Below are 55,485 nucleotides of genomic sequence, written 5' to 3' on the forward strand. Positions count from 1 at the left end.
TCACGCCCCGGTCGTCCAGCACCGCGCGCAGCCAGGCCTCGGTGGACTCGATGCGGAAGAGGGTCCCGGAGAAATCGAACAGGACGGCAGCCATGGGCGGATCCTACGGGGCCGCACGGCGAGGGCGAGCCGTCACCGCGTTCCTCGCGCCCACCGCCCGTGGGCGAGCACGGCGAGCGCCACCACCAGTGCGCCCAGGAGCCAGCCCGCGACGACGTCCGTCGTCCAGTGCACGCCCAGCCACACGCGGGTCACGCCGACGCCCGCCACGGAGATCACCGCCGCCGCCAGCGCGGTCAGGCGCGCACCGCGGGGTGCGCCGTAGTGGTGGAGCAGCCACACCAGGAGGCCGCACACGAAGGTGCAGGTCATGGCGTGGCCCGACGGAAAGGCCGCGTAGTGCGCGGAGTCCACCGGGTCGGGCCAGACGGGGCGGGGGCGGTCCACCGCGGACTTGAGCAGCTGCTGGAGCAGGCTCCCCAGCACACAGGCCGCCGCCAGCCACACCGCCGTCCGCCGGTCCTCCCGCCGCCACCACAGCCACACCACCACCAGTGCGCACAACAGGCGCATCGTCCAGGTGTCCCACACCCAGTCGGTGAGGAGGCGCATGACCTGCGTGACGCCCGTCTCGTCGACCGCCCAGCGGTGCGTGGTCCGCGAGATGTCGTCGTCCATGCCGGTCAACGGGCGCCACTCGGCGGCGACCAGGACGAGCAGCACCAGGGAGCACAGGGCCAGGACCCAGGCCGTGCGGACGACCGTGCGGTGCTGCGGCGGACGGGGCGGGGAGTCGACGGGTGGCGAGTGCATGCTGCGATACTCGCCGACCCGAGGGGCGAGGGGCCACTCTCCCCACGAGCGATCCGCGCGCCAGGGGGGTACAACGTGACGGCCCTGACGACCAGTTGCGGGGAGGGCCGGGCAGCGGAACGGTCCGGCTCCGGCCCCGGGCCGCCCGGTGTCACATGGTCAGCAGCATCCCCAGCATCGCGATCCCCATCGACAGCCGGCAGGCCCGCGCCAGCTCCGGCCGGTCGCCCCACCCGGCCGCCGGGCCGCCGCCCGCCACGGCCGCGACGGGTATCAGGCGCACGCCGGTCAGCAGCACGTAGCCGGTGAAGTAGAGCAGCAGCACCCCGGTCAGCAGCGGGACGCCGGTCCCGCCGTGCCCGTGGCCGTGCCCCTGCGCGGCGGCGGGCGAGCCCGCCATCACCACCGCCATGTAGACCATGGCCGCGGCCCCGACGAGATGGTGCAGGTGGTGCCGCGACGAGCGGGCCGCCCACAGGGCGCGCAGTCCGGCGCCGCCGAACACCAGCGCGTAGCCGGGCCACGCCCACGCCGGCGGGGTGAACACCGCCGCGGGCACGGCCATGGCGGCCATGCCGAATCCCATGAGGGCCTCGCCGCCGGCCGCGCGGCGCTGCTCCTCGACGTCGCTGCGCATCCGCAGCAGGCAGTAGGCCCCGGTCGCCGCGCACAGCGCGACCAGGAGCCAGCCGGACGATGCCGGTCCGTGCACACGCACCTCCCCGCTCGACGGTCGGTCAAGGCATGCCCGGGCGATGCGGCGCGCACGCGAGCGCAAGGGAGTGCACGGGGGGCTTTCGGTGGAGCACGGCGGGTCGGAGCAGGTCGGAGACACGCGCGCGCCTCTCCAAGAGCATCTTTCACTAGTAAAACACCTGCTAAACTACTTCCATGAGCAGTGCGACCTCCACCTCCGGCACCTCACTCGGCCGCCGCCTGTCCCTGAGCGGCGTGCTGCGGCTGCGCCGTCCCTCCGAGATCTGGTTCAAACCCGCCCTCAGCTCGGTCGCCGCCATCGCCCCGCCCAACCTGCTCCTGCTGGCGCTCGGCAGGCTCGACCTCGCGATGTACACGATGGCCGGGTCCCTGTGCGCGCTCTACGCCCACAACCGTCCGTACGCCGCCCGGGCCCGCACCCTGGCGTGGGTGGTGCTGGGCATGCTCGGCGGCGTCGCCGTCGCCCTGGTCACCGCGTCGCTCACCCGCGACGCCGTCGTCCTCGTCGCCGTCGGCGCCGTCCTGGCCGCCGTCCAGAAGGCGCTGTGCGACGCCACCCGCGTCGGTCCCCCGGGCAACGTGGTGCTCACCTTCATCAGCTCGGCCTCCCTCTTCGTCCCGCAGACCCTGGGCCAGGCCCCCGGCCACCTGGCGCTGGGCGCCGCGGCAGGCGCCTGGGCCTGGCTCGTCGGCATGGCCCCCGCCCTCGTCCGTCCGCACGGCCCCGAACGCCGCGCCACCGCGCAGGCCCTGAACGCCGCCGCCGCGTACGCCGGCACGCGCGGCACCGGCGACGGTCACGCCGCGGCCCGGGCCGCCGGTTACGCCGCCGTCCAGTCCGCCTGGCAGACCCTGCTGTCCCTGCCCGCCACCGGCACCCGCGCCGCCACCCGGCACGCCCTGGAGCGCCTCGTCGTACGCGCCGAGGTCGCGCTCGCGGCGCCAGCCGACACGGACCCCGAACGGCTGCGCGACTGGGCCCGCGCCCTGCGCGGCACGGGTCGCATCCCCCGCACCGCCGACTTCCACGACGCCCCGGTGACCGAGGAACTGCTGGGCGTGGACGCCGAACTCGCCGCCCGCCCCGCACCGCTGCGGCAGCGACTCGGCCCGCTGGCCCCCATCGCCCTGCGCACCTTCCTCGGCTGCGCACTGGCCGGCTACGCCTCCCTGGCACTCGGCATCGGGCGCCCGTACTGGGCCCTGGTCACCGCCGCGGCGCTCTACCAGGCCAACATGGCCCTGACCTGGAGCCGGGCCGTCCAGCGGGTCGTCGGCAACATCGCCGGCGTGTTGTTGTTCGCCGCCCTCGCGCCGATCGCCCATCTGGGCCAGATCCTCCTCGTCCTGTTCTGCGTCGCCCTCAACTTCGGCGCCGAGGCCCTCATCACCCGCAACTACTGGCTCGGCAGCGTCTGCGTGACGCCGATGGCCCTGCTCATCACCGAGTTCGCGGGCTACCAGGAGCCCGGCGAGCTGATCACCGAACGGGTGGTGGACACGCTCGTCGGAGCCCTGGTGGGCTTCCTCGCGGCCGTCGTCGTCACCAACCGGCGTGCCGGCGACCGCGTCGAGCGGGCGGTGACCGCCGCCGACCGCGCCCGCGAGCGCGCCGCCCGCCTCCTCGCGGAGCCCGAGCCCGCACCCGCCGCCCTGGAGGCGGCCCGCCGTGCCCTGGCCGCCGCCCTCACCGACCTGCGCACCACGACCGACGCCGCGGCCGGCGAGTGGTGGCAGCGCGCCCTGCCCCAGGAGAGGGTCGTGCTCGCCGAGCAGGCCGGACACCGTACGCTCGCCGCAACGGTGCGACGCCAGGCAGCGCGTCCGGACCGGGACACCGGCACGAGAACGGAGGACGTACGGCCATGACCGCAACCGACGGGGGCTCGGCGACCGGGGGCAGCGCGACCGGGGGACCGGGGGGACCGGGCGGGGACACCGTCGCCGCCGTGGTCCGGCAGTGGCGGGCCGTCCACCCCGGCCTCGACACCGGCCCCATGGAGATCATCGGCCGCATCAACCGCTGCGCCGCCCTCCTCCAGCAGGCCGAGGACGCCCCGCTGCGCCGGGCGGGCCTCAGCCGCGCCGAGTTCGACCTGCTCGGCGCGCTGCGCCGCACCGGACACGAGCTGACCCCCGGCGAGCTGGCCCGCGAGACCTTCTCCTCCGGCGCCGCCGTCACCAAGCGGCTCAAGCAGCTCACCGAGCGCGCTCTGGTGGAACGGCGCGGCGACACCCGCGACCGCCGGGTCGCCCACGTCCGCCTCACCGACGCCGGACGCGACCTGGTCGACGGCATCCTGCCCGATCAGCTCGCCTACGAGGCGGCCGTCCTGTCCGGCGTCGACGGGGCGGAGCTGGAGGAGCTGGCCGCGCTCCTCGGGGCACTGCTGGGCCGGCTGGAAGGGCGGCTGGACGCGCTGCGGATCTGACGCCTTCCGCGAGGTGCCGCGCACCGGCTCACGTCTCGTCGCCCGCCCGGTAGACGCCGAACATCGCCCCCTGCGGGTCCCGCAGCACCGCGATGCGCGGCCCGTCGGGCAGGGAGGTGGGCTCCATGAGCACGGTGCCGCCGCTGTCGGTCGTGTCGACCGCGGCGGTGTTCACGTCCGCCACGGCGAAGTACGGCAGCCAGTGCGCGGGCACCTCGTGCGGGAACTTCTCGTCCATCGTCACCATGCCGCCGAAGTCCGCGCCGTCGACGGCCCACTGGGGGTAGCGCGCGGAGGCGTCGACGCTCCAGCCGAAGACGGTGGTGTAGAAGTCCGCGGACCGGCGCGGCTCCCGGGTCAGCAGCTCCACCCAGCCCAGCGAGCCGGGCGCGTTGAACAGCCCGGCACCGGGGAAGGCCCCGGCCTGCCACAGCTGGAACACCGCGCCCGCCGGATCCACGGCCACCGCGGACCGGCCCGCGTCGAACACGTCCACCGGGCCCTGCGGCACCGTCCCGCCCGCCGCGGTCACCCACCGCACGGCGGCGTCCGCGTCCGCCACGGCGAACGAGACGTTCCAGGCGACGGGCTGCGCCTGCTGGTACAGGGGCGTCAGCGCGGCGACGGCGGCGCCGTCGAGACGGGCGATCGTGTAACCGCCCGCCTGCTGCCGGGGGTCCGTCTCGGGACGCCAGCCGAACAGCTTCGCGTAGAACCGCTTGGCCGCTTCCAGGTCACTGGTGCCCAGCTCGGCCCAGCAGGGCCCACCGGTCACCGCTTCGTGGAGCTTCATCGTCTCGGGTCCTTCCACCGGGCAGCAGACCGTCCCCTCCCTCCAGCAAGCTAAGGCCGGGTGGGGACCGCGGCCATCCGGCACCTACGGTCCCGGGCACTCAGATCCCGGGCCGGTAGCGCAGCGGGTGGTCCGCCGGCACCTCCACCAGCACGATCCGCGTGCCGTCCGGGTCAGCGATCCACATCTCGACGAGCCCCCACGGCTCCTCGACCGGCGGCCGGACGATCTCGACGCTCCTGTCCCGCAGCTCCGCCTCGGCCGCCGCGGCGTCCTCGACCTGGAGCCACAGGGCGAGCGCGGGGGAGACGGGGGCCTCGGCACGGCCGGAGACCTCCAGGAAGCCGCCGCCCAGGAAGTACACGGTGCCCCGCTCCGGACCGGTGCCGAACTCGCGGTGGACGGCGAGGCCGAGCTGCTCGCCGTAGAAGGCGCGGGAGCGGTCGGGGTCGGTGGGGCGGAGCAGGATCCGGCTGCTGAGTACATGCACCATGCGTCCGGAGCATAACGCCGGGACGTTACGCTCATCGGTGCCCGCGCCGCGCCCGCGAACGAACCGGAGAGACGCCCCCATGGACACCGCCGCCAGCTCCCTGACCTACCGCGACGCCACCGACGCCGACGTGGACGCGCTCGTCGCGCTCATAGAGTCCGCGTACCGGGGCGAGTCCAGCCGGGCCGGGTGGACGACCGAGGCGGACATCCTGCAGGGACAGCGCACCGACCCGCAGGGGGTGCTGGAGGTCCTCAAGTCGCCGGACAGCCGCCTGCTGACGGTCGAGCGGGACGGCGCCGTCGTGGCCTGCTGCCAGCTCGAGCACCGGGGCGAGCACGCCTACTTCGGGATGTTCGCCGTCAGCCCCGTCCTGCAGGGCGAGGGGCTCGGCAAGGCGGTCATCGCGGAGGCGGAGCGGCAGGCCCGCGAGGCCTGGGGCGTGACGGAGATGCACATGACCGTGATCTCGGTGCGCGAGGACCTCATCGCCTGGTACGAGCGCCGCGGCTACCGCCGTACGGGAGAGATGACGCCCTTCCCGTACGGCGACGAGCGTTTCGGCATCCCCCAGCGCGACGACCTGCGGTTCGAGCTGCTGGTCAAGCCGCTGGCCTGAGACCCGACGCCGCGGGGTCAGGTCACGACCTCACGCCGTGAAGCGGCCGGTGCGCTTGATCTCCGGGTGGTCGGTGGTCGCGCCGTCCAGTCCCAGGGCGCGCACCAGCCGCAGATGGTCCTGGGTGTTCACCGTCCAGCAGAAGACCCGCAGCCCCGCCTCGCGGGCCCGCTCCACGACCTCCAGCGTGATCCGGTTGATGTCCAGGCACAGGGTCGCGGCTCCGGCCGCGACGGCCCGGTCCACCACCTCGGGCCCGTAGTGTTCCGCGACGAGGGCGGTCCGCACCCCCGGCACGAGCCGGGCGATCTCGGCGATGGCCTCGTCGTGGAACGAGATCACCTCCACCCGGTCCACCAGATCGCGCCGGCGCATCACCTCGGCCAGGGTCCGTGCCGCCGCCGCGTCCTTGATCTCGGCCTGCAACGGCACCGAGACGGCGTCCAGCACCTCCTCGAAGACGGGGACCCGCTCTCCGCGTCCCGCGTCGAGCGCGCGCAGCTCCTCGAGCGTCTTGTCGGCGATCGCGCCGGTGCCGTCCGTGGTGCGGTCCACGTCCGCGTCGTGCATGACGACGAGCGCGCCGTCCTTGCTCAGATGCAGGTCCAGTTCGACGACGTCGAGGCCGGCCTGCTCGGCGGCGACGAAGGAACGCAGGGTGTTCTCGGGTTCGACACCCATGACTCCGCGGTGACCGATGGTGAGGAAGTTCAAGGCTCGACTCGCTTCCGTCGACGTCGGCGATGGCAGGGCGGCAGCCTAACGGCCCTGCGGGACCGTTTCCCCTCTGCCGCGCCCGGTATACGGAGTGTGGTGCCCCGCAGGAAAAAGTGCGGTCATGGGCGGGGTAAGGCAGGATAATTTACGGGGGTACCCCTTGCTGGGAGAAACCTCGTATGCATACGGTGTCCTGACGCAAGCTTCTCCCGTGGAGGATGGGACATGACGGAAATTCTTGTGCAGGTGGGTGCGGAGGGGAAGATTCCTCCGGTGAGCAGGGTGGTCGAGCACCCGGCGTGGCCCGTGCTCAAGGATGCCGTGGAGCGGATCCGGCCATGGCAGTCCAAGGACGGGTCGATCGACCTCGCCGCCGAGGGCGCCCCGGGGCGGGCCGCCGCCGAGGAGGCCGTGGACCGCGTGGTGAGGGCCGTCCGCGAGCTGTCCCCGCTGCTGCCGCACGACCGCGCCTACCACGAGGCGCTGGTGAAGGACCTCGTCCGCTGGGCCGACGGCGGCTTCCAGGTGCCCGACTTCCTCGACTCGCTGCTGGCCTTCCAGCCCGCCGCCAACCGCGCGGACGGCCTCCAGCACCTGGTCGTCTTCCCGATGTACACGCAGAACGGCAACCCGGACCGCAACCTCGAGGCGGTCGTGCTGCGCATGGTCTGGCCCGACTGGCTGGCCGAACTGGAGCGCACCCGCTACGACAACCCGCTGTTCTGCGGCATCACCTTCGAGGACTTCACGGCCGGCTACGACACCAACTCGGCCGTCCTCTTCCCGGAGACCATCGCCGTGCGCGAGGCGCCCGAGCGCTTCTCCTGGGGCGGCATCTTCTGCGACCGCGAGGCCGCCCGCTTCCGCCGCGTCACCGATGCCGCCGTCGACATCCTCGGCCTCGAACTGCCCGAGGACATCGCCGCCATGGTGCACGACCAGAAGCGCTGCGAGGAGGCGTTCGTCCTGTGGGACATGGTCCACGACCGCACCCACAGCCACGGCGACCTGCCCTTCGACCCGTTCATGATCAAGCAGCGCCAGCCGTTCTGGATGTACGGCCTGGAGGAGCTGCGCTGCGACCTCACCGCCTTCAGGGAGGCCGTGAAGCTGGAGGCGGACGGCGTCCCGCAGGCCCGTGACGTGCAGTACGCGGTGCTCTTCGACCGCATGTTCCGCTTCCCGGTCACCGGCGAGCGCGTGCGCAACTACGACGGTCTCGGCGGCCAGCTCCTCTTCGCCTACCTGCACAAGCACGACGTCGTGCGCTGGACCGACAACAAGCTCTTCATCGACTGGCAGCGCGCCCCGCAGGTCACCAACCAGCTGTGCGCCGAGATCGAGACGCTCTACCGCGACGGCATCGACCGTCCGAAGATCGTTCACTGGTTCGCCGGGTACGAGCTGGTCTCCACCTACCTCGCCCCGCACCCGGGCTCGAAGTGGGCCAAGGGCCCCGACGCCCTGGACCTGACCCTGCCGCCGCGCAAACTCGTCGATGACGTGCTTCCGGACGAGTTTCCGCTGAGCATGTTCTACGAGGCACTGTCCAAGAAGCTCAAGAGCGTGATCGCCTCGACCCGGGGCATCACCAGGGACGGCGCCGAGCGGGCCGCCGCGTGAGCGACGGCACGGACACGCGGGAACAGGCTCGGCAGGCACAGGCTCGGGAGGCGAGGACCATGGGGAACGGGGCGCTCGACGGCGCGGTGATCGCGGTGGCCGGGGCGGGCGGACCCGCCGGAAGGGCCGCGCTGCTGCGGCTCGCCGAGGCGGGTGCGACGGTCGTCGGCTCGGACAACGACCCCGAGCGGCTGGCCGAGGCGGTCGACGCGGCGCGCTACGCGCACGGCGGCGCCACCGTCACCGGCGAGACGGTCGACCTGCTCGACCTGGACTCCACCCGGGCGTGGGCCGGCCGCATCGAGAAGGAGTTCGGCCGGGTCGACGGCCTGGTCCACCTCGTCGGCGGCTGGCGCGGCAGCCAGACCTTCACCAAGACGGACCTCGGCGACTGGGACCTCCTGGAGAAGCTGCTGATCCGTACCGTGCAGCACACCTCCCTCGCCTTCCACGAGCCGCTCCAGCGCAGCGACCGCGGCCGGTACGTCCTGATCAGCGCCGCGGGCGCGTCGCAGCCGACGGCGGGCAACGCCGCGTACTCGGCCGCCAAGGCCGCCGCCGAGGCGTGGACGCTGGCCGTGGCGGACTACTTTCGCAAGGCGGGGGGCGAACAGGGGCCGTCCTCCGCGGCTGCGATCCTGGTGGTCAAGGCGTTGGTGCACGACGCGATGCGCGCCGAGCGCCCCAACGCGAAGTTCGCGGGCTTCACGGACGTCAAGGACCTGGCCGAGGCGGTCGCCGGAGTCTGGGAGAAGCCCGCCGCGGAAGTGAACGGAAACCGTCTGTGGCTGACCGAGAAGCCGTGAACCCACCGAAGACCGACGCGCGTCGCCACCACGACCCCGAGGTCCGCGGATTCGCCAGCGACAACTACGCCGGCGCCCACCCGGAGGTGCTCGCCGCCCTGGCCCTGGCCAACGGCGGGCACCAGGTGGCCTACGGCGAGGACGACTACACGGCCAACCTCCAGCAGGTGATCCGCAGCCACTTCGGGCCGACGGCCGAGGCCTTCCCGGTCTTCAACGGCACCGGGGCCAACGTCGTCGCGCTCCAGGCGGTCACCGACCGCTGGGGCGCGGTGATCTGCGCCGAGAGCGCGCACATCAACGTCGACGAGGGCGGCGCCCCCGAGCGCATGGGCGGCCTGAAGCTGCTCACCGTCCCCACCCCCGACGGCAAACTCACCCCTGAGCTGATCGACCGGCAGGCCTACGGCTGGGACGACGAGCACCGGGCGATGCCGCAGGTCGTCTCGATCACCCAGAGCACCGAGCTCGGCACGCTCTACACGCCCGACGAGATCCGCGCCGTCTGCGAGCACGCCCACGCGCACGGCATGCGGGTGCACCTGGACGGCTCCCGGATAGCCAACGCCGCCGCCTCCCTGGACGTGCCCATGCGGACGTTCACCAACGCGGTCGGGGTCGACCTCCTCTCGCTCGGCGGCACCAAGAACGGTGCCCTGTTCGGCGAGGCGGTCGTCGTCCTGAACCAGGACGCGGTGCGCCACATGAAGCACCTGCGCAAGCTGTCGATGCAGCTCGCCTCGAAGATGCGTTTCGTGTCGGTGCAGCTGGAGGCGCTGCTCGCCAAGGACCTGTGGCTGCGCAACGCCCGGCACGGCAACGAGATGGCCCAGCGCCTGGCCGAGGGCGTGCGCGCCGTGCACGGCGTGGAGATCCTCTACCCCGTGCAGGCCAACGCCGTCTTCGCCCGCCTGCCGCACGAGGTGAGCGAGCGTCTGCAGAAGCGGTTCCGCTTCTACTTCTGGGACGAGGCCGCGGGCGACGTGCGCTGGATGTGCGCCTTCGACACCACGGAGGACGACGTCGACGCGTTCGTCGCCGCTCTCAAGGAGGAGATGGCGCGCTAGAGGACGCCACCCGAAGGATGTATAGGTATGCGGTCACCTGAAAAGTCATTGACTGACGGGTGATCGCGTTCCTATGCTCTGGCGTCATGGAGCTCGTCCAGAAAGACCCTGACCTGTCCGCCTACTTGGCCGCCGACGAGGTCATCGACCATGACCACCCGTCTGTTCGGGAGGTGGCGGGGCGCCTCGCGAAGGAGGCGGAGGACTCGTATGCCTATGCGCGACTGGCGTTCGAGTTCGTGCGCGACACCATCCCGCACTCGCAGGACGCCGGGGATCCGCGCGTCACCTGGCGCGCCTCCGACGTCCTGGAGCAGCGCACCGGCATCTGCTATGCCAAGGCGCACGCGCTCACGGCGCTGCTGCGTGCGGAGGACATCCCGACCGCCCTGTGCTACCAGCGCTTCGACGTGGTCCACGGGCTGGTCGCCGTGCGGTTCGACGGGGCCTGGCACCGCCAGGACCCCCGGGGCAACAAGCCCGGCGTGGACGCCCGGTTCTCCCTGGGGCGCGAGCAGCTGGCCTTCGTGCCGGACCGTGCGGCGGGGGAGGAGGACTGCCCGGAGCTGTACCCGGTCCCGCATCCAACCGTGCTGGCCGTGCTGCGGGCGGCCACCGACCGTGCGCACCTCTGGGAGACGCTGCCCGCCTCCCTCTGATGTGCCCGGCTCAGTGGGCTTCGGCCGTGCGCAGCTGCTCGGGCGTCGGCGCCGTGCCACCGAGGTGGGCCGGCATCCACCACGTGTCGTCGGCTCCCCTGGGGCGTACCGGGTAGGCGCGCTGGGCGGCCTCCAGGAGCTCCTGGACACGCTCGCGCAGACGGCGGGTGATGGCGCCCGCGTACTGCTCCCGGGGGGCCTCCATCGCCTCGCCGACCCGGATGGTGACCGGGGTGTGGCTGCGCTTGAAGTTGCGCGGGTGCCCCTTGGTCCACAGCCGCTGCGTGCCCCACACCGCCATGGGCACCAGCGGGACGCCCGCCTCCTGGGCCAGGCGCGCGGCACCCGACTTGAAGCTCTTGAGCGTGAACGACTCGGAGATCGTCGCCTCCGGGAAGACCCCGATGATCTCGCCGGACCGCAGCGAGTCCAGGGCGTGCGCGTAGGCGGCCTCGCCCTGCTTGCGGTCCACCGGGATGTGCTTCATCCCGCGCATCAGCGGCCCGGAGATCCGGTGCCGGAAGACCGACTCCTTCGCCATGAAGCGGACCAGCCGCTTCTGCGGCAGCGCCGCCAGGCCGTTGAAGATGAAGTCCAGGTAGCTGATGTGGTTGCTCACCAGCACGGCGCCGCCCGAGCGCGGGATGTTCTCCGACCCACGGCAGTCGATCTTGAGGTCCCACACCTTGAACATGGTGCGGGCGAGACCGATGACCGGGCGGTAGACGAGTTCTGCCATGGGCGGGTCGGACCCTTCCTTGTCTGCCTGGGAAGGGGACTCCCAGTCGAAAGTTACGCAGCCGTAGGTTTACGGCTTGTCGAGATCGTGCCCCAAGAACGGCCGGGGAACCAGCCCTGGTGCCCGGCCGCGGCGAGATCCTCATCACGTCATTGCCCGCCGGATGGCCGAAACACGACGGTGAACCGGGAATCTTCACCCGCCCCGGGGCGCTGGACCTGAGGACGACCGACCCGGGCGCCCGCGAGGCGCGCCCACGAGAGGCCGCGAGGGCGGCGGAGCGGGAGACGTGCGAGTGCGCGGGCGCAACGACGGCGAGAGGCGCGACGGCCCGCGCCTGGACGCGGCCGACCTCGGGGCGGAGCTGGGCACGCGCGCCACGCTCGTGCAGTTCTCCAGCGCCTTCTGCGCCCCCTGCCGGGCCACCCGGAGGGTTCTCGGCGAGGTGGCCGGCATGGTCCCCGGCGTCGCCCACATCGAGCTGGACGCCGAGGCGCGGCTGGAACTCGTCCGCGCGCTGGACGTGCTGAAGACCCCGACCGTGCTGGTCCTCGACGCCGACGGCCGCGTCGTACGGCGGGCGGCCGGCCTGCCGCGCAAGGCGGACGTGATCGCCGCCCTGGGGGAGGCGGTGTGATCATCCCCACGCCGCCGGTGAGGCGTTCTCCACAGCTTCCGGATCCCGGGACGTATTTGACTGTGTCCGCCACCCGTCGTCAGCCTGCCCGTATGCCTTCGCTCCCCCCTCCCCGGACCGGGGCGCACGGCGGAAGGACAACCCGCATGCCGGTCACCCCCGACCTCGCCGCGCCCCGGACCGCAACCGGCTCCGGCGACCTCCTGCGGTCCGTCTTCCGGCGGCACGCGGCCGGGGTGGCGGTGATCACCGCGCACGGCGACGCGGGACCCGTCGGCTTCACGGCCACCTCCCTCACGTCCGTCTCCGCCGAGCCGCCGCTGCTCTCCTTCGGCATCGGCACCGGCTCCTCCAGCTGGCCCACGGTGGCCGAGGCCGAGCACGTCGGCGTGCACCTGCTCGGCGAGCACCAGCAGGAGCTGGCCGCCACCTTCGCGCGCAGCGGCGCCGACCGCTTCGGCGCACCCACCGTCTGGCGCGAGGGCCCCGGGGGCGTCCCCCTGCTGGACGGCGTCCTCGCCTGGCTCGTGTGCCGGGTGGTGGGCCGCGTCCCCGCCGGGGACCACCGCATCGTGCTGGCCGAGGTGCTGGCCGGCGACCCGTCGGGTGCCGGCAGCCCGCTGCTGTACCACCAGGGACGCTTCAACGGCCTGCGCGACTGAGGCTTCCGGGCTTCTCCTCCCGCTCCTCCGCCTCCTTCTGCGGAACGGTCGAGTTCCGGTTACGCTGCGTTGCGAAGGTCACAGTTCAAAGCGCTTGCTTAGCGGGAAGGAACTGGGTGTACTGACGAGTAATGTTCCGGGTGGAAGCGCGGATCGCCCCGACCGGAATCGGCCGCTTGAGGCGCCTATGCTGCCTGCAAGCAGGCAGCACTGAAATGACGATGCAGTAGGAGAGCCGGCGTGAGCTTGAGGATCGTTGTCACCGTGAAGTACGTGCCCGACGCCACTGGCGACCGGCACTTCGCCGATGACCTGACCGTCGACCGTGACGATGTGGACGGTCTGCTCTCCGAGCTGGACGAGTACGCGGTCGAGCAGGCGCTGCAGATCTCGGAGAATTCGGACGACGACGTGGAGATCACCGTCCTGACGGTGGGTCCGGAGGACGCGAAGGACGCGCTGCGCAAGGCGCTGTCCATGGGCGCGGACAAGGCGATCCACGTCGAGGACGACGACCTGCACGGCACCGACGCCATCGGCACCTCCCTGGTCCTGGCCAAGGCGATCGAGAAGGCCGGTTACGACCTGGTCGTCTCCGGCATGGCCTCCACGGACGGCACCATGGGCGTCGTTCCCGCGCTGGTCGCCGAGCGTCTGGGCGTGCCGCAGGTGACGCTGCTGTCCGAGGTGTCGGTCGAGGGCGGCACGGTCAAGGGCCGTCGTGACGGCGACTCCGCCACGGAGCAGCTCGAGGCGTCGCTGCCGGCGGTCGTGTCGGTGACCGACCAGTCGGGCGAGGCGCGTTACCCCTCGTTCAAGGGCATCATGGCGGCCAAGAAGAAGCCGGTGGAGTCCTGGGACCTGTCCGACCTCGACATCGACGAGGACGAGGTCGGTCTCGAGAACGCCTACACGGTCGTCGAGTCGGCCGCCGAGCGTCCGGCGCGCACCGCGGGCACCATCGTCAAGGACGAGGGCGAGGGCGGCAAGCAGCTCGCTGAGTTCCTCGCGGGCCAGAAGTTCATCTGAGCCCCGGATTCACCGACCGCCCCTCACATCTCGCAAGCAGGAGAGAAGAAGTCCCATGGCTGAAGTTCTCGTCTACGTCGACCACGTGGACGGTGCCGTCCGCAAGCCCACCCTGGAGCTGCTGACCCTCGCCCGCCGCATCGGCGAGCCCGTCGCCGTCGCGCTGGGCAACGGTGCCGGTGACACCGCCGCCGCCCTCGCCGAGCACGGCGCGGCCAAGGTCCTCACGCACGAGGCCGCCGAGTACGCGGACTACCTGGTCGTCCCGAAGGTCGACGCCCTCCAGGCCGCCGTCGAGGCCGTCTCCCCGGTCGCCGTGCTGGTCCCGTCCTCCGCCGAGGGCAAGGAGGTCGCCGCCCGTCTGGCGCTGCGTCTGGGCTCCGGCATCATCACCGACGCCGTCGACCTGGAGGCCGGCGACGAGGGCCCGGTGGCCACCCAGTCGGTGTTCGCCGCCGCGTTCACCACCAAGTCCCGGGTCGCCAAGGGCACCCCCGTCATCACGGTCAAGCCGAACAGCGCGGCCGTCGAGGCGGCCCCGGCCGCCGGCGCCGTCGAGGCCCTGTCGGTCACCTTCTCCGACGCCGCGACCGGCACCAAGGTCACCTCGCGCACGCCGCGTGAGTCGACCGGCCGTCCGGAGCTGACCGAGGCCGCGATCGTGGTCTCCGGTGGCCGTGGCGTCAACGGCGCGGAGAACTTCGCGATCATCGAGGCGCTCGCCGACTCGCTCGGTGCGGCCGTCGGTGCCTCGCGCGCCGCCGTGGACGCCGGCTGGTACCCCCACACCAACCAGGTCGGCCAGACCGGCAAGAGCGTGTCGCCGCAGCTGTACATCGCGAACGGCATCTCCGGCGCGATCCAGCACCGCGCGGGCATGCAGACCTCGAAGACGATCGTGGCGATCAACAAGGACGCCGAGGCCCCGATCTTCGACCTGGTCGACTACGGCGTCGTCGGCGACCTCTTCGACGTCGTCCCGCAGCTCACCGAGGAAGTGAAGTCCCGCAAGGGCTGAGCGTCCCCGGAAAGCCCGGCCGAGGCCCCCGCGACCACCCGTGGTCGCGGGGGCCTCGTCGTGTGCGCAGGATGGAGAGGTCCGCCGGGCGGTGGCCGGGGGACGGTTGACCGGGGCAGGGGCGGCAGATAACTTCGCTCTACGGATTATTGATTCCGTTCAGCGGAAAATAGGAGAGTGTGGGATGGGTCAGCAGGAGAAGGTGGCAACGAGTCTCGCGGGCGCCGTCGGCGAGGAGATCAGTGCCTCCCTCGCACCGGTCGACGCGGAGCTGGAGCGCCGCTACCCCGGGGACCCGGGCACCCGGCAGCCCGTCCACACCGTGTACGTCCCCGGTGACGTCTTCGCCGCCGACACCGTCCGCTCCTGGGGGGACCGGGCGCTCGCCGCGCTCGACGAGCACGCCCCCGACGCCGCGTCGTTCGCCGCCGTCCTCGGCCTGTCCGACGAACTCGCCGAGCCGGTGTACTCCCGGGTGCGCGCCAAGCTGGAGCGCGAGCCGATCGAGGACCTGCGCATCGACTTCGAGGACGGCTACGGCAACCGGTCCGACGCCGAGGAGGACGAGGCCGCCGCCCGCGCGGCCCGGCTCGTCGCCGAGGCCTACGACCAGGGCACGGCGGCCCCGTACATGGGCATCCGCATGAAGTGCATGGAAGCCCCCGTCCGCGCCCGGGGCATCCGTACGCTCGACGTCTTCCTCAGCGGCCTGATGGAGGCCGGCGGCCTGCCCGACGGGCTCGTCCTGACCCTGCCGAAGGTGACCTACCCGGAGCAGGTCACCGCCATGGTGCGGCTCCTGGAGGCCTTCGAGAAGGCCCGGGGCCTGGAGCCCGGCCGGATCGGCTTCGAGATCCAGATCGAGACCAGCCAGTCCATCCTGGCCGCCGACGGCACCGCCGCCGTCGCCCGCATGATCCAGGCCGCCGAGGGCCGCGCCACCGGACTGCACTACGGCACCTTCGACTACAGCGCCTGCCTGGGCGTCTCCGCCGCCTACCAGGCCAGTGACCACCCGGCCGCCGACCACGCCAAGGCGGTCATGCAGGTCGCCGCCGCCGGCACCGGCGTACGGGTCTCGGACGGCTCCACCAACGTCCTGCCCGTCGGCTCCACGGAGAAGGTCCACGACGCGTGGCGCCTGCACTTCGGGCTGACCCGCCGCGCGCTGGCCCGCGCCTACTACCAGGGCTGGGACATGCACCCCGGCCACATCCCCACCCGGTACGCGGCGGTCTTCGCCTTCTACCGCGAAGGCTTCGAGCAGGCCGCCGCCCGCCTCGCCCGCTACGCCAACCGGACGGGCGGCGACGTCATGGACGAGCCCGCCACCGCCAAGGCCCTCAGCGGCTACCTGCTGCGCGGCCTGGACTGCGGCGCCCTCGACACGGGCGAGGTCGCCCGGCTGACCGGGCTGACCCGCGCCGACCTGGAGGGCTTCTCCTCGCCCCGGCGCGGCGACCTCACGGCATCGGCGCAGTAGGCGGCGGCCGGGTCCCGGGGAGCGGCCCGTCCGTCCGGCCGGAGTCCACGTACCGCTCCAGGCCGGACGCCGTCACCCGCCGCTCCTCGGCGAACAGCCGCGTCCCCCTGTCGCACAGCCGCCGGTCGGCCCGCGCCCGCGCGCAGAACTCCTCGGGCGTCCTTCCGAAGAGCTCTCGCAGCCGGGCCGATCCGCGCAGCAGGTCCGTGAGGAGGGGGCGCTGCTCGCCGGGGTGCCGCCGGGGCGCCCCGGCGCCGTCGTGCAGGACCCCGTGCCGGTTGACGTAGGCGTACACGCCGCGCAGCACCGTGCCGCCGCCCGGCTCCACGCGCACGTCGGGCGCCGGCAGCCAGGCGCGGTCGAAGTTCCCGGCCGCCATGGGCACGCCCTCGCTCGCGTCGATCACGGCGAGCTGCTCGGTGTCGAGCCAGAGCACGAACAGCTCCCGCACGACGCCCGGAGCGAGGACCGGCGACGCGGACACGTAGCCCATGCGGCTCACATGGGCGGAGACGCCGATGTCGACACCCGTGATCCGGGCCTTGACCATCGGGATCGGTGACTCGATCCCGAACTCGGCCATCTTGTGCCGCAGCTGGCCGGGGCTGGCGTTCGAGCCGATCGCCAGCACCGGGGCGCGGTCCTCGTGCACGAGCCGGTCCAGCGGCAGCAGCCGGTCGCCGTCGAGCAGGCCGGACTCCCGCGGCCACGCCCCCGGATACAGCAGCGGATGCTCCCGCGGCGCCTCGGCCAGACCGAGCGCCGCGAGCGTCCGGTCCGCGGCGTCCCCTTCGGCCCGCGCGGGATCGTCCCCGTCCCGGGCTCCGGCGGCGGCCTCGGACGTTCCGGTCTCCCGTGCCGCCCGCTTCCCGGCGGCGCCCTCCGCGCCCGACCCTGCCAGCTGCCCGGCGTCCTCCACGTCGTCCACGGGCCGCTCAGTCCGCCGGTGGCAGTTCGCCCGAGCCGCGGGTGACCAGCCGGGTGGGCAGTTCGATGCGCTCGGGACCCAGGAGGGTGCCGTCCAGCTGCCGGAAAAGCCGCTCGGCCGCCGTACGGCCGAGGGCCGCCGCGTCCTGGGCGACCACAGTGACGCCCGGCCGCAGCAGGTCGGCGAGCTCGATGTCGTCGAAGCCGACCAGGGCCACGCGCCGGGTGTGCTCGGCGAGGACGCGGATCACCGTGACCGTCACCCGGTTGTTGCCCGTGAAGATGGCGGTCACCGGGTGCGGCTCGGCGAGCATCTCCTCGGCGGCCCGGCGCACCCGCTCGGGGTCGGTGACGCCCAGGGACATCCAGGAGTCCTTTGCCGGTATGCCCGCGTCCTCCATGGCGGCCCGGTAGCCGCGCAGCCGCTCGGCGGCGGTGTGGATGCGCGGCATGTCGCCGATGAAGCCGATCCTGCGGTGCCCGTGCGCGATCAGGTGGGCCACGCCGTCACGGGCTCCGCCGAAGTTGTCCGACACCACCACGTCCGCGTCGATCCGCCCCGCCGGACGGTCCACGAACACCGTGGCGACACCGGCCTTGAGCTCGGGCTCCAGGTACCGGTGGTCGTCCCCGGCCGGGATCACCAGCAGCCCGTCCACGCGCCGCGCGCACAGCGCCAGGACCAGCTCCTGCTCACGGTCCGGGTCCTCCGCGCTGGAACCGTTGATCAGCAGGGCCCCGTGGGCGCGGGCCACCTCCTCCACCGCACGGCTCAACGGCCCGTAGAACGGGTCCGCGAGGTCCTCCAGCACCAGCCCGATGCTCGCCGTGCGGCCCTTGCGGAGCACCCGCGCGCTGTCGTTGCGGCGGAAGCCGAGCGCGTCGATGGCCTCCTGGACGCGCCGTTCGGTCTCCGGAGTGACGCCCGGCTCCCCGTTGACCACCCGGGAGACGGTCTTCAGCCCGACTCCGGCGCGGGCGGCGACGTCCTTCATGGTGGGCCGGTTGCCGTAGCGGTTCCCGGGAGGCCGCTCTGCGCGGCGGGGCGTGTCGGGCACGGTGCGGTGTCCTGTCCTGTCGTCCACGGGATTGCGTCGGCTCCTGTCGGCAACGGGGATGCGGTGCTCATGCGCTTGTATGAGGATGTGGCGTCGAGCATAGAGCCTGGACAACGTTGTCAGATGCGGGAGACACTGTCCATCGCACTCTCCGGCCCGCGCCCCCCACCGCGCGGCCGGCCTGCTGCTCCCGCTCGTGTTCTCACATTCTTTCGGTTGACGGGGAGATCCGACTCTGATGCACACCGACCTCGTGGCAGCGCTGGACATCGGCGGCACCAAGATCGCCGGGGCGCTGGTGGACGGCCACGGCCGGATCCAGGCCCGTGCGCAGCGCGCGACGCCCGCCCGGGAGGACGGCGAGACCGTGATGGGGGCGGTGGACGCGGTCCTGGCGGAGCTCACCGCGTCCCCCCTGTGGGGACGGGCCACGGCCGTCGGCATCGGCAGCGCCGGACCCGTGGACGCCTCCGCGGGCACCGTCAGCCCGGTCAACGTGCCCGGCTGGCGCGACTTCCCCCTCGTCCGGCGGGTCCGCGCCGCCGCCGGTGACCTGCCCGTCGAGCTGATCGGCGACGGGGTGGCGATCACGGCGGCCGAGCACTGGCAGGGCGCGGCCCGGGGGCACGACAACGCGCTGTGCATGGTCGTCTCGACGGGCGTCGGCGGCGGACTGGTCCTGAACGGGGCGCTCCAGCCCGGCCCTACGGGCAACGCCGGTCACATCGGGCACATCAGCGTGGACCTGGACGGCGACCCGTGCCCGTGCGGTTCGCGCGGCTGTGTCGAGCGCCTGGCGAGCGGCCCCAACATCGCGCGGCGCGCACTCGCCGACGGCTGGCGTCCGGGACCGGACGGCGATGCCTCGGCCGCCGCCGTGGCCGCCGCCGCCCGCCTGGGCGACCCGGTCGCCGTGGCCTCCTTCGAGCGGGCGGCACAGGCGCTGGCCGCCGGTATCGCCGCCACCGCCACCCTCGTCGAGATCGACATCGCCGTGATCGGCGGCGGTGTGGGCAAGGCGGGCGAGGTGCTCTTCGGCCCGCTGCGCAAGGCCCTGACCGACTACGCGACGCTGTCCTTCGTGCAGCGCCTCGCGGTCGTGCCCGCGCGGATGGGTACGGACGCGGGACTGGTCGGGGCCGCCGCGGCCGCGCTCACCAGGGCGGCGGGCGTGACCGCGGCGGGGGTCTGAGAGACGTCGGACGGGGTCAGCAGGTCAGCCGGGCCGCCGCCCAGTCGGCGTGGTCGGAGTCGGTGCCGTCGCCGCCGTCGGTGACGACGAGCCGGACCACCTCGGCGCCGGTCACGTCCGCGGTGACCGGCTGGGCCGGCATCGCGTTGGTGAGGACCCCGGTCGAGGCCACCTGGGTTCCGTCCGCCCAGATCTGGAAGGCGACGGTGCCCTTGGCGCCCTTCTCGTCGTCCACGCCGACCTCGGCGGTGACCTTCTCGCAGTCCCTGCCCGTGTAGTACGCGACGCTGCTCGCCGCGTGCACTCCGAGTCCGGCGTCGTAGGCCACGCCGCCGACGGTGATCGGGTTGCCGTCACCCGCGGCGCTCTCCCCGTTGCTGGTGTTGCGCTCCACCGGGCCCCAGCCGTTGGTGGCCGACAGCCACGGCAGGTCGCCGAGCCCGGACGTCCCGGCGGGCGGTGGCACCACCACGGACGCGGTCACCGGCAGGACCGTCCCGACGCGCGCGCCGGACGGTGAGCGGTGACTCACGTCGACGGTGAGGTCGTACGCCCCCGGGGGCGTGCCCGCGGGGGCGGTGAGGGACCAGGCGGTGCGCAGCGACCGGCCCGCGGGGAGGACGGCGGCACCCGCCGGTGAGGTGGCCCGTACCCGCCAGCCCTCCGGGGCGCGCACGGACACGGAGACGCGGTGCGCCGGAGTGCGGCCGAGGTCGGTGACCGTCGTGGTGAGCGGGGCCGGGGTGCCCGACTCCACCAGCGTGCCGCCCTCCAGGCCGAGTTCGACGGCGGGCGGGTGCTGGACCCACCCGCGGTCGGCGCGGACCCGCAGCAGGACCGTGCCGTGCGCGGGCACGGTGGCCGACAGGGTGCCCGCCGTGTGGTAGCTCCGGTGCTGCCACAGGTCGCGCAGGGTGTAGGCGTGGGCCTTCGGCAGTCCCACGGCCTGGGCGTCGGTGGTGATCCGTTGCGGGCTGTCGGACTCGTTGAACAGCGCCACCGCGCGGCTGCCGTCCCGCATCTCCTTCGCGACCACCCAGCGGCCGCCCTCGGAGGAGACCACGGTTCCCTGCTTGCCCAGCGGGTCCTGGTCGACGGCGATGACCTCACGGTTGCCGAGGATCTCGAGGGTCTCGTCGGAGGCGTGGCGCAGGTCGGTGCCGATGAGGAGCGGGGCCGCCATGACGGACCACATCGAGAAGTGGGTGCGGTACTCGATGCCGGTCATGCCGCCGTTGCCGACCTCCAGCATGTCCGGGTCGTTCCAGTTGCCGGGGCCGGCGTAGGGGGCGAGCGGGAGGTTCTTCTTCAGGATCGACAGCATCGAGCCCCAGTTGTCGCTGATGTCGCCGGTGGTCCGCCACAGGTGACCGAGGTCGCCCGCCCACTCCCAGGGCTTGTTCTGCCCCCATTCGCAGATGCTGTAGACGATGGGCCGGCCGGTGGCCTTCAGGGCGTCGCGCATGGTCGTGTACCGCTGCACGGCGTCCAGGCCCTGGTTGTTGCAGTTGTCGTACTTGAGGTAGTCCACGCCCCAGTCGGCGAACTGCTGTGCGTCGCTGTACTCGTGGCCCAGCGCGCCGGGCATGCCGGTGCTGTCGCACGTCCTCGTGCCCGCGCTGGTGTAGATGCCGAGCTTGAGGCCCTTGGCGTGCACGTAGTCGGCGACCGCGTCGATGCCGTTCGGGAAGCGCGACGGGTCCGGCACGAGCTTGCCGTCGGCGCCCCGTTGCGGGAGCGCCCAGCAGTCGTCGAGGTTGACGTACTCGTACCCGGCGTCCTTGAGGCCCTTCTCGACGAAGATGTCCGCGATGCCCTTGACCATCGCCTCGTCGAACTCGGCGCGGCAGTGCGTGGAGTTCCAGTTGTTGAAGCCCATGGGCGGGGTGAGGGCGAGGCCGTCGTCCGGGGCGGGCGCCGGCTGTGCCCGGGCGGCCGGCTCCCCGGCGGCCGCGGGCGCGGCGACTCCCGCCGCGCACAGCAGCCCGGCGACGAGCGCCCCGGCCAGGGGCCTGCGGGTCGGGCGGGGGGAAAGGTGACGTCTCATTACGTTCCTCCGAATCCGCGGCAGGTGGAACGACGGGCGAACGCGGCACCGGCCCGGGGCGACACGCCCCCAAGGCATGTGCACGTCATCGTTGCGCGTTTACGTTAGGACGTGTCGAGCTTTGTTGGAAGAGGGTGGGTGATGGTGATTCGACGCGGTTCTTGGGCCGTACGGGCACCGGCCGTGACCCCTGACCGGTCACGCAGTTGAAGCAGGCATGAAGAAGCGCAGCATGCTCGCCATCGCCTCCCTGGCCACCGGTTTCGTCGTCGCGGCCGTCAGCCCGTCCCACGCCGCCCCGAGCGACCTCCCCCTCCAGCACGTCGAATTGGACGACACGCTCGGCACCGTCGAACACGTCGTCGCCGCCGAAGGCCTGCCCCTGGACCAGGGCGGTCCGGTGCGGAGCGCCTGACGCGCCGTACGCCGACCGCGCGGCGGCGGGGGCCCCCCGCCCGGGGGGCCCCGCGCCCCGGGGGGTCGCCCCCCACAGGGGCGGGGTTTCGGGGGCGGGGGGGGCGGGGCACCCCCCCGGGGGCCAGAACAAAGGGGGGCCGGGGGACCGCGGGGGCCCCCCGGCGGCCGGGCCCGGGCCCCGGGGGGGGCGGGGGGGGGGCCCCCGCCGCCCCCCCCCCCCCCCGCGGGGGGGGGGGCCCCCCGGGCGGGGGGCCCCCGGCGCCGCTGTCGTACGCCCTCAACTGGGCCTGGTTTCCGTGGCAGGGTGGAGCGGGCAAGCCACAGGGGGCCAAGACAAGAGGGGGACCTGTGACCGTCGTCTGGATCAACGGCGCGTTCGGTGCGGGGAAGACCACCACCGCACGGGAACTGATCGAACTGATCCCGAACAGCACGCTCTTCGACCCCGAGGTCATCGGCGCGGCACTCGCGCACCTGCTGCCGCCCAAACGCCTGGCCGAGGCGGGCGACTTCCAGGACCTGCCGATCTGGCGGCGCCTCGTGATCGACACGGCGGCCGCGATGCTGGCCGAACTCGGCGGGACCCTCGTGGTCCCCATGACCCTGTTGCGCCAGGAGTACCGCGACGAGATCTTCGGCGGTCTCGCCGCCCGCCGGATAGCGGTCCGGCACGTGCTGCTGGCACCGGCGGAAACGATCCTGCGGGAGCGGGCGGCCGCCCGCGAGGCGTCCGAGGCGGCCGACGGGGGCCTGGGTGTACGACAGTGGCCGTCCGACCGCGTCGAGCCGTACCGGGCCGCCCTCACCTCCTGGCTGACGGCCGACGCCCACCCGGTCGACACGAGCGCCCTCACCCCGTACGAGGCCGCCGCCCGCATCGCCGAGGCCGTCGGTACCGGTGAGGTGCCCGCCTGCGACATCGTGCAGACCCCCGAGCCGACCGCCGAGACACTGGCCGCCGGCGTCCTCCTCTTCGACGAACAGGACCGCGTGCTGCTCGTCGACCCCACCTACAAGCCCGGCTGGGAGTTCCCCGGCGGCGTCGTCGAACCCGGCGAGGCGCCCGCCCGCGCCGGGATGCGCGAGGTCGCCGAGGAGACCGGCATCCGCCTCGACGAGGTGCCCGCACTGCTGGTCGTCGACTGGGAGACACCCGTGCCACCGGGCTACGGCGGCCTGCGCCTGCTCTTCGACGGCGGCCGGCTCGACGCCGCGGAGGCGGACCGGGTGCTGCTGCCCGGACCCGAACTGCGCGACTGGCGCTTCGTCAGCGAGGAGGAGGCCGCCGCCCTGCTGCCCCCGGTCCGCTACGAACGCCTGCGCTGGGCCCTGCGGGCCCGGGAACGCGGGGCGGCGCTGTACCTGGAGGCGGGCACGCCCGTCGGCTGACACCGGCCGGCCGCACCGTACGCCCGCCTGTGCCCGGGACGGCCCACGTCTCCCGACGAGCGCCGTCCGCCGTGGCGTCGAGCGCGGAACCGGACGAGCGTGAACGGCCGGGGCTCAGCCTGCCGCGTAGTTCCGCAGGAACAGCGCCTCCGCCACCGACAGCCGCTCCAGCTCCTCGGGGGACACGCTCTCGTTCACGGCGTGGATCTGCGCCTCCGGCTCGCTCAGGCCGATCAGCAGGATCTCCGCCTCCGGGTAGAGCGCCGAGAGGGTGTTGCACAGCGGGATGGAGCCGCCCTGGCCGGCGTACTGCATCTCCTCGCCCGGGTACGCCACCGCCATCGCGTCCGCCATCGCCTGGTACGCCGGGCTGGTGGTGTCGGCGCGGAACGGCTGGCCCTGGCCGATCTGCTCGACCTCGACCCGCGCGCCCCACGGCGTACGCGTCTCCAGGTGGGCCCGCAGCAGCTTGGTGGCCTCGGCGGCGTCGACGCCCGGCGGCACCCGCAGGCTCACCAGCGCCCGGGCGCTCGCCTGCACCGACGGCGTCGCGCCGACCACCGGCGGGCAGTCGATGCCGAGCACCGTCACGGCGGGGCGCGCCCAGATGCGGTCGGCGACGGAGCCGGAGCCGATCAGCTCCACGCCGTCGAGCACCTTCGCGTCCCGGCGGAACTGCTCCTCGTCGTACGCCAGACCCTCCCACTCGCTGTCCGGCGTCAGACCGTCGACGGTCGTCGAACCGTCCTCGGCGCGCAGCGAGTCCAGGACGCGGATCAGCGCGCCCAGCGCGTCGGGGGCCGCGCCGCCAAACTGGCCGGAGTGCAGGTTGCCCTCGAGCGTGTCGACCTTCACGCGGAGCAGCGTCATGCCGCGCAGCGTCGAGGTGACCGTCGGCAGCCCCACCCGGAAGTTGCCGGCGTCGCCGATGACGACGGCGTCCGCCGCCAGCAGCTCCGGGTGCGCCTCGGCGTACCGCTCCAGACCGCCCGTGCCCTGCTCCTCGGAGCCCTCGGCGATCACCTTGACGTGCACCGGCACGCCGCCGTTCGCCTTCAGCGCGCGCAGTGCGAGCAGGTGCATCAGCACGCCGCCCTTGCAGTCGGCGGCACCGCGCCCGTACCAGCGTCCGTCGCGCTCGGTCAGCTCGAACGGCGGAGTGTCCCAGCCGGCCTCGTCCAGCGGCGGCTGCACGTCGTAGTGGGCGTAGAGCAGCACGGTCCTGGCGCCCTCGGGACCGGGCAGGAAGCCGTACACCGACTGGGTGCCGTCCGGCGTGTCGAGCAGGGACACGTCCTCGAAGCCCTCGGCGCGCAGCGCGGACGCTATCCAGCCGGCGGCGCCCTCGCTCTCGCTGCGCGGGAACTGGTCGAAGTCCGCCACCGACTTGAAGGCCACCAGCGCGGTGAGCTCCTCCTTCGCCCTGGGCATCAGCGAGGACACCGTCTCGGCGACCGGATTCGACGACATGGGCACGCTCCTTGCGGGTACGACGTTGTACCGACGAGTACGCGAGCGGGCGCTGCTGGTGAGTGCCCGCGCGCGCACCGCTGGGTACGGGTGATCGTGCGGGTGAGGACACCTCCCGGTGTGCGGGTGGTGTCCGCCGCCGATCCTCCCACAGTGGCCTGCGGCGATGCCCGCCGTAGGATGCGGGGGTCAGGTGCGGCATGCGGTTTGATCGGAGCAGTAGACCATCGTGAGCAGCGAGAACTCTTCGGCGGACGACACGCGTCAGGTCTGGGACGTCGTCGTGGTGGGCGCGGGACCGGCGGGGGCCTCGGCCGCCTATGCGGCGGCGGTCGCGGGGCGGCGCGTGCTGTTGCTGGAGAAGGCGGAGCTGCCCCGCTACAAGACGTGCGGCGGCGGCATCATCGGCCCCTCGCGCGACACCCTGCCCCCCGGTTTCGACCTGCCCTTCCGGGACCGCGTGCACGCGGTGACGTTCTCCCACAACGGCCGCTTCACGCGCACCCGGCGTTCCAAGCAGATGCTGTTCGGTCTGATCAACCGGCCGGAGTTCGACCAGCAACTGGTCGAGCACGCCCAGAAGGCGGGCGCCGAGCTGCGCACCGGGGTGACGGTGACGCGGGTCGAGCAGCACGGGTCGGCGGTGCCCGACCGGCGCACGGTCGCCGTCGTCCTCCAGGACGGCGAGACGGTGCTGGCGCGGGCCGTCGTCGGCGCGGACGGCAGCGCGAGCCGGATAGGCGCGCACGTCGGCGTGAAGCTCGACCAGGTCGACCTCGGCCTGGAGATGGAGATCCCGGTGCCCGAGACGGTCGCCGACGACTGGAAGGGCCGGGTCCTCATCGACTGGGGGCCGCTGCCGGGCAGTTACGGCTGGGTCTTCCCCAAGGGCGACACACTCACCGTCGGGGTGATCTCGGCGCGCGGTGAGGGCGCGGCGACCAAGCGGTACCTGGAGGACTTCGTCGGCAGGCTCGGTCTCGCCGGCTTCGAACCGAGCATCTCCTCCGGGCACCTGACCCGCTGCCGTGCCGACGACTCGCCGCTGTCCCGGGGGCGGGTGCTGGTGTGCGGGGACGCGGCGGGGCTCCTGGAGCCGTGGACGCGCGAGGGCATCTCGTTCGCGCTGCGCTCGGGGCGGCTCGCGGGGGAGTGGGCGGTGCGGATCGCGGAGGCGCACGACGCCGTGGACGCGCGCAAGCAGGCCCTGAACTACGCGTTCGCCGTCAAGGCCGGGCTGGGCGTCGAGATGAGCGTGGGCAAGCGGATGCTGGCCATCTTCGAGCGCCGTCCGGGGCTCTTCCACGCGGCGCTGACCGGGTTCCGCCCCGCCTGGAAGGCGTTCCGGGACATCACGCAGGGCTCGACGTCGCTGGGCGAGCTGGTCCGCAACCACCCGCTGGCGCAGCGGGCCCTGTCGGCGGTGGACCGGCGGCGCGCGGAACCCGCGCCCGACGAGGCCGGAGCCTGACCCTCCGGGTGGCCGCCGGCCCGGTGAGCCGGTCGCACCCGCGCGGGATGCGGGCGCCGTGGGAGCGCGGACCGGCCGGGACAGGCCCGCCTCGGGAACGACCCCGGGCCGTGACCCCGCTCGCGGCGGGCCGGAGCCTGACCCTCTGGTTGGCTGCAGGCCCGGTGAGCCGGTCGCCCGCGCGGGATGCGGGCGCCGTAGGAGCGCGGACCGGCCGGGACATGCCCGCCTCGGGAAGCGGCCCCGGGCCGTGACCCCGGCTCGCGGCGCCCACGGCCGCGGGCCTCCGGGCCGACGCGCGGTGGGTCGGTCCCGAGCATTGCCGACGACGGTCGTGGGCGGCGGAGCGGGCTCCGTGCCGGCGGAGGCGTGGTCCTGGCCACGCCGGGCCGACGGCCGTGGGCGGGCCTCCGGGCCGACGAGAGGGGCCGGTCCCGGACGTCGCCGACGGCCGTCGCCGGCCCGGGTGTGAAGCCGCGCCTGCCGAGAGGCGGGCCCCCCGCCCCGCATCACCGCATCACCGCACCGGCCACCGGGTCCGCCGAGCCGTGAGCCGCGCCGACGGTCGTCGTACTTCCGCGGGAGTACGCGGGATCACCACGCGCGGGTGACGCCGCCCGAGGCGTGCGGCGTCTAGCGTGGCGGGCATGGACGGACAGGACGGGCACGGGGCCGGGTCACCGCCGTGGTGGCGTCCCGGGTCCCCGTGGCGCAGCCGGCGGGGCGACGAGGAGCGGCGCCCCGGCCTGCCCTGGCTCTCCACGGCGCTGGTCACGGCGTTCGTGCTGGCCGGCTCGAACTTCGCCGCCAACGCGCAGGAGGGCGAACGCACCCCGCTCGACCCCTTCGGCCGTGCCCTGCTGCTCGTGACCGGCCTCGCCCTGCTGGCCCGGCAGCGCTACCCCGTGGCGGTCGTCTCCGGCACGGCCGCCACCACCCTGGTCTACCTGGGCGCCGGATACCCCTACGGGCCGGTGTTCCTGGCCGTGGCCGTGGCCTGCTTCGGTGCCGTCGTCGCCGGGCACCGCCGAGCCGCCTGGGCGGCGATGGCCGCACTGTGGGCCGGGCACGCCCTGCTGGCCCACTGGCTCTACCGGTGGCTGCCGCCGTCCGGGGACCGGGCCGCGTCCTGGGGACAGGAGCTGGTGATCGCCGCCTGGGTGGTGGCGATCGTCGCCCTGTCGGAGCTGGCCAGGACCCGGCGCGAGCAGTGGGCGCGGGAGCGGGCCGAACGGGCCCAGGCCGCCAAACGGCGCGCGGACCAGGAACGGCTGCGGATCGCCCGTGAACTGCACGACGTCCTCGCCCACAGCATCTCCGTCATCAACGTGCAGGCGGGCGTCGGTCTCGCCCTGCTGGACAGCGACCCCGAGCAGGCCCGCACCGCGCTCACCACCATCAAGGACCAGAGCAAGGAGGCGCTCGGCGAGGTCCGCCAGGTCCTCGACACCCTCCGTGCCCCCGGAGACGCGCCGCGCACACCGGCCCCCGGCCTGGACCGGCTGCCGGAGCTGGTGGACCAGGCCGCCGGCGCCGGCCTCACCGTCGAGGTCGAGGGGGAGCCGCCGCGCCTGCCCCCCGGCACCGACCTGGCCGCGTTCCGCATCGTCCAGGAGGCCCTCACCAACGTCGTGCGGCACTCCGGTTCGCGCCGCGCCCGCGTCCGCCTCGACCGGGACGGCGGCGCGCTGCTCCTGCGCGTCGACGACGACGGACCGGCGACCGGCGCCGACGCCGGCGGCAGCGGCAACGGACTGGCCGGAATGCGGGAGCGGGCGGCGGCGCTCGGTGGCACCATCGAGGCGGGCCCGCGCCCCGACGGCGGCTTCCGGGTGCTCGCGTCCCTGCCGCTCACCGCGCGGCGCGCCGAGGAGGAGGACCGGTGATCCGCGTACTGCTCGCCGACGACCAGTCACTGGTCCGGGCAGGCTTCCGGGCCCTGCTCGACGCGCAGCCGGACATCGAGGTGGCCGGTGAGGCCGCCGACGGAGAGGAGGCGGTGCGCGCGATCCGCGAACTGCGCCCCGACGTCGTCCTGATGGACATCCGCATGCCCGCCCTCGACGGCCTGGCCGCCACCCGCCGGGTGACCGGGGACGAGCAGCTCAGGGACGTGAAGGTGGTCATGCTCACCACCTTCGAGCTCGACGAGTACGTCTTCGAGGCCATCCGCTCGGGCGCCTCCGGGTTCCTGGTCAAGGACACCGAGCCGGAGGAACTCCTGCGCGCCGTACGGGCGGTGGTCGCCGGGGACGCGCTGCTGTCACCGGGGGTGACCCGCCGCCTGATCGCCGAGTTCGCGGCGCGCTCGAAAGAACCCGCCGCCGCCGACGCGCTGGCCCACCTCACCGAGCGGGAACGGGAGGTGATGGCCCTGGTCGGCATCGGCCTGTCCAACGAGGAGATCGCCCGGCGCCTGGTCGTCAGCCCCCTCACCGCCAAGACGCACGTCAGCCGCACCATGGTGAAGCTGGGCGCCCGCGACCGAGCCCAACTCGTCGTCCTCGCCTACGAGTCGGGGCTGGTGCGGCCGGGCTGGCTGGGCTGACCGCCGCGCCCGAACCGGACCAGCACGGTCACCACCCGGGCGGCGAACACCACGACGGCCAGTACCGTGCCCGTGCCGACCAGGGCGTCCCGCACACCGGCCGGCAGCCCGAAGGCGTAGGCCGGGCCCACCAGGGCCCCGAACAGCACCGCCGCGGCGAACGCCGCACTGCACAGCGCGTATCCGATCTCCACGGTCATCGCGTCCCGCTCGCCCTGTGTGCGGCGTCCCCCGTCAGTGGTCATACCGGCAGTCTGCGTTCCGGAGTCCGGCACGGCAAGCGCGGCGCGAGCCCGGCGGGGCGGCCGAGCGGCGCGCCGGGACCCGGGCGGTCGCGCGGCGGCCCGGTGCCGCTCAGTTCCAGGTGACGCCCGACCTCTCGCGCCACAGCGCGGCCAGGGACCGGTCGCCGGTCACCTCCGGGAACGGCCGGCGGTTCCACAGCGCCGCGTACAACTGCGCGGCCGGGCCGGTCAGTTCGCAGTCGGCGGTGTCGTCGTCGGTGCGCCGCGCGACGGGCGGCTCCTCCGACAGCCGCACGGTCCACACGGCGTCCGGGGCGTCCGTCGCCCGCACTCGCAGCGTGCGGGGTCCCGCGGTGCGGACGGCGCTCTTGGGGCGGGCGTGGAACGCACACAGCAACTCGTCGATGCCGTCCAGGGCGAAGTCCGTGCCGACGCCGGACGGGACGCCGTCGGCCGGGGCGCCGTCCAGGGCCGACTCGGCGTCGAGCCGGTGCACGGACGTCTCGTGCGCCTGCCGCCGGGCCCAGAACGCCAGCGGTGAGGGCGCGGGCAGGAAGTGCCAGCAGCGCAGGTCGGACGGGGCGGTGGTGAGGGTGGCGACGAGCTCCCGGTGCCCCTCGCGGAACCAGGCGAGGAGCAGGTCGCCGTCCAGGTCGGGCAGGCCGCCGTCGGGGTGGGGGGACGTGTGGCCCTCGGCGACGATCGTGGTTGCCCAGCGGTGCACCATCCCGGTGTGCCGCAGCAGGTCCCGCACCTGCCAGCCGGGACAGGTCGGCACGGCGGCGCCGGTCCCCGCCTTCTCCGCGGCGGCGGCCAGCAGCCCGCCCTCCCGGTCCAGTGTCTCGACGAACGTGACGGTCTCCATGGCGCAGAGTGTGCACGATGGAGTGCGCTCCAGGGGAGGCGCCGCCGCCCGGCCGGCGGCCCTCCACCGGGCCAGTCAGGGCGAGGGCGTCGCGTGCCGGGTCACGACGGTGATGAGCACCGCCACGGCCGCCAGCACCGCGACGCTGGTGAGCGCGGCTGGCAGCGAGAACCAGTCGGCCATGAAGCCGATCGCGGGCGGCCCGAGCAGCATGCCGCCGTAGCCGAGCGTGGACGCGGCCGCCACGCCGCCGGGTCCGCCCAGCGCGCCGGCCCGCTCCACCGCGACGGGGAAGAGGTTGGCGAGCCCGAGGCCGGTGATCGCGAAGCCGAACAGTGCCGCCCACACGGCGGGCGCGAGCGAGCCGAGCAGCATGCCGGCCACGGCCACGGTGCCGCCGGCCACCACCGTCGGCGTCCGCCCGAGGCGCTCCAGCAGCGTGGTGCCGGTGAGCCGGCCCAGCGTCATGGCGAGCGCGAAGCAGGAGTACCCGGCCGCCGCCAGGCCCGGCGAGGCGTCGAGGTCCTGCTCCAGGTGCAGGGCGCCCCAGTCGGCCATGGCGCCCTCGCCGTACGCCGTGCACAGCGCGATCAGGCCGAAGGTGAGGACCAGGCGGCGCGTACGGCCCTGGAGCCGGCGCGGGGCGCCGTCGTCCGGGCGGCGGTCCGGCGGCACGGCGGGTTCGCAGCGCAGCAGGGCGCGGCCCGCGACCAGCGTGACCAGCAGGCCGGTCACGGTGAGGCCGAGCAGATGCCGGGCGGGCGACAGCGCGCCGGCGACGAGCCCGCCGAGCCCGGCGCCGAGCATGCCGCCGAGGCTGAACGCGGCGTGGAAGCTCGGCATGATCGGGCGCCGCAGCACGGCCACCAGATCGACGGCGGCGCTGTTGAAGGCGACGTTGATCCCGCCGTACGCGCTGCCGAACACCAGCAGGACGGCGCCGAGGGCGAGCGCGGAGTGGGTCAGCGGGGGCAGTGCGATGCTGAGGCAGAGCAGAACCGCGCAGGCGACGGTGACGGGATGGCTGCCGTAGCGGCGGCACAGCCGTCCGGTGAGCGTCATGGTGACCACGGCGCCCGCCGACACGCCGAGCAGGGCCAGCCCGAGCGCACTGGCGGAGGCGCCGGTCTGCTCCTTGATGGCGGGGATCCGCACGACCCAGCCCGCGAAGACGAAGCCGTCGAGGGCGAAGAAGGCGGTCAGGGCGATGCGGAGGCGGGTGAGGTCCTTGTCGGGGCCCGGCACGGCACTGTGCGATCGGGCTTTGTTTATTTGCGGCACAAAACAGCAGGCTAGGCGCGGGCCCGGGGGAGCGGCAAGGCCGTGTCCTCGTCCACGGCCCGGCCGGACCCCGCTCCGTCCCTGGTGGGGACCGGGATCCCCGTCGCATACGCTCGACGCACGATGATGAACAACCTGACCCCCCTGGAGCCGAAGGCCGACAAGGCCACGGTGAGACGGCACAACCTCAGCCTGGTCCTGAGGGCCGTCCACGACGCGGGGGAGGCGACCCGGGCCGGGATCGCCACGCACGTCGGGCTGACCCGCGCCGCGGTGTCGTCCCTGGTGGAGCAGTTGCTGGAGTACGGCTTCGTCACCGAGTGGGGCAAGACCAGCAGCGGCCAGGTGGGCAGGCCCGGCACCGTCCTGAAGGTGTCCCGGTCGGGTCCGGCGGGCCTGGGCGTCGAGATCAACATCGACTACGTGACCGTCTGCGTGGTCGACCTCGCCGGCACCGACCGCGTACGCCTCGTGGAGCACTACGACAACCGCGGGGTCCAGCCCTCGGAGGTGCTGGCGCGCGCGGCCCGGCTGGCGGCCCGCGCCATCGGCTCGGCGGCCGAGCAGGACCTCGCCCCGGCCGGCGTCCACGTCGCACTGCCCGGTCTGGTGACCGGCGGCACGGTCCGCCAGGCACCCAACCTCGGCTGGCAGCGCGTCGCCGTCGAGGGACTGTTCGCGCAGGCGCTCCTCGCCCTGCGCCCCGCCCACCGCCCGCTGCCCGTCAGCTCCGACAACGAGGCCAACGCCGCCGCGCTCGCCGAGCTGTGGTTCGGGGCGGGCACCGAGGGGGTGCGCAGCTTCCTCTACCTGACGGGCGAGATCGGCATCGGCGGCGCGCTGGTCCTGAGGGGCGAGCTGCTGCGGGGCGCGCACGGGTTCGCCGGGGAGATCGGGCACATGGTGGTCGACCCGGACGGGCCGCTGTGCCGGTGCGGGGCCCGCGGCTGCCTGGAGCAGTACGCCGGCCAGGCCGCCCTGCTGCAGGCCGCGGGCATCGACGCGGGCATGGGCGTGCAGGGCGTCGCCGAACTCGAACGCCGGGCCCGCCGGGGCGAGCCGTCCGCGCTGTCGGCCATCGAACGGGCGGGACGGCAGCTGGGCGTCGTGGTGTCGGGCGCGGTGAACCTCTTCGATCCCGACGCGGTGATGCTCGGCGGTGTCTACCGCGAGTTGATGGGCTGGCTGGCGCCCGCCGTCGACCGCGAGCTGGCGCTGCGGGTGGTGTCCGGGCTGTGGACCGAGGACGGCAAGCGGCTGCGGGCCGCGTCCTCCCTCGGCGACGCGGCCCGGGGCGCGGCCGGCGTGATCGTCCGCGAGGTGCTGGCGGACCCGGTCGGGCACGCGGAGCGCGGCGAGGACTGACGGGGAACGGGGCCGCCCGACTGCTCGGCGGCCCCGTTCCCCGTGGCACCTCAGCCGCGGTGCGCGGCGATCAGGTCCCGGTACCAGCGGTAGCTGTCCTTCGGCGTGCGCCGCTGCGTGTCGTAGTCGACCCGCACGATGCCGAAGCGCCTGTCGTAGCCGAAGGCCCACTCGAAGTTGTCCAGCAGCGACCACACGTAGTAGCCCCGCACGTCCACCCCCGCGTCCATCGCGGCCCGCAGCGCCGTCAAGTGATCGCGCAGGTAGGCGACCCGGTCGGCGTCGTGCACCGCGCCGTCGGCGGCGACCGTGTCGTCCTCCGCGGAGCCGTTCTCCGTGATGTGGACCGGCGGCAGCGCGTCGCCGTACTGCTTCTTCAGCCGGACCAGCAGGTCGGTGAAGCTGCCGGGGACGACCGGCCAGCCCATCGCCGTGTGCCGCACACCGGGCAGCCGCACCTCCTCGTAGCGGTTGTCCGTCGCCACCCTGAGCGCCGGGTCGGCCTCACGGTGCGGGGCGTCGGCGACCACGATCGGCCGGTAGTAGTTGATGCCCAGGAAGTCCAGCGGCTGGGAGATCAGCTCCAGGTCACCGTCCCGCCGGAAGTCCGCGCCGGCGATCAGCTCGCCGAAGGTCTCCTCCTCCGTCGCCGGGTACCGGCCGGCCAGGATCGGCTCGGTCCACACCAGGTTGTGCTGGGTGTCCGCGCGGACCACGGCCGCCAGGTCGGCGGGGGAGTCGGTGGCCGGCAGGTTGCGGTCGAGGTTGAGCGTGATGCCGGCCTCGCGCACCCCGGCCGCCCGCAGGGCCCGCACCGCCAGGCCGTGGCCGACCAGCAGGTGGTGCACGGCGGCCAGGGCGCCGCGGCCCTCCTTGGCGCCGGGGGCGTGCCGGCCGATGGAGTAGCCGAGGAAGGCGCTGCACCACGGTTCGTTCAGCGTGATCCAGCGCGGCACCCGGTCGCCCAGGTGCTCGGCGACCACGGCCGTGTACTCGGCGAACCGCTCCGCCGTCTCGCGCACCCGCCAGCCGCCGCGGTCCTCCAGGGCCTGCGGCAGGTCCCAGTGGTAGAGGGTGGCGGCCGGCTCGATGCCGGCCTCGAGCAGCTCGTCGACGAGACGGGAGTAGAAGTCCAGCCCCTTGGTGTTCACCGCGCCCGAGCCCTCGGGCACGATGCGCGGCCAGGCGATCGAGAAGCGGTACGAGTCCACGCCCAGGTCGCGCAGCAGCGCCACGTCCTCCGGGTAGCGGTGGTAGTGGTCGCAGGCCACGTCACCGGTGTCGCCGTTCGCCGTCAGGCCGGGGGTGTGGCTGTAGGTGTCCCAGATCGACGGACCGCGGCCGTCCTCCCGGGCCGCGCCCTCGATCTGGTACGAGGCGGTCGCGGCGCCGAAGACGAAGCCGGGCGGGAAGCCGGGAAGGTCACTCATGGCGGGAAGCCCATCTCCTGGTGCGGTGGTCACTTGACGGAACCGCCGGTGATGCCGGCGGCGATGTACTTCTGGGCGAGGACGAGCAGGATCGCCGCCGGGACGGCGGACAGCACGGACGCGGCCATCACCGAGCCCCAGTCGCCGACGTGCGCGCCGATGTACTGGTAGATGCCGAGCGTGACCGGCTTGACCTCGTCGGTGGTGTTCAGGGTGAGCGCGAACATGAAGTCGCTCCACGAGAACAGGAACGCGAACAGGCCCGAGGTGATCAGCGAGTTGCGGCTCATCGGCAGCACCACCCGCAGGAACGTCCGCACCGGTCCGGCGCCGTCCATCTGCGCGGCCTCGATCACCTCGCCCGGGATCGACACCATGAAGGACCGCATCAGGACGATGGAGAAGGGGATGCCGAGCGAGGCGTCCGCCAGCATCAGGCCGAAGTAGGAGTTGACCAGGCCCAGGTCGACGTAGGAGTTGTAGAGCGCGTTGGCGATGACGATGCCCGGCACCATCTGGGTGATCAGCGTGCCGAACACGATGGTGCGCGAGCCGCGCAGCCCGAACCGCGCGAGCCCGTAGGCCGCGGGCGCCGAGATCGCCAGGCAGATGACGACCGCGCCGAGCGAGACGGCCAGCGAGGTCAGCAGGTGGCCGCCCTGGTCACTGATCGCCTTCGAGAAGCCGGACAGGTCCAGGCTGCCCGGCACCGGGTCGACCTGGAGCAGCCCCGAGTCGGGCTGGAGCGCGGTGTTGAGCATCCAGTACAGCGGGAACAGCATCACGCACAGGATCAGCACACCGGCGACGGTGGAGCCCCAGCGGCGCCGGGACCCGGTGGGAGTCTGGTCGGCCATCGTCGGTCACTTCCCTTCGGAGCGGTTGGCCCGCAGGTAGAACACCGCGAACACGGCGGAGATCAGGATCAGCACGTTGCCGACGACGGCGCCCGCGCCGAAGTCGAGCTGGACGAAGGAGTTCTGGTAGGTGAGCGTGCCCAGGGTCTGGGTCGAGTCGGCGGGCCCGCCGTCGGTCAGGGCGAGGATCAGGTCCAGGATCTTGACCGTCGACATGAAGCCGAGGACGAGCACGACCGTGATGACCGGCCTGAGCATCGGCAGGGTCACCGAGCGGAAGGTGCGCCACGCGGAGGCACCGTCCAGGGACGCCGCCTCGTGCAGCTCCTTCGGGATCTCCTGGAGACCGCCGTACAGGATGACCATGTTGAACGGGATGCCGATCCAGATGTTGACCAGGACGACGGACAGCAGCGCCATGTGCGGACTGGTCAGCCAGGGGGTGTGGCCGCCGATGCCGAGCGTGTCCAGGAACGAGTTGAGCACGCCCGTGTCCTGGTCGAGGATGCGCCGCCAGACGATGCCGGACACCACCATCGGCACCAGCCAGGGCAGCAGGATGAGCGAGCGCAGCACACCGTTGAGCGGGAAGCGCCGGCTGAAGAACACCGCCAGCGCCAGGCCGATGCAGAACTGGCCGAGCAGCGAACCCGCGGTGAACACGAGCGTGTGCCACAGCGCCTTGCCGAACAGGGCGTCGTGGAAGACGGTGGACCAGTTGTCGGCGCCGTTGAAGGGCGCCTCACCGGTGAAGAAGGTCTTCGGCGTGTAGTGCTGGAAGCTCATCACGACGTTGCGGACGAGCGGGTAGCCGAAGAACAGCAGCATGAAGACGACGGCGGGGGCGACGAACCCCCACTGGGAGAGCCTGCGCCGGCGCAGGCTCCTCGCCGGGTCCGGCGTGGTGGATCCGGACGCCCCGGCGGGTGCCTGTGCGGTCACGGTGGACGTGGTCATGGTTGCGCTCCCTCAGTTCCCGCTCGTGGCCCGCTGCTGGGCGCGCTTCAGGGCGGCCTCGCTGGACTGGCCGGTCAGGGCGGACTGGAAGGCGCTCTGCAGGGCGAGCGACACGCCCGACCAGCCGGCGCCGAGCTTGGCGGTCCGGGACCGGGCGGTGGCGACCTGGTCGGCGAGGGCGTCCAGCTCGGGCACCCGCTCGCGCCACACGGCCGCGGCCTCGGCGTTCGCCGGGACCATCCAGCTGTTGAGCGCGTAGGTCAGCTGCTCCTTCTCGCCGGACAGACAGGCGACGATCCTACCGGCGGTCTTCTCCCGCGCCTCGTCGCCCGTCCTCGGCACGGTGAGCACCGCGCCGCCCAGCGGGCCCACCGAGTCGTCACCGGCCTTCGGCACCGGAATCCGTGCGATGCCCCAGTGCAGCGACGTGTCGGTGTTGAGGGTCTCCACCTGCCACGGACCGTTGATCATCATCGCCGCGTTGCCGGCCATGAACTGGTCGTTGACATCCGCCTGCGTCCAGTTGACCGTCGACTTCGACAGCGAACCGTCCTTCAGCAGGCTCTTCCAGTAGTCGAGCGCCCCGGCGACCTGCGGGCTGTCCAGCTTCGTCTCGTCACCGCCGTTGGACCACATGAACGGAGTGAACTGGAAGACGCCGTCCTCGGCGCCGCCCGCGCTGAGCGCCAGGCCGTACTGCTTGCCCCGCGTGAGCGTCCTGGCGGCCTCACGCAGCTCGGCCCAGGTGGTGGGGACCCGCACACCCGCCTTGTCGAGCACGTCCTTGTTGTAGAAGAGGGCGAGCGTGTTCACGGACCGGGCCGCGCCGTAGTAGGTCCCCTCGTACGAGCCGAAGTCGACGATGCCCTCGGGGATGTCGTCGGTGCTCAGCCCGAGTGTCCGCAGGTCGACGAGGCCGCCGGCGTCGGCGAACGTGGGCATCTCGGAGGCGTCGAACTGGACGATGTCCGGCAGCGACTTGGACGACGCCATGCGCAGCGCCTTCGTCATCACCTGCGCCGCGGGGACGCTCTGCTGCTCGATGGTGACGCCCAGCCGCTCGCCGCACCGGGCCATCGCCTCCGCGTCCCAGCGGTGGTACGACTCGTCGGTCGAGGAGTTCATCACGGTGTACACGTCGGCGTCGCGCTGCTGCCCGCAGCCGGTCAGTGCCGTTCCGGCGACCAGGACGGAGACGGCGGCGAGCGGGACGACGGCTTTGCGTGAGCGTTCGCGCCCGCGGTGCGCGGCGTTGAAGCGCTTCGACATCATGCGGCCCTTGCTGTCGTACGATCCGGCTTCCTCGCCGGACTGTTTTGTTTGATGTGATGACTAATACGTCAGGGGCGGGTCGCAGCGCTAGGGGCAAGTGGCCCCCATCTCCTCCTTCCGCCGCGTGAGGATCCCGTTCTTTTCGGTGATCGTGCCTGCTCAGTGCGTCTGTGGAGGGAAGAGACCCTGGGCTGTCGCATTTGTTTTGTGTACGATCAAAATGCTGTGGGACGGCCTCCGCGCACCCACTCGACCGCTCCCGCCCCACCCAAGGAAGATCATGAAGTTCACCGACGGCTTCTGGCTCATCCGCGAGGGCGTGCACCTGTCGTACGCCACCGAGGTACGCGCTGTACGCACCGAATCGAAGCGCTTCACTGCCCATGCCGCCGTGAAGAAGGTGACGCGGCGGGGCGACACGCTCAACGCCCCGCTCCTCACGGTCGAGTGCTTCTCTCCCGCCGAGGGCGTCATCGGCGTCCGGGTCACCCACCACGCCGGGAAGCGCCGGCCGGGCCCCGACTTCGCCCTCACGGGCACGCCCGACGGCGCCGGCACCGTGCGCAGCGACGGCACGGTCACCGAGCTGACCAGCGGGCCGCTGACCCTGCGCCTCGACAGCGAGGGGCCCTGGGGCCTGTCCTTCCACGACGCCGACGGACGCGAACTGACCCGCGCGAACGCCAAGAGCACCGCCTTCGCCACCACCGGCGACGGCGCGCACCACATGCTGAGCCGGCTTGCCCTCGGCGTCGGCGAGCAGATCTACGGCCTGGGCGAGCGCTTCACGCCCTTCGTGAAGAACGGCCAGGTCGTCGACGTCTGGCAGGCCGACGGCGGCACCAGCAGCGAGCAGGCCTACAAGAACATCCCGTTCTACCTCTCCTCACGCGGCTACGGCGTCTTCGTCAACCACCCCGGTGCCGTCTCCTTCGAGGTCGGTTCGGAGTCCGTCGGGCAGGTGCAGTTCAGCGTCGAGGACCAGACGCTGGAGTACTACGTCGTCGCCGGCCCCACCCCCAAGGACGTCCTCACCCGCTACACCGCCCTCACCGGCCGCCCGGCCCTTCCGCCCGCCTGGTCCTTCGGCCTGTGGCTCACCACGTCGTTCACCACCTCCTACGACGAGCGCACGGTCACCTCGTTCGTCGACGGCATGGCCGAGCGCGGCATCCCGCTGACCGTGTTCCACTTCGACTGCTTCTGGATGCGCGAGTACCAGTGGTGCGACTTCCAGTGGGACCCCGACGTCTTCCCCGACCCGGAGGGCATGCTCGCCCGGCTCAAGGACAGGGGTCTGAAGGTCAGCGTCTGGATCAACCCCTACATCGCCCAGAAGTCCCCGCTCTTCGACGAGGCCGCCGAGCTCGGGCACCTGGTGCGCCGGCCCGACGGCGACATCTGGCAGTGGGACCTGTGGCAGGCCGGGATGGGGCTGGTCGACTTCACCAGCCCGGCCGCCCGCGACTGGTTCGCCGGCAAGCTCAAGCCGCTGCTCGACCAGGGCGTGGACTGCTTCAAGACCGACTTCGGCGAACGCGTCCCCACCGACGTCGTCTGGCACGACGGATCCGACCCGGAGCGGATGCACAACTACTACACCCACCTGTTCAACCGGACCGTCTTCGAACTCCTCGAGAAGGAGCGCGGACAGGGCGAGGCGGTCCTCTTCGCCCGCTCCGCGACCGCGGGCGGCCAGCAGTACCCCGTCCACTGGGGCGGCGACTGCTGGTCCTCCTTCGAGGCGATGGCCGAGTCGCTCAGGGGCGGCCTGTCCCTGTCCCTGAGCGGCTTCGGCTTCTGGAGCCACGACATCGGCGGCTTCGAGGGCACGCCCGACCCGGCGGTCTTCAAGCGCTGGCTGGCCTTCGGCCTGCTCTCCTCGCACAGCCGCCTGCACGGCTCCTCGTCCTACCGGGTGCCGTGGGAGTTCGGCGACGAGGCCGTCGACGTGGCCCGCCGCTTCACCCTGCTCAAGCACCGCCTGATGCCCTACCTGTACGGCGCCGCCGCCGAGGCCCACCGCACCGGCGTGCCGGTGATGCGGCCCATGGTCCTGGAGTTCCCGCACGATCCCGGGTGCCGTCCGCTGGACCGCCAGTACATGCTCGGCCCCGACCTCCTGGTCGCCCCGGTCTTCACCGAGGACGGCGAGGTCGAGGTCTACCTCCCCGAGGGCACGTGGACCCACCTGCTGTCCGGCGAGCGGGTCACCGGCCCGGCGTGGCGCACCGAGCGGCACGGCTACGACAGCCTCCCGCTGTACGTCCGTGAGGGTGCCGTCCTGCCGCTGGCCTCCGACGACCGGCGCCCCGACGGCGACTGGCTGGACGCCCCGGTGCTCCTGGTGCACCCCACCGCCGAGCCCGGCTACACCGCCGAGGTCACCGTGCCCGACCTGCTCGGCGCGCCGGCGGCGACCTTCCGCGTCCGGCGTGACGGCGATGTCCTGCGTGTCACCGCGACCGGCACCGACCGTCCGTTCACCGTGCGCGTCGCGGGCGGGGCGAGCGCGCAGGGCAGCGATGAGGTGAGCGTGCCCCTGGGGTGAGCGGCCGTCAGCGGGGCAGGCCGTCCAGGGCCGTCAGCAGCCGGTCCACGTCGTCCGTGCTGCTGTACGGCGCGAGCCCGACCCGGACGCCGCCCTCCTCGCCCAGGCCCAGGTGACGGGAGGCCTCCACCGCGTAGAAGGAGCCGGCGGGGGCGTCGATCCCCCGCTCGGCCAGCAGGCGGTAGACCTCGGCCGGGCGCAGCCCCGCCACGGTGAACAGCAGGGTCGGCGTGCGCCGTGCGGCCCGCGAGTACACCGTGACCCCGTCGAGCTCGGCCAGCCCGCGTTCGATGCGGTCGCGCAGGGCGTCCTCGTGGGCCTCCAGCGCGGCGAAGGACGCGGTCAGCCGTTCCCGCCGGGTGCCGTGGGCCCCCGGCGACAGGTCCGCGAGGAAGTCCACCGCGGCGGTGGCGCCGGCCAGCAGCTCGTAGGGCAGCGTGCCCAGCTCGAACCGTTCCGGGACGGTGTCGCTGGAGGGCAGCAGCTTGTCCGGCCGCAGGGTCCGGAGGAACTCGGGCCGGGCCGCCAGCACGCCGAGGTGCGGGCCGAGGAACTTGTACGGGGAGCACACCAGCGTGTCCGCGCCGAGTGCGGTCAGGTCGACGGCGGCGTGCGAGGCGTAGTGCACCGCGTCGACGTGGAGCAGCGCCCCCACGCCGTGCACCAGGCGGGCCACGGCCGGCAGGTCGGGCATGGTGCCGATGAGGTTGGACGCCGCCGTGACCGCGACCAGCCGGGTGCGCGGGGTGAGCACCGCCTCGATGTGCTCGGGGAGCAGCTCCCCGGTGGCCGGGTCGAAGTCGGCCCACCGCACGGTCGCGCCGGCCGCCTCGGCCGCCTGCGTCCAGGGCCGGATGTTGGAGTCGTGATCGAGGCGGGTGACGACCACCTCGTCACCCGGTGCCCATGTCCTGGCCAGCGTCCGGGACAGGTCGTACGCGAGCTGCGTGGCGCTGCGGCCGAAGACGACGCCCCGCGGATCGGTGTCGAGCAGGTCGCCCAGTGCGGCGCGGGCCCCGGTGACGATGCGGTCCGCGTTGCGCTCGCCCTCGGTGGTCCGGCCCCGGTTGGCCAGCGGAGCGGCCAGGGCCCCGGCGACGGCGTCGATGACGGGCCGCGGGGTCTGGGTGCCGCCGGGCGCGTCGAAGCGGGCCGTGCCGGACTCGAGGGCGGGTATCTGCGCGCGGATCGCGTCGATGTCGAGGGCCATGTGCACTCCAACCGGTGGCGGGGGACTCCCGCATCATGATCGCAGCGGGGCGGCGACCGGAACAGACCGCGGGGGCGGGGCCGGGCGGCCGGGTCAGGGCTCGGCGTCCGCCGGAGGCTTCTCGCGCCCGCCGGGGTGGCGGTGCCGCCAGGTCCAGAACACCGCGCAGGACAGCAGCGCCCACCCGCCCAGCACCAGGTACGGGAACACGTGCTGGCGCCCCTGGAAGTACACCGCCGTGTGCTGGGCGTTGACCGATCCGCCCGGCGGCAGCCAGCGGCCGATCTCGCCCAGCGGGGACGGCAGCAGCGGCCAGGACACCGCACCGCCGGACGAGGGGTTGCCGAGCAGCACCATGAGCCCCCAGGTCGGCAGCATCGCCCAGCGCCCGAACAGGGTGTTGAACATGGTGAACACCATGCCGCTGGTGAACAGGGTGAGCGCGAGGATCATCCACGACTGCGCGAACGGCAGGTGGAGAGCGCCGAGCAGCCAGTCCACGGTCGCGGCGATGGCGAACCCGCCGAGCAGCGCGTAGGCGGTCGTGAAGAGGATGCGTTCGAGCGGGGTCAGGGACCGCGCGTGCACGCTGAGCTGGATCGCCCCGACGAAGCCGATGATCACGGCGGCCAGGGAGATGTAGAAGATGGCCAGTCCGCGCGGGTCGCCCTCCTGGAGCGGATTGATGTCCCGGACGGTGACCACGACCCCGGTCTTCTTCCCCACCGCCGGAGCCGTCTGCTGGAGGACCTCGGCGACCGAGGCGCCCGACGCGCTGGACAGGTCGAGCACGGCGGTCCGCCCGTCGTCGTGCAGCTCGAAGATCGCGAAGACCTCCTGCTCCTCGACGGCCTCGCGCGCCTCGGCGGTGCTGTCGTAGGGGTGCACCCTCACGGAGGCGTTCAGCGCCTCCTCCAGGCCGTCCAGGAAGGCCTTGCCGCGCCCCTGTTCGTACGCGCCGACCACGGCCGTGGGCAGCGAGTGCGGCGTCGGGTCCGCCATGGAGTAGGTGTACGAGCCCGCGAAGAGTCCGGCCGCCGCCGCCAGGATGAGCACCAGCACGGTGGCCGGCCAGAACGGCGACTGCCGGAACGCGGACCACCTCTGGCCGGGCGTCGGATGCCGGGCGTCGGCGCCGTGGGAATCGGGGGACATGTGGGCCATAACAGGACACTTTCACGGCAGGGGTGAAAGGGCATCAAGGGCGCTTCGTCCGGGCGCGGGGAGCGTGCGGCGACCACGGGCGAAGGCGCCGGCCCCGGACGGCGGTCGCACGGGGCCGGGATGTCGCGTCCGGTCAGACGTGCACGAGCGGTGTGTCGACCAGGTGCTCCGCCACGAACCAGGCCTGCAGTTCGTTGGTCCGCACGACCTCGGAGACCAGGAGGTCGTTCGTGCCGTCGTCCCCGAGCTCCTGGGTGCGGGCCGCGGCGTCGTGGCAGTCGGTGAGGATCAGCTCGTGGGCCTCCAGGAGCCGCGAGAGCATCGCCGGCACCTCCTCCACGCCGTCCGGCGGACGCGGCACCGTGGTGATCTCCGCGACGTGGCGGGGGTCGCCGACCGCAACGCCGCCGAGCGTCTGGACGCGTTCCGCGACGGTGTCGATCAGCTCCAGCTGCTCCCCGGCGTGCTTGTCCAGCAGCAGGTGCAGTTGGTAGAACGTCGCCCCGCGCATGAGCCAGTGGTACTTCTTGTACAGGTCGTGCAGGATGCGGGTGTCCGCCAGGACCTTGTTGAGCCGCTGGCACGAGTAGAGGCGGGTCTCCATGGACAGCGCCACGGGGAACTGCTTGACGGTGCCGAACTCCTGGATGGTCCGGCCCCTCTGGTGCAGCCAGGGCTGGCTGCCGTCGGATCTGGGCTCCGGTGCCGACGGCTTCGGGGTGCTCACGCCTGAACTCCTTCCGGAGGGAAGCTGAAGGGTCCGTACCGGCGCGGTGCGACCGGCTCGCCCCTGCGACAGTCGACCAGCCGCGTGCCGGTCCCGCAAACGCTGTGACCCGTGCCGGTCGTCCGTCCGGGCTCGTGCGGGGGCTTGTCCCGTCCCTCCTCCGCGATCTAGGGTCTGCCGGAGTGCAAGCGCTTTCTAAAGGCCGGGGTGGGCACACCGGCGGCCCCGGAGCGCGGGCCGCCCGTCGCCGTCCGAGGAGGACCGCATGTCCCCACGCCCCGCCCGCCGCCGCGTCGCCGTGGTCGGTACCGGTGCCATCGTCACCGGCAGCCACCTGCCCGCGCTCGCGGCCCACGCCGACCGCGTGGAACTGGTCGCCGCCGTCGACGTGGACCCGTCCCGGCTGGACGCCTTCCGGCGGAGCGCGGGGGGTCACGTCGCCGGCTACACCTCGACGGGCGCGATGCTGGACGCCGTACGTCCCGACCTGGTGCTCATCGGCACGCCGCCGTCCCTGCACCGGGAGCAGGCGGTGGCCGCGCTCAAGGCCGGTGCCTGGGTGCTGTGCGAGAAGCCGCTGTGCCTCTCGCTCGCCGAGTACGACGACATCGCGGCGGCCGAGGAGGCGTCCGGGGCGTACGCCTCGGTGGTCTTCCAGCACCGGTACGGTTCGGGTGCCGCGCACGCCCGGGAGCTGATCGCGCGCGGCGAGCTCGGCGCACCGCTGGTCGCGCACTGCCAGACCACCTGGCACCGCGACGCCGCCTACTACGCGGTGCCCTGGCGCGGGCGCTGGGCCACCGAGGGCGGCGGCCCGACGATGGGCCACGGCATCCACCAGTACGACCTGCTGCTGCACCTGCTCGGTCCCTGGCGGGAGATCCGGGCGATGGCCTCACGCCTGGTCCACGACACCGAGAGCGAGGACGTGTCCACGGCCCTGGTGCGGTTCGCGAACGGCGCCCTCGCCACGGTCGTCAACAGCGTGCTCTCGCCGGACGAGGTGAGCCGCGTCCGCGTGGACTGCGCCGACGCCACCGTGGAGCTGACCCACCTGTACGGGCACCGCAACGACGACTGGACCTACACCCCGGCCCGGCACGTCGACCCCGCACGCGCCGCCGCCTGGCGCACGCCGCCGGCGGACGTCCCCAGCTCCCACACGGCGCAGCTCGGCGCCGTGCTGGACGCCTGGGACGCGGGCACCCGGCCGCCCGGCAGCGGCGCGGAGGCCCGGGGCACGCTGGAGTTCGCCGCCGCCCTGTACAAGGCGGCGTTCACCGGGCGGCCGGTGCTCCGGGGCGAGATCGCGCCCGGCGATCCCTTCCACGCGGCCATGCACGGCGGCCACCCCGACTGGGCTCCCCGGGGGCGCGCGTGAGCACCCTGAGCGTCAGCCACACCCACGGCGACCACATCGCCGTCACGGCATCGAACGGCACCGAGATCCTCCGCTACGTCTACCGTCCCGACCCGGAGGCCTTCGAGTCCCGCAAGCCCTACGCCCATCCCGTACGCACCCTGGCCGGGCACACGGTCACCGGGTACCGGCCGAACGACCACCGCTGGCACAAGGGCGTGCAGATGACGGCCAGTCACCTGTCCGGCCAGAACTTCTGGGGAGGCAACTCCTACGTCCACGGCGAGGGCTACCGGCCCCTGCCCGAGCGCGTCGGCTCCATGCGGCACGACGGCTTCCCGGACCTCACCGCCGGCGACGACCGGCTCGACGTCACCGAACACCTCACCTGGGTGGCGAACGGCGGTGCCGAGTGGGCGCGGGAGGAACGCGGGCTCGCCGTCCACTCGGTCGACGAGGACGCCGGCGCCTGGTCCCTGGACTGGTCCATCCGCCTCACCAACATCCGCGCCGAGCCGCTGGTCTTCGGCTCGCCGACCACCGCGGGCCGGGACATGGCCGGCTACACCGGCCTCCAGTGGCGCGGGCCCCGCGACTTCACCGCCGGCACCGTCTTCGCCCCGGGGGCCGGTGCGGGCGCCGAGAAGCTGATGGGCACCCAGGGCCCCTGGCTCGCGTTCACCGCCGAGCGCGACGGGAGCGACGGCCACTCCACGCTCGTCTTCGCGCACGCGCCGGAGAACCTGGACGAGCGGAGCGCGATCCACCCCTCGCACTGGTTCGTGCGGGCCACGCCGGTGCCGACGGTCGCGTTCTCCTGGGCGTTCTTCGAGGAATTCGAGCTGCCGCCCGGCGAGTCCTTCGCCTACCGCTACCGTCTGGTGATCGCCGACGGGGCGTGGGACGGCGACCGGGTCGGCGCCTACCTGGAGGACCTGCCGTGGTGAACGCCGCCCCTCGCGGGCGCCGCGGCCCGTCACGGTCCAAGAGTTAACGACCCGTTGGGGCGGCGGAGGTGTGAAGGGGTGGCCGAGATGCGCATCATCTTGACATGAACCTGCGGTCCGAGTGGCGGGCCGCAGCCTCGTGGAGGTGTGGAATGCACCGCAGACTCGCCACCGGACTCGCCGCCTCGGCCCTGGCCGTTACCACCGTCGTCGCCACCGCCGCGACCGCCGACGCCGCCCCCGCCGACAAACCGCAGGTGCTCGCGGGCTGGACCCAGACCAGCGCGTCGAGCTACAACGCCTGGACCGCCGCACGGGCGAACCAGTCCGCCTGGGCCGCGTACGGCTTCGACTGGACCACCGACTACTGCTCGACCTCGCCCGACAACCCGTTCGGCTTCCCCTTCAGCACCTCCTGCGCACGGCACGACTTCGGCTACCGCAACTACAAGGCCGCGGGCTCCTTCAGCGCGAACAAGTCCCGTCTCGACAGCGCCTTCTACGAGGACCTCAAGCGTGTCTGCGCCCGGTACGGCGGGGCCACGAAGACCGCCTGCACCAGCACGGCCTGGACGTACTACCAGGCGGTGAAGGCGTTCGGCTGACGGGCGCGTTCCGAACACGGGCAGACCATCAGCCGGTGCTCGCGCGCGTACCAGCTGACAGTCTGTGCGCATGCGTGCCTTCACCGCGCGCAGCCCCCGTGCGCCGCCGGTGTCCCGAACCGCTCGCCGACGACGGAGACGGCCTCGGGGCCGGTCGGCGAGTCCGTTCAGGAGGAGTTCACCCGTGATCGACGTGACGCACCAGATCGACTCCGTACGCCGGCAGGTCGGCACGCGCGCCTTCAAGGCGGGTGAGGCACGCGTCCTCACGGTGGCCCGGACCTACGGCACCCCGCTCGACGACCTGTGGAACGCCTGCACCGACCCCCGCCGCATCCCGCAGTGGTTCCTCCCGGTCTCCGGCGATCTGCGGCTCGGCGGGCACTACCAGCTGGAGGGCAACGCGGGCGGCACGATCGAGAGCTGTGAGCCGCCCAGGAGCTTCGCCGCCACCTGGGAGTACGGCGAGGAGGTCAGCTGGATCGAGCTGCGGCTGACGCCCATCGAGGGCGGCACCCGCTTCGAGCTGGAGTACCTCGCCCATGCCGACGACGAGCGGTGGGCCGCATTCGGTCCCGGCGCGGTCGGCATCGGCTGGGACCTGATGCTCGTCGGCCTCACCATGTACCTGTCGAGCGGCGGCACCCCGGTGGACCCCCAGGAGGTGGCGGCCTGGTCAGCCTCGGACGCGGGCCGGGAGTTCGTGCTCGCCAGCGGCGAGGCCTGGTACGGGGCCGACGTGGCGAGCGGCACCGATCCCGCGTCGGCGCGCGCGAAGGCGGACCGGACCGCCGCCTTCTACACGGGAGAGGGCTGAGCCACCGAGCGGACCGTCCGCAGACCGGGCACGGAAACGGCCGCGGCCACCGCCAGCGCGGCGGCCGCCCCGGCGACGCCCAGGACGGCGCCGGCCACCACGTCGCCCGGATAGTGCACGCCGGTGTGGACACGGGAGTACCCGACGGCCGTCGCCAGCGCGCCCAGGGGCGCGGCGGCCGCCGGCAGGACCACGCCGACCGCGGTGGCGAACGCGACCGCCGAGGCCGTGTGACCGGACGGGAACGACGCCGACGCCGGCATGGGCACGTGCCGGTCGACGCTCACGCGGGCCGCCTCGCGGTCGGGCCGGGGCCTGCGCACCAGACGCTTGCCGAGCAGGTTCGCGGCCGCGGAGGTCACGGCCACCGCCCCGACCCCGACGAGCGCGGCGCCGCGGGCCCGCGCACCGCCCAGGGCGAGGACGGCGGCGATGCCGAGCGAGATTTTCGCATGGTCGGCGGCGTGGGACAGCCGCCGCAGGGACCGGTCCAGCGTGGGCGTGTGCGTGGCGGCCACCGCCGCGTACAGCGCACCGTCCACGGCACGCAGATCGCTAAGCACGGCGTCGAGGGCACGGCGGCGGGGACGTGCCGGCTCCGCGTGCGGTGCGAGCGGGCCGCTCGTGTCACCGTCGGCGTCGGTCGGTTCGGTCATGGGCTCCTGCTCCGTGAGGCGCCGGCCGCTCCGGGCACGGCCGGAGGGAGGGCCGTGCCGTCACGTACGGTCGGTGCGGCCGTCCGCGGGTCCCGGGGGCGGGACCTGTCTGCCGGACCAGCCTCCTCCGTGTCCGGTCCCGCGGCGCTCCGGCGGCACCCGTCCGGGCGAGTGCGCACGGCCCGCGGGTGAGTCTCCCTGCGCGCCCGGGAACGGGGTGAGGGCGGGCCCCGCGGCCCGCCCTCACCCCGTTCCGTGAGCGTGTCAGTTCGCGGCCTCGAAACCGCGCAGTCGCAAGCTGTTGCCGACGACGAAGACCGAGGAGAAGGCCATGGCCGCACCGGCGAGCATCGGGTTCAGGAGCCCGGCGGCGGCGAGCGGGAGCGCGGCGACGTTGTAGGCGAAGGCCCAGAAGAGGTTGGACCGGATGGTGCCCAGCGTCCTGCGGGCCAGCCGGACGGCGTCGGCGGCGGCGCGCAGGTCGCCCCGGACGAGGGTCAGATCGCCGGCCTCGATGGCGGCGTCCGTCCCGGTGCCCATGGCCAGGCCCAGGTCGGCCTGGGCGAGCGCGGCGGCGTCGTTGACCCCGTCGCCGACCATCGCGACCGAACGCCCCTCGCCCTGCAGGCGCTTGACGACGTCGACCTTGTCCTGCGGCATGACCTCCGCGACGACGTGCTCCGCGTCGATGCCGACCTCCCGGGCGACGGAGGCGGCGACGGCCTTGTTGTCGCCGGTCAGCAGGATCGGGGTGAGGCCCAGCGCCCGCAGCCGGGTGACGGCCTCGGCACTGGTGTCCCTGACCGCGTCGGCGACCTCGAGGACCGCCCTGGCCTCGCCGTCCCAGGCCACGGCGATCGCGGTGCGGCCGGCCGTCTCCGCCCCGGCCTTGGCACGGGCCAGGTCCGCCGGAAGGCTCATGGCCCACTCGGCGAGCAGCTGTTCGCGGCCGACGAGGACAGCGTGGCCGTCGACGACGCCCTGCACGCCGAGTCCGGCGACGCCTGCGAAGTCCTCGGGCGCCGGCAGCGTGCCCAGCTTCGCCAGGGCGCCGTCGGCGACGGCGCGGGCGATCGGGTGCTCGGAGGAGTGCTCCAGCGCGCCCGCCAGCCTCAGCACCTCGGACTCCTCGGTGCCGGCGGCGGTGTGCACGGCGAGCAGGGTCATGCGGCCGGTGGTGACGGTGCCGGTCTTGTCCAGGACGATGGTGTCGACCTTGCGGGTGGACTCCAGGACCTCGGGTCCCTTGATGAGGATGCCGAGCTGGGCGCCGCGCCCGGTGCCGACCATCAGCGCGGTCGGCGTGGCCAGGCCCAGCGCGCAGGGGCAGGCGATGATCAGGACGGCGACGGCGGCGGTGAACGCGGCGGTCGGTCCGGCGCCGTTGCCGATCCAGAAGCCGAGCGTGGCCAGCGCCAGGGCGATGACGACCGGGACGAAGACCCCGGAGACGCGGTCGGCGAGCCGCTGGGCGGCCGCCTTGCCGTTCTGCGCGTCCTCGACCAGCCTCGCCATCCGTGCCAGCTGCGTGTCGGCGCCGACCCGCGTGGCCTCGACCACCAGCCGGCCCCCCGCGTTCAGGGTGGCCCCGGTGACGCCGTCGCCCACGCCGACCTCGACCGGCACCGACTCGCCGGTGAGCATCGACGCGTCCACGGCCGAGGCGCCCTCCACGATCGTGCCGTCGGTGGCGATCTTCTCGCCGGGACGCACCAGGAAGCGGTCACCGGCCTTCAGGTCCGCGACCGGGAGCCGCTCCTCGCGGCCTTCCCTGATCACGGTGACCTCCTTCGCGCCCAGCTCCAGCAGCGCCTTCAGGGCGGCGCCGGCCTTGCGCCTGGAGCGGGCCTCGAAGTAGCGGCCGGCCAGGACGAACGCCGTCACCCCGGCGGCGGCCTCCAGGTAGATGTTCCCGGAACCGTCACCGCGGGCGATGGTCAGCTCGAAGGGGTGCGTCATGCCCGGTGTGCCCGCGGTACCGAGGAACAGCGCCCACAGCGACCACAGGAACGCGGCCGAGGTGCCGACCGAGATCAGTGTGTCCATGGTGGCCGCGCCGTGCCGGGCGTTGGTGAACGCGGCCCGGTGGAACGGCCAGGCGGCGTAGGTGACCACGGGCGCCGCCAGGGTCAGCGACAGCCACTGCCAGTACTCGAACTGCAGCGCCGGCACCATCGCCGTCGCGACGACCGGAACGGCCAGCACGACCGCGGTCACCAGCCGCTGCCGCAGTGGCCGCAGTTCGTCCGCCTCCTCGGAGCCCGCCGTGCCCGGTCCGGGCTCGGTCCGTACCGGCTCGGGCCCGCGGGCCGTGTAACCGGTCGCCTCGACCGTGGCGATCAGCTCCGGGACGGACACGTCATCGCTGTAGTGGACCTTCGCCTTCTCCGTCGCGTAGTTGACGGTCGCGGTGACCCCTTCCATCCGGTTCAGCTTCTTCTCGATCCGGGCGGCGCACGAGGCACAGGTCATCCCGCCGATGGCGAGTTCGACCTCGGCCTGCGCACTGGTCGTACTGGTGGTCATGACGGCTCCTGTATGCGGGGTCTTGGGCCGCGACCCGGGGGACCGGGCTCCCCGGCCTCGGTACGGGGTGGGGGTATGGCCCTGTCGCGGGACTCATGTATACCCCCCAGGGGTACAGGAAGCAACTCCCTCCAGCGCTTGACCAAGTACCCCCCAGGGGTATGCTGAGGTGCAGGAAGCGGCGTCCGCAGGAGCCGGGCGCCCGGCTACGGAGGAGACGACCGCCATGCGTACGGGAACGAACACCGGACTGAGGATCACCGCGTTCACCGCCGCACTCGCCGCGACCTTCGGCACGGCGTACGGCGTGGGCAGGGTCGTCGACCCGGTGGTCGCGGAGGCCCCGCCGGCCGCCCACGACGAGCATGCCGAGCCGTCGGCGGACCCGGGCCGGGGCGGCCACACGGGTCATGGGAGCGAACCGGCCGGTGGTCTGCAGATCTCCGAGAACGGCTACACGCTCGACCTCGCCACCCCGCGCGTCACCGCCGGTCGGCGCACCGAACTGCGCTTCACCGTCCGCGACGGCGACGGCCGGGCCGTCACCGCGTACCGGAGCGAGCACGAGAAGGAGCTGCACCTCATCGTCGCCTCACGCGACCTGGCCACCTACCGCCACCTGCACCCCACCCGCTCCGCCGACGGCACCTGGAGCACCCCCGTCGACCTGCCCCGCGCGGGCGGCTACCGGGTCTTCGCCGACTTCACCCCGGCCGGCAAGGGCGCCGAGAACCTCACCCTCGGCGCGGACCTCGCGGCGGGCGGCAGCCACCGGCCCGCGAACCCGCCGGCACCCGGCAACACGGCGCGGACCGACGGTTACCGGGTCGACCTCACCGGGTCCCTGACCCCCGGCAGGGCGGGCGAGCTGAAGCTGAGGGTCTCCCGCGACGGCGCACCCGTCACCGACCTCCAGCCCTACCTCGGCGCCTACGGCCACCTCGTGGCCCTGCGCTCCGGGGACCTCGCCTACCTGCACGTCCACCCGAACGGCGAACCCGGCGACGGCACCACGAAGCCCGGCCCGGAGGTCTCCTTCACGGCCACCGCGCCCAGCACCGGGACCTACCGCCTCTTCCTGGACTTCCGGCACGAGGGCCAGGTCCATACCGCGGCGTTCACCGTGCGGGCCGGATCGGCGCCCGCCGCACGGGAGACGGCACCCGCCGCCACGCCGGAGCACGCCGACGGCCACACCCACTGACGGACCGCCTACGCCAGGACGACCCGGACCCCCGCCTCCTCGAACCGCCGGACGGTCTCCGGGTCGGCCGCGCCGTCCGTGACCAGCGTGTCCACCGACTCGGCGGCGCAGATCCGCGCGAACGCCCGCCGGCCCAGCTTGCTGGAGTCGGCGGCCACCACCACGCGCTCGGCGCGCTCGCACAGCAGCCGGTTGATCGCGGCCTCCGCCTCGTCGTGCGCCGCGGCACCGTGTGCGACGTCGAAGGCCACGACGCCCAGCACCGCCATGTCGAGCGTGACCTGGCCGAGCACCCCGTCCGCCAGCGGCCCGATCAGCTCGTACGACTGGGCCCGGGCCACCCCGCCGGTCACCACGATCTTGAACTGCGGCCGGACCGCGAGCTCGTTGGCGATGTTCAGCGCGTTCGTGACCACCGTCAGCGCCGGCGTGCCGGAGGCCAGGTCGGCACGCACCGCCAGGGCGCGCGCCACCTCGGTGGTGGTCGTGCCCCCGGTCAGGCCCACCGCCTCGCCCGGCGCGACCAGCGCCGCGACGGCCTGCGCGACGCGCTGCTTCTCCGAGGCCCGACGGGCGGTCTTGTAGCGCAGCGGCAGCTCGTACGACACCCCGTGCACGACCGCGCCCCCGCGCGTGCGCACCAGCATCTGCTGCTCCGCCAGCCGGTCGAAGTCGCGGCGGATCGTCGCGGCCGACACCTCGAGTTCGGTCGCCGCCTCCTCGACGTCCAGGCGGCCGCGCTCGACGAGGAGCTCCAGCAGCGCCTTCCAGCGGGCGTCGCGCGACATCCGCGCCTCCGTTCCTCGATCCACCGGACGACCCTAACGCACGGACCTCCTGCGCCGATTTGCTTGATAGTGCTCGAAAGTTCGCTGTACCTTGCAGAAACAATCAAGCGAGCCAGGTCCGCTCAAGGACCGACCGGGAGTGTGCGGCATGACGTACGTCGAGGACGAGCTCAACAGCCAGCCCGAGTGCTGGACACGCGCCGCCGCGGAGGCGGCCGGGCACGCGGCGGCGCTGCCGGCGACGGGGGAGCGAGTGGCCGTCGTCGGCTGCGGCACCTCGTACTTCATGGCGCAGTCGGCGGCCGCGCTGCGCGAGGAAGCGGGCCTGGGGGAGACGGACGCCTTCGCCGCCTCCGAGTTCCCCTCGGGCCGCGCCTACGACCGTGTCGTGGCCCTCACCCGCTCCGGCACCACCACCGAAGTGCTCGACCTGCTCGGTGCGTTGAAGGGCCGTACGCGCACCGTCGCGCTCACCGCGGACCCGGACACGCCGGTCATGGCCGCCGCCGACGACGTCGTCGTCCTCGCGTACGCCGACGAGCGGTCCGTCGTGCAGACCCGGTTCGCGACCACCGCCCTGACCCTGCTCCGCGCCCACCTCGGCCTGCACACCGAGGCCGCGGTCGCCGACGCCCGCACCGCACTCGCCGCCGGGCTGCCCGAAGGGCTCGTCGACTGCACCCAGTTCACCTTCCTCGGCCGCGGCTGGACGGTGGGACTCGCCAACGAGGCCGGGCTGAAGATGCGCGAGGCCTCCCTGTCCTGGACCGAGGCGTACCCGGCGATGGAGTACCGGCACGGCCCGATCAGCATCAGCACCTCGGGCACGGCGACCTGGATGTTCGGCGAGGCCCCGGACGGACTGGCCGAGCAGGTCCGGGACACCGGCGCGCTGTGGGTGGCCGCAGGCCTCGACCCGCTCGCCGAACTGGTCCGCGCCCAGCGGCTCGCCGTCGCCGTCGCCGCCTCCCGCGGCCTCGACCCGGACCGCCCCCGCCACCTCACCCGCTCGGTGATCCTCGCCCCCTGACGCCCGCCCGACACCCGAGACCGGGACGGTCCGGGGAAGGAGACTCCGTGCCCCTCGCCACCACCGGCGACCTGATCGGCCGGGCCGCCGCCGCGCGCTCCGCCGTCGCCGCGTTCAACGTCATCACCCTGGAGCACATCGAGGCCGTCGTCGCCGGCGCCGAGTCCGTCCGGGCGCCCGTCGTGCTCCAGGTCAGCGAGAACGCGGTGAAGTTCCGCTACGGCCGTCTGCTGCCGCTGGCCCGTGCCGCCGTCGCCGCGGCCGAGGCCGCCGCCGTGCCCGTCGCCCTCCACCTCGACCACGTCCAGAGCGACGGCCTGCTGCGCCAGGCCCCGGACGCCGGATTCAGCTCCGTGATGTACGACGCCTCCCGGCTGCCCTACACGGAGAACCTGGCCGCGACGCGGGCCGCCGCCGACTGGGCCCACGCCCAAGGACTGTGGATCGAGGCCGAGTTGGGGGAAGTGGGCGGCAAGAACGGCGAGGCGCCGCTCGACGCGCACGCACCCGGCGCCCGCACCGACCCCGCCGAGGCCCGTGCCTTCGTCACCGACTCCGCGGTGGACGCGCTGGCCGTCGCCGTCGGCAGCAGCCACGCCATGACCACCCGCACCGCCGCCCTCGACCACGACCTGCTCAAGGAGCTGTCCGGAAGACTGGACGTGCCGCTGGTGCTGCACGGCTCCTCCGGCGTCCCGGACGGCGAACTCGCCGCGGCGGTCGCGGGCGGCATCGCCAAGGTCAACGTCGGCACCGCGCTCAACATCGCCATGACGGGCGCCATCAGGGAGTACCTCGCCGCCCACCCGGACGCCGTCGACTCACGCCGCTACCTCACCGTGGGAAGGGAGGCCATGGTACGGACCGTGGCGGCGCTCACCCGCCTGGTCACCGGCACTACCGCTTGACGGCCTTCAGCACCACGAACTTGCGGTCGCCGGCCACCAGCCGGCTGTTGCCGAACAGCCGGCGCAGCTTCACGTGGTAGCCGAGGTGCCGGTTGCCGACCACCCACAGCTCACCGCCGGGGCGCAGCACGCGCTTCGCCCCGGTGAACATCCGCCACGCGGTGGCGTCGGTCGTGGCCTGATGGGAGTGGAACGGCGGATTGTTGAGCACCAGGTCCACACTGCCGTCCGGCACCCCGGCCAGTCCGTCGCCGACCCGGAACTCGGCATGCCCCGGCGCCCCGTTCGCCTTGTACGTGGCCTCGGCCGAGGCCACGGCCTGGAACGACTCGTCGGTGAACAGCACCTCGGCACCGGGATCGGCCAGCGCCACGGCCGTGCCGACCACGCCGTTGCCGCAGCCCAGGTCCACGACCCGCCGGGCACCCCGGCCGTCCGGCAGGTGCTGGAGGAAGAACCGGGTGCCGATGTCGAGCCGGTCCGCGCAGAAGACCCCGGCGTGGTTGACGACCGTCCGGCCGGAGAGCACGCCGATGCCGTCGGGGAGCGGGTAGCTGAGCGGCCACGGGCTGGCGGGCCGTGCCGCCGCGGGGTCGGGCGTGCTGAAGACCAGCCGTGCCTTCTTCTCGGCGAGCGAGGTGCGGGTCGGGCCGACGATCCGCTCGAACAGCGCGAGCGTCGAGGTGTGGATCTCCTTGACCATGCCGGTGCCGACGACGACCGTGCCCTCGTGGACGGCGGGCGCCAGCCGCAGCAGCTGGTCCTCCAGCAGCGCCAGGCTCTTCGGCACCCGGACCAGCAGCACGTCGATCCGCCCGGGGGGCGGGTCCTGCGTGGTGAGCAGCCGCACCGAGCCGGGCGCCACGCCGTTGCGCGCCAGGTTGGCGCGGGTCGCCTCCTGGGCGAGGTGGGAGTCGGTGATCTGCACCGGCCGGTGCGCCGCCAGCGCCGTCACCAGCGCCCCCCACCGGTCGCCGACCACCACGACCGTGCCGGACAGCGGGACCTCCCGGTCCGCGAGATGCCGGAGCAGGTACTCGTCGGAGGCGTCCCAGGCGCGCAGCCGGTCGCGTGGATCCTCGGGGAAGCGGGCCAGTGCGTGCTCGCCCCACGGAGTCGTCATACGGTCGCTGCGGTCGTTCATCGTGCGTCCAGGCTAGCGGAGCCGCAGCTCGGGGCCGGATCGGGCGGCCGGGCGGGGCGGTCGGGGAGGATGGAGCCATGGACGCCGAGCTGTTCCCGAGGGACCGGACCGAGGTCGCCCCGGGCGCCGTGCACCTGCCGGACTGGCTGGACGCCGGCCGGCAGCGCGCGCTGCTGCGGGCCTGCCGGGAGTGGGCCCGCCCTCCCGCCGGGCTGCGCACCGTCCGCACCCCCGGCGGCGGCACGATGACCGCCCGGCAGGTGTGCCTCGGCCTGCACTGGTACCCGTACGCCTACGCCCGCACCGTCGTCGACGGCGACGGCGCCCCGGTGAAGCCCTTCCCGGCCTGGCTCGGCGACCTCGGACGCCGAGCGGTGACCGACGCGCTGGGCCCGGAGGCGGCAGCGGCGGCGGACTACGACATCGCGCTGATCAACTTCTACGACGGCGACGCCCTCATGGGCATGCACCGCGACGCCGACGAGCGGGCGGACGCGCCCGTGGTCTCCCTGAGCCTCGGCGACACCTGCGTCTTCCGCTTCGGCAATTCCGACGCCCGCACCCGCCCCTGGACCGACGTCGAGCTGCGCAGCGGCGACCTGTTCGTGTTCGGCGGCCCCTCCCGGCTCGCGTACCACGGGGTGCCCCGGGTGCACCCGGGCACCGCGCCGCCCGAGTTGGGGCTCACCGGGCGGCTGAACATCACCCTGCGGGTCAGCGGCCTTCAGGCACCCCGGGCTGGCTGCCCGT

General features: G+C 73.4%; 53 protein-coding genes (2 of these 53 cut by a window edge). 28 read left to right on the forward strand and 25 right to left on the reverse strand.

From position 1 onward, the window contains the following. From ACGF3H_RS24440 to ACGF3H_RS24450, 3 genes are all read right to left on the reverse strand, one after another. Positions 1 to 94: the 5' portion of an HAD-IA family hydrolase gene (locus ACGF3H_RS24440; protein WP_362487345.1), read on the reverse strand. 596 nt of this gene lie to the left of the window's left edge; the window shows 94 of its 690 coding nt (coding positions 1-94); the start codon lies at positions 92 to 94; the stop codon falls past the left edge of the window. A 38-nt stretch (positions 95 to 132) separates the two neighbouring features. Then, positions 133 to 813, reverse strand: coding sequence for a phosphatase PAP2 family protein (locus tag ACGF3H_RS24445; RefSeq protein ID WP_362487344.1), 681 nt, complete (start codon positions 811 to 813; stop codon positions 133 to 135). Positions 814 to 964: 151 nt separating this feature from the next. Continuing rightward, positions 965 to 1,525 carry a DUF5134 domain-containing protein gene (locus ACGF3H_RS24450; protein ID WP_362487342.1) on the reverse strand — a complete coding sequence of 187 codons (561 nt, stop codon included), beginning with the start codon at positions 1,523 to 1,525 and terminating at the stop codon, positions 965 to 967. Between the two features lie 179 nt (positions 1,526 to 1,704). Between ACGF3H_RS24450 and ACGF3H_RS24455 the strand changes: the two genes are divergently transcribed. Beyond that, a complete protein-coding gene (locus tag ACGF3H_RS24455) occupies positions 1,705 to 3,399 on the forward strand; it encodes an FUSC family protein (RefSeq protein ID WP_362487340.1) in 1,695 nt (564 codons plus the stop codon). After that, positions 3,396 to 3,962, forward strand: coding sequence for a MarR family transcriptional regulator (locus ACGF3H_RS24460; protein ID WP_362487338.1), 567 nt, complete (start codon positions 3,396 to 3,398; stop codon positions 3,960 to 3,962). Before ACGF3H_RS24455 ends, ACGF3H_RS24460 begins: the two co-directional genes overlap by 4 nt. A gap of 28 nt (positions 3,963 to 3,990) precedes the next feature. Here ACGF3H_RS24460 and ACGF3H_RS24465 read toward each other — a convergent pair whose 3' ends face one another. Continuing rightward, positions 3,991 to 4,755, reverse strand: coding sequence for a VOC family protein (locus ACGF3H_RS24465; protein ID WP_362487336.1), 765 nt, complete (start codon positions 4,753 to 4,755; stop codon positions 3,991 to 3,993). A gap of 100 nt (positions 4,756 to 4,855) precedes the next feature. After that, positions 4,856 to 5,248 carry a VOC family protein gene (locus ACGF3H_RS24470; protein ID WP_362487334.1) on the reverse strand — a complete coding sequence of 131 codons (393 nt, stop codon included), beginning with the start codon at positions 5,246 to 5,248 and terminating at the stop codon, positions 4,856 to 4,858. A 79-nt stretch (positions 5,249 to 5,327) separates the two neighbouring features. On the opposite strand from ACGF3H_RS24470, the gene ACGF3H_RS24475 reads away from it, so the two are divergent. Beyond that, complete coding sequence (locus ACGF3H_RS24475) at positions 5,328 to 5,867, forward strand: GNAT family N-acetyltransferase (RefSeq protein ID WP_362487332.1); 540 nt, start codon at positions 5,328 to 5,330, stop codon at positions 5,865 to 5,867. Positions 5,868 to 5,897: 30 nt separating this feature from the next. Here the strand turns inward: ACGF3H_RS24475 and ACGF3H_RS24480 are convergent, their stop codons facing one another. Then, entirely contained in the window at positions 5,898 to 6,581 is a 684-nt protein-coding gene (locus ACGF3H_RS24480; protein WP_362487331.1) for a glycerophosphodiester phosphodiesterase family protein, read from the reverse strand. A 228-nt stretch (positions 6,582 to 6,809) separates the two neighbouring features. Between ACGF3H_RS24480 and ACGF3H_RS24485 the strand changes: the two genes are divergently transcribed. The 4 genes from ACGF3H_RS24485 to ACGF3H_RS24500 all read left to right on the forward strand — a co-directional run bounded on the left by ACGF3H_RS24485 (position 6,810) and on the right by ACGF3H_RS24500 (position 10,739). Continuing rightward, positions 6,810 to 8,207, forward strand: coding sequence for a DUF6421 family protein (locus ACGF3H_RS24485; protein WP_362487329.1), 1,398 nt, complete (start codon positions 6,810 to 6,812; stop codon positions 8,205 to 8,207). 59 nt (positions 8,208 to 8,266) lie between these two features. Further along, on the forward strand, positions 8,267 to 9,013 hold the full coding sequence (locus ACGF3H_RS24490; RefSeq protein ID WP_362487327.1) for an SDR family NAD(P)-dependent oxidoreductase: 747 nt from the start codon (positions 8,267 to 8,269) through the stop codon (positions 9,011 to 9,013). Beyond that, on the forward strand, positions 9,010 to 10,080 hold the full coding sequence (locus ACGF3H_RS24495; protein WP_362487326.1) for a low specificity L-threonine aldolase: 1,071 nt from the start codon (positions 9,010 to 9,012) through the stop codon (positions 10,078 to 10,080). The genes ACGF3H_RS24490 and ACGF3H_RS24495 overlap by 4 nt, the downstream gene beginning before the upstream one ends. Before the next feature lie 86 nt (positions 10,081 to 10,166). Then, on the forward strand, positions 10,167 to 10,739 hold the full coding sequence (locus tag ACGF3H_RS24500; RefSeq protein ID WP_362487324.1) for a transglutaminase family protein: 573 nt from the start codon (positions 10,167 to 10,169) through the stop codon (positions 10,737 to 10,739). Between the two features lie 10 nt (positions 10,740 to 10,749). Here the strand turns inward: ACGF3H_RS24500 and ACGF3H_RS24505 are convergent, their stop codons facing one another. Further along, the gene (locus ACGF3H_RS24505) at positions 10,750 to 11,478 is read right to left on the reverse strand and encodes a lysophospholipid acyltransferase family protein (RefSeq protein ID WP_362487322.1); all 729 of its coding nucleotides are present in this window, start codon (positions 11,476 to 11,478) and stop codon (positions 10,750 to 10,752) included. 289 nt (positions 11,479 to 11,767) lie between these two features. On the opposite strand from ACGF3H_RS24505, the gene ACGF3H_RS24510 reads away from it, so the two are divergent. The 5 genes from ACGF3H_RS24510 to ACGF3H_RS24530 all read left to right on the forward strand — a co-directional run bounded on the left by ACGF3H_RS24510 (position 11,768) and on the right by ACGF3H_RS24530 (position 16,307). Then, complete coding sequence (locus ACGF3H_RS24510) at positions 11,768 to 12,115, forward strand: thioredoxin family protein (protein WP_362487321.1); 348 nt, start codon at positions 11,768 to 11,770, stop codon at positions 12,113 to 12,115. 146 nt (positions 12,116 to 12,261) lie between these two features. Next, on the forward strand, positions 12,262 to 12,777 hold the full coding sequence (locus ACGF3H_RS24515; protein WP_362487320.1) for a flavin reductase family protein: 516 nt from the start codon (positions 12,262 to 12,264) through the stop codon (positions 12,775 to 12,777). Between the two features lie 240 nt (positions 12,778 to 13,017). After that, the gene (locus ACGF3H_RS24520) at positions 13,018 to 13,806 is read left to right on the forward strand and encodes an electron transfer flavoprotein subunit beta/FixA family protein (protein WP_362487318.1); all 789 of its coding nucleotides are present in this window, start codon (positions 13,018 to 13,020) and stop codon (positions 13,804 to 13,806) included. 55 nt (positions 13,807 to 13,861) lie between these two features. Then, the gene (locus tag ACGF3H_RS24525) at positions 13,862 to 14,824 is read left to right on the forward strand and encodes an electron transfer flavoprotein subunit alpha/FixB family protein (RefSeq protein ID WP_362487316.1); all 963 of its coding nucleotides are present in this window, start codon (positions 13,862 to 13,864) and stop codon (positions 14,822 to 14,824) included. Positions 14,825 to 15,008: 184 nt separating this feature from the next. Next, the gene (locus ACGF3H_RS24530) at positions 15,009 to 16,307 is read left to right on the forward strand and encodes a DUF6986 family protein (protein ID WP_362487314.1); all 1,299 of its coding nucleotides are present in this window, start codon (positions 15,009 to 15,011) and stop codon (positions 16,305 to 16,307) included. Here ACGF3H_RS24530 and ACGF3H_RS24535 read toward each other — a convergent pair. Together ACGF3H_RS24535 and ACGF3H_RS24540 are read right to left on the reverse strand one after the other, a co-directional pair. Then, a complete protein-coding gene (locus ACGF3H_RS24535; protein WP_362487860.1) occupies positions 16,288 to 17,061 on the reverse strand; it encodes a hypothetical protein in 774 nt (257 codons plus the stop codon). The two genes, ACGF3H_RS24530 and ACGF3H_RS24535, sit on opposite strands and share 20 nt — an antisense overlap. Positions 17,062 to 17,242: 181 nt before the next feature. Further along, positions 17,243 to 18,319: a LacI family DNA-binding transcriptional regulator gene (locus ACGF3H_RS24540; protein ID WP_362487312.1), complete on the reverse strand. Its 1,077-nt coding sequence runs from the start codon at positions 18,317 to 18,319 to the stop codon at positions 17,243 to 17,245. A gap of 211 nt (positions 18,320 to 18,530) precedes the next feature. On the opposite strand from ACGF3H_RS24540, the gene ACGF3H_RS24545 reads away from it, so the two are divergent. Further along, entirely contained in the window at positions 18,531 to 19,484 is a 954-nt protein-coding gene (locus ACGF3H_RS24545) for an ROK family protein (protein ID WP_362487311.1), read from the forward strand. A 16-nt stretch (positions 19,485 to 19,500) separates the two neighbouring features. Here ACGF3H_RS24545 and ACGF3H_RS24550 read toward each other — a convergent pair whose 3' ends face one another. After that, positions 19,501 to 21,531 carry an NPCBM/NEW2 domain-containing protein gene (locus tag ACGF3H_RS24550; protein ID WP_362487309.1) on the reverse strand — a complete coding sequence of 677 codons (2,031 nt, stop codon included), beginning with the start codon at positions 21,529 to 21,531 and terminating at the stop codon, positions 19,501 to 19,503. Between the two features lie 217 nt (positions 21,532 to 21,748). Between ACGF3H_RS24550 and ACGF3H_RS24555 the strand changes: the two genes are divergently transcribed. Together ACGF3H_RS24555 and ACGF3H_RS24560 are read left to right on the forward strand one after the other, a co-directional pair. Continuing rightward, on the forward strand, positions 21,749 to 21,946 hold the full coding sequence (locus tag ACGF3H_RS24555; RefSeq protein ID WP_362487306.1) for a hypothetical protein: 198 nt from the start codon (positions 21,749 to 21,751) through the stop codon (positions 21,944 to 21,946). A gap of 350 nt (positions 21,947 to 22,296) precedes the next feature. Then, entirely contained in the window at positions 22,297 to 23,337 is a 1,041-nt protein-coding gene (locus tag ACGF3H_RS24560; RefSeq protein WP_362487304.1) for an NUDIX hydrolase, read from the forward strand. Positions 23,338 to 23,451: 114 nt separating this feature from the next. On the opposite strand, the gene ACGF3H_RS24565 is transcribed toward ACGF3H_RS24560, so the two are convergent. After that, on the reverse strand, positions 23,452 to 24,807 hold the full coding sequence (locus ACGF3H_RS24565) for a dipeptidase (protein ID WP_362487302.1): 1,356 nt from the start codon (positions 24,805 to 24,807) through the stop codon (positions 23,452 to 23,454). A 229-nt stretch (positions 24,808 to 25,036) separates the two neighbouring features. Here ACGF3H_RS24565 and ACGF3H_RS24570 point away from each other — a divergent pair, with 229 nt between their 5' ends. The 3 genes from ACGF3H_RS24570 (at position 25,037) to ACGF3H_RS24580 (ending at position 28,826) form a co-directional block, all read left to right on the forward strand. Continuing rightward, a complete protein-coding gene (locus ACGF3H_RS24570) occupies positions 25,037 to 26,278 on the forward strand; it encodes a geranylgeranyl reductase family protein (RefSeq protein ID WP_362487300.1) in 1,242 nt (413 codons plus the stop codon). Between the two features lie 647 nt (positions 26,279 to 26,925). After that, complete coding sequence (locus ACGF3H_RS24575) at positions 26,926 to 28,164, forward strand: sensor histidine kinase (protein WP_362487298.1); 1,239 nt, start codon at positions 26,926 to 26,928, stop codon at positions 28,162 to 28,164. Beyond that, positions 28,161 to 28,826, forward strand: coding sequence for a response regulator transcription factor (locus ACGF3H_RS24580; RefSeq protein WP_362487296.1), 666 nt, complete (start codon positions 28,161 to 28,163; stop codon positions 28,824 to 28,826). The genes ACGF3H_RS24575 and ACGF3H_RS24580 overlap by 4 nt, the downstream gene beginning before the upstream one ends. Here the strand turns inward: ACGF3H_RS24580 and ACGF3H_RS24585 are convergent. The 3 genes from ACGF3H_RS24585 to ACGF3H_RS24595 form a co-directional block, all read right to left on the reverse strand. Next, positions 28,787 to 29,071 (reverse strand): DUF6332 family protein, encoded by a 285-nt coding sequence (locus tag ACGF3H_RS24585; protein ID WP_362487294.1) that lies wholly within the window; start codon positions 29,069 to 29,071, stop codon positions 28,787 to 28,789. The two genes, ACGF3H_RS24580 and ACGF3H_RS24585, sit on opposite strands and share 40 nt — an antisense overlap. A 109-nt stretch (positions 29,072 to 29,180) precedes the next feature. Further along, on the reverse strand, positions 29,181 to 29,936 hold the full coding sequence (locus tag ACGF3H_RS24590; RefSeq protein WP_362487292.1) for a maleylpyruvate isomerase family mycothiol-dependent enzyme: 756 nt from the start codon (positions 29,934 to 29,936) through the stop codon (positions 29,181 to 29,183). A gap of 75 nt (positions 29,937 to 30,011) precedes the next feature. Beyond that, entirely contained in the window at positions 30,012 to 31,181 is a 1,170-nt protein-coding gene (locus ACGF3H_RS24595) for an MFS transporter (protein ID WP_362487290.1), read from the reverse strand. A gap of 159 nt (positions 31,182 to 31,340) precedes the next feature. On the opposite strand from ACGF3H_RS24595, the gene ACGF3H_RS24600 reads away from it, so the two are divergent. Further along, positions 31,341 to 32,582: an ROK family protein gene (locus ACGF3H_RS24600; protein ID WP_362487287.1), complete on the forward strand. Its 1,242-nt coding sequence runs from the start codon at positions 31,341 to 31,343 to the stop codon at positions 32,580 to 32,582. A 50-nt stretch (positions 32,583 to 32,632) separates the two neighbouring features. Here ACGF3H_RS24600 and ACGF3H_RS24605 read toward each other — a convergent pair whose 3' ends face one another. Genes ACGF3H_RS24605 through ACGF3H_RS24620 form a run of 4 tightly spaced genes read right to left on the reverse strand, consistent with a single transcriptional unit; the run spans position 32,633 to position 37,095 of the window. Beyond that, complete coding sequence (locus ACGF3H_RS24605; protein WP_362487284.1) at positions 32,633 to 34,012, reverse strand: GH1 family beta-glucosidase; 1,380 nt, start codon at positions 34,010 to 34,012, stop codon at positions 32,633 to 32,635. A gap of 29 nt (positions 34,013 to 34,041) precedes the next feature. Then, positions 34,042 to 34,869 (reverse strand): carbohydrate ABC transporter permease, encoded by an 828-nt coding sequence (locus ACGF3H_RS24610; RefSeq protein WP_362487282.1) that lies wholly within the window; start codon positions 34,867 to 34,869, stop codon positions 34,042 to 34,044. A 6-nt stretch (positions 34,870 to 34,875) separates the two neighbouring features. Next, entirely contained in the window at positions 34,876 to 35,826 is a 951-nt protein-coding gene (locus ACGF3H_RS24615) for a sugar ABC transporter permease (protein WP_362487280.1), read from the reverse strand. A 12-nt stretch (positions 35,827 to 35,838) separates the two neighbouring features. After that, positions 35,839 to 37,095, reverse strand: a complete 1,257-nt coding sequence (locus ACGF3H_RS24620) for a sugar ABC transporter substrate-binding protein (protein ID WP_362487857.1) — start codon at positions 37,093 to 37,095, stop codon at positions 35,839 to 35,841. Between the two features lie 283 nt (positions 37,096 to 37,378). Here ACGF3H_RS24620 and yicI point away from each other — a divergent pair, with 283 nt between their 5' ends. Next, entirely contained in the window at positions 37,379 to 39,649 is a 2,271-nt protein-coding gene (gene yicI / locus ACGF3H_RS24625; RefSeq protein WP_362487278.1) for an alpha-xylosidase, read from the forward strand. Positions 39,650 to 39,656: 7 nt separating this feature from the next. On the opposite strand, the gene ACGF3H_RS24630 is transcribed toward yicI, so the two are convergent. From ACGF3H_RS24630 to ACGF3H_RS24640, 3 genes are all read right to left on the reverse strand, one after another. After that, positions 39,657 to 40,859, reverse strand: a complete 1,203-nt coding sequence (locus ACGF3H_RS24630; protein ID WP_362487276.1) for a cysteine desulfurase-like protein — start codon at positions 40,857 to 40,859, stop codon at positions 39,657 to 39,659. 93 nt (positions 40,860 to 40,952) lie between these two features. Beyond that, entirely contained in the window at positions 40,953 to 42,023 is a 1,071-nt protein-coding gene (locus tag ACGF3H_RS24635) for an ABC transporter permease (RefSeq protein ID WP_362487274.1), read from the reverse strand. A gap of 133 nt (positions 42,024 to 42,156) precedes the next feature. Continuing rightward, entirely contained in the window at positions 42,157 to 42,750 is a 594-nt protein-coding gene (locus ACGF3H_RS24640) for a DNA starvation/stationary phase protection protein (RefSeq protein ID WP_362487272.1), read from the reverse strand. Positions 42,751 to 43,015: 265 nt separating this feature from the next. On the opposite strand from ACGF3H_RS24640, the gene ACGF3H_RS24645 reads away from it, so the two are divergent. From ACGF3H_RS24645 to ACGF3H_RS24660, 4 genes are all read left to right on the forward strand, one after another. After that, a complete protein-coding gene (locus ACGF3H_RS24645; protein WP_362487270.1) occupies positions 43,016 to 44,131 on the forward strand; it encodes a Gfo/Idh/MocA family oxidoreductase in 1,116 nt (371 codons plus the stop codon). Further along, positions 44,128 to 45,057, forward strand: a complete 930-nt coding sequence (locus tag ACGF3H_RS24650) for a PmoA family protein (protein WP_362487268.1) — start codon at positions 44,128 to 44,130, stop codon at positions 45,055 to 45,057. The genes ACGF3H_RS24645 and ACGF3H_RS24650 overlap by 4 nt, the downstream gene beginning before the upstream one ends. Before the next feature lie 152 nt (positions 45,058 to 45,209). After that, entirely contained in the window at positions 45,210 to 45,662 is a 453-nt protein-coding gene (locus ACGF3H_RS24655) for a phospholipase (protein WP_362487266.1), read from the forward strand. A gap of 184 nt (positions 45,663 to 45,846) precedes the next feature. Further along, the gene (locus ACGF3H_RS24660) at positions 45,847 to 46,479 is read left to right on the forward strand and encodes an SRPBCC family protein (protein ID WP_362487264.1); all 633 of its coding nucleotides are present in this window, start codon (positions 45,847 to 45,849) and stop codon (positions 46,477 to 46,479) included. Here ACGF3H_RS24660 and ACGF3H_RS24665 read toward each other — a convergent pair. After that, entirely contained in the window at positions 46,461 to 47,135 is a 675-nt protein-coding gene (locus ACGF3H_RS24665) for a phosphatase PAP2 family protein (protein WP_362487263.1), read from the reverse strand. The genes ACGF3H_RS24660 and ACGF3H_RS24665 overlap by 19 nt on opposite strands. Before the next feature lie 264 nt (positions 47,136 to 47,399). Further along, on the reverse strand, positions 47,400 to 49,661 hold the full coding sequence (locus ACGF3H_RS24670) for a heavy metal translocating P-type ATPase (protein ID WP_362487261.1): 2,262 nt from the start codon (positions 49,659 to 49,661) through the stop codon (positions 47,400 to 47,402). A gap of 226 nt (positions 49,662 to 49,887) precedes the next feature. Between ACGF3H_RS24670 and ACGF3H_RS24675 the strand changes: the two genes are divergently transcribed. Beyond that, a complete protein-coding gene (locus ACGF3H_RS24675; RefSeq protein ID WP_362487260.1) occupies positions 49,888 to 50,865 on the forward strand; it encodes a hypothetical protein in 978 nt (325 codons plus the stop codon). An 8-nt stretch (positions 50,866 to 50,873) separates the two neighbouring features. Here ACGF3H_RS24675 and ACGF3H_RS24680 read toward each other — a convergent pair whose 3' ends face one another. Continuing rightward, the gene (locus ACGF3H_RS24680; protein WP_362487855.1) at positions 50,874 to 51,653 is read right to left on the reverse strand and encodes a DeoR/GlpR family DNA-binding transcription regulator; all 780 of its coding nucleotides are present in this window, start codon (positions 51,651 to 51,653) and stop codon (positions 50,874 to 50,876) included. A 148-nt stretch (positions 51,654 to 51,801) separates the two neighbouring features. Between ACGF3H_RS24680 and ACGF3H_RS24685 the strand changes: the two genes are divergently transcribed. Together ACGF3H_RS24685 and ACGF3H_RS24690 are read left to right on the forward strand one after the other, a co-directional pair. Then, positions 51,802 to 52,683 (forward strand): SIS domain-containing protein, encoded by an 882-nt coding sequence (locus ACGF3H_RS24685; protein WP_362487258.1) that lies wholly within the window; start codon positions 51,802 to 51,804, stop codon positions 52,681 to 52,683. 47 nt (positions 52,684 to 52,730) lie between these two features. After that, on the forward strand, positions 52,731 to 53,591 hold the full coding sequence (locus ACGF3H_RS24690) for a ketose-bisphosphate aldolase (protein WP_362487256.1): 861 nt from the start codon (positions 52,731 to 52,733) through the stop codon (positions 53,589 to 53,591). On the opposite strand, the gene ACGF3H_RS24695 is transcribed toward ACGF3H_RS24690, so the two are convergent. Further along, a complete protein-coding gene (locus tag ACGF3H_RS24695; protein ID WP_362487853.1) occupies positions 53,581 to 54,714 on the reverse strand; it encodes a methyltransferase in 1,134 nt (377 codons plus the stop codon). The genes ACGF3H_RS24690 and ACGF3H_RS24695 overlap by 11 nt on opposite strands. 98 nt (positions 54,715 to 54,812) lie before the next feature. On the opposite strand from ACGF3H_RS24695, the gene ACGF3H_RS24700 reads away from it, so the two are divergent. After that, positions 54,813 to 55,485, forward strand: the 5' portion of a protein-coding gene (locus ACGF3H_RS24700) for an alpha-ketoglutarate-dependent dioxygenase AlkB (protein WP_362487254.1). 2 nt of this gene lie beyond the right edge of the window; 673 of the gene's 675 nt are visible here — the first part of the coding sequence; its start codon is at positions 54,813 to 54,815; only part of the stop codon is in view: it crosses the right edge, with 1 base visible at position 55,485.

Origin of the sequence: Streptomyces sp. NPDC048185 (assembly GCF_043202495.1) — a bacterium.
Taxonomy (GTDB): domain Bacteria; phylum Actinomycetota; class Actinomycetes; order Streptomycetales; family Streptomycetaceae; genus Streptomyces.

What these genes read in the sequence shown, in the direction of transcription:
- ACGF3H_RS24445 (WP_362487344.1), bottom strand. Translation starts at nt 813, where the DNA reads ATGCACTCGCCACCCGTCGACTCCCCGCCCCGTCCGCCGCAGCACCGC.
- ACGF3H_RS24455 (WP_362487340.1), top strand. Translation starts at nt 1,705, where the DNA reads ATGAGCAGTGCGACCTCCACCTCCGGCACCTCACTCGGCCGCCGCCTG.
- ACGF3H_RS24460 (WP_362487338.1), top strand. Translation starts at nt 3,396, where the DNA reads ATGACCGCAACCGACGGGGGCTCGGCGACCGGGGGCAGCGCGACCGGG.
- ACGF3H_RS24465 (WP_362487336.1), bottom strand. Translation starts at nt 4,755, where the DNA reads ATGAAGCTCCACGAAGCGGTGACCGGTGGGCCCTGCTGGGCCGAGCTG.
- ACGF3H_RS24470 (WP_362487334.1), bottom strand. Translation starts at nt 5,248, where the DNA reads ATGGTGCATGTACTCAGCAGCCGGATCCTGCTCCGCCCCACCGACCCC.
- ACGF3H_RS24475 (WP_362487332.1), top strand. Translation starts at nt 5,328, where the DNA reads ATGGACACCGCCGCCAGCTCCCTGACCTACCGCGACGCCACCGACGCC.
- ACGF3H_RS24485 (WP_362487329.1), top strand. Translation starts at nt 6,810, where the DNA reads ATGACGGAAATTCTTGTGCAGGTGGGTGCGGAGGGGAAGATTCCTCCG.
- ACGF3H_RS24490 (WP_362487327.1), top strand. Translation starts at nt 8,267, where the DNA reads ATGGGGAACGGGGCGCTCGACGGCGCGGTGATCGCGGTGGCCGGGGCG.
- ACGF3H_RS24500 (WP_362487324.1), top strand. Translation starts at nt 10,167, where the DNA reads ATGGAGCTCGTCCAGAAAGACCCTGACCTGTCCGCCTACTTGGCCGCC.
- ACGF3H_RS24505 (WP_362487322.1), bottom strand. Translation starts at nt 11,478, where the DNA reads ATGGCAGAACTCGTCTACCGCCCGGTCATCGGTCTCGCCCGCACCATG.
- ACGF3H_RS24515 (WP_362487320.1), top strand. Translation starts at nt 12,262, where the DNA reads ATGCCGGTCACCCCCGACCTCGCCGCGCCCCGGACCGCAACCGGCTCC.
- ACGF3H_RS24525 (WP_362487316.1), top strand. Translation starts at nt 13,862, where the DNA reads ATGGCTGAAGTTCTCGTCTACGTCGACCACGTGGACGGTGCCGTCCGC.
- ACGF3H_RS24530 (WP_362487314.1), top strand. Translation starts at nt 15,009, where the DNA reads ATGGGTCAGCAGGAGAAGGTGGCAACGAGTCTCGCGGGCGCCGTCGGC.
- ACGF3H_RS24545 (WP_362487311.1), top strand. Translation starts at nt 18,531, where the DNA reads ATGCACACCGACCTCGTGGCAGCGCTGGACATCGGCGGCACCAAGATC.
- ACGF3H_RS24550 (WP_362487309.1), bottom strand. Translation starts at nt 21,531, where the DNA reads ATGAGACGTCACCTTTCCCCCCGCCCGACCCGCAGGCCCCTGGCCGGG.
- ACGF3H_RS24555 (WP_362487306.1), top strand. Translation starts at nt 21,749, where the DNA reads ATGAAGAAGCGCAGCATGCTCGCCATCGCCTCCCTGGCCACCGGTTTC.
- ACGF3H_RS24565 (WP_362487302.1), bottom strand. Translation starts at nt 24,807, where the DNA reads ATGTCGTCGAATCCGGTCGCCGAGACGGTGTCCTCGCTGATGCCCAGG.
- ACGF3H_RS24575 (WP_362487298.1), top strand. Translation starts at nt 26,926, where the DNA reads ATGGACGGACAGGACGGGCACGGGGCCGGGTCACCGCCGTGGTGGCGT.
- ACGF3H_RS24585 (WP_362487294.1), bottom strand. Translation starts at nt 29,071, where the DNA reads ATGACCACTGACGGGGGACGCCGCACACAGGGCGAGCGGGACGCGATG.
- ACGF3H_RS24590 (WP_362487292.1), bottom strand. Translation starts at nt 29,936, where the DNA reads ATGGAGACCGTCACGTTCGTCGAGACACTGGACCGGGAGGGCGGGCTG.
- ACGF3H_RS24600 (WP_362487287.1), top strand. Translation starts at nt 31,341, where the DNA reads ATGATGAACAACCTGACCCCCCTGGAGCCGAAGGCCGACAAGGCCACG.
- ACGF3H_RS24605 (WP_362487284.1), bottom strand. Translation starts at nt 34,012, where the DNA reads ATGAGTGACCTTCCCGGCTTCCCGCCCGGCTTCGTCTTCGGCGCCGCG.
- ACGF3H_RS24610 (WP_362487282.1), bottom strand. Translation starts at nt 34,869, where the DNA reads ATGGCCGACCAGACTCCCACCGGGTCCCGGCGCCGCTGGGGCTCCACC.
- ACGF3H_RS24615 (WP_362487280.1), bottom strand. Translation starts at nt 35,826, where the DNA reads ATGACCACGTCCACCGTGACCGCACAGGCACCCGCCGGGGCGTCCGGA.
- ACGF3H_RS24620 (WP_362487857.1), bottom strand. Translation starts at nt 37,095, where the DNA reads ATGTCGAAGCGCTTCAACGCCGCGCACCGCGGGCGCGAACGCTCACGC.
- yicI (WP_362487278.1), top strand. Translation starts at nt 37,379, where the DNA reads ATGAAGTTCACCGACGGCTTCTGGCTCATCCGCGAGGGCGTGCACCTG.
- ACGF3H_RS24630 (WP_362487276.1), bottom strand. Translation starts at nt 40,859, where the DNA reads ATGGCCCTCGACATCGACGCGATCCGCGCGCAGATACCCGCCCTCGAG.
- ACGF3H_RS24635 (WP_362487274.1), bottom strand. Translation starts at nt 42,023, where the DNA reads ATGGCCCACATGTCCCCCGATTCCCACGGCGCCGACGCCCGGCATCCG.
- ACGF3H_RS24645 (WP_362487270.1), top strand. Translation starts at nt 43,016, where the DNA reads ATGTCCCCACGCCCCGCCCGCCGCCGCGTCGCCGTGGTCGGTACCGGT.
- ACGF3H_RS24655 (WP_362487266.1), top strand. Translation starts at nt 45,210, where the DNA reads ATGCACCGCAGACTCGCCACCGGACTCGCCGCCTCGGCCCTGGCCGTT.
- ACGF3H_RS24665 (WP_362487263.1), bottom strand. Translation starts at nt 47,135, where the DNA reads ATGACCGAACCGACCGACGCCGACGGTGACACGAGCGGCCCGCTCGCA.
- ACGF3H_RS24670 (WP_362487261.1), bottom strand. Translation starts at nt 49,661, where the DNA reads ATGACCACCAGTACGACCAGTGCGCAGGCCGAGGTCGAACTCGCCATC.
- ACGF3H_RS24675 (WP_362487260.1), top strand. Translation starts at nt 49,888, where the DNA reads ATGCGTACGGGAACGAACACCGGACTGAGGATCACCGCGTTCACCGCC.
- ACGF3H_RS24680 (WP_362487855.1), bottom strand. Translation starts at nt 51,653, where the DNA reads ATGTCGCGCGACGCCCGCTGGAAGGCGCTGCTGGAGCTCCTCGTCGAG.
- ACGF3H_RS24685 (WP_362487258.1), top strand. Translation starts at nt 51,802, where the DNA reads ATGACGTACGTCGAGGACGAGCTCAACAGCCAGCCCGAGTGCTGGACA.
- ACGF3H_RS24695 (WP_362487853.1), bottom strand. Translation starts at nt 54,714, where the DNA reads ATGACGACTCCGTGGGGCGAGCACGCACTGGCCCGCTTCCCCGAGGAT.